The following is a 56,629-nucleotide window of genomic DNA, read 5'->3' on the forward strand; positions in this document are numbered from 1 at the left end:
GCGCCACGCGCCCATTCTGCAAATTGGCTCAACTGGGAGCCATCAGCACACTCAAAGTCGCTTTAAGCAGAGCATCCTTAGGCCTGCCCATGCCCGAATCGCTCATCCTCTTCGCTCTGGTTGCATTCATCGGTATTGCTACACCAGGCCCGACCGTGCTCCTCGCCTTGACTAACGGTTCGAAATTGGGCGTCCGAGCTTCTGTGCCCGGCTTGTTTGGTGCGGTGCTGTCGGACTTCGTTCTCATTTCTGCCGTAGGCATCGGCCTGGGCGCACTTCTCGCCGCCTCGGAGTTCTGGTTCTCAGTAGTCAAATGGCTCGGTGCAGCCTATCTGGCCTACCTCGGCTTACGCTTGCTGCGTTCCACAGGCAGCTTGGCACTTCCAGAAAATCAACCTTCCCGGTCCTCCGGTCGCACTGTGTTCCTCCGCAGCTTCTTGGTTGCAGTCACAAATCCGAAGGGCTATCTCTTCTTCTCAGCGTTCTTGCCACAGTTCATTGTCCTCACCGAGCCGCAGTGGCCGCAGTACGCTACGCTCGCCGTTACGTTCGCTTCCATCGATTTTTCGGTCATGCTGGCCTATGCCGCTGCAGGCGCTCAGGCGGTCAAGGTGCTTCGGGGCAAGGGTGCGCTGTGGCTTGAGCGAGCCAGTGGCGGAGCATTGCTGGCTCTGGCCGGCTCTCTCGCCCTTTACCGCAGGCAGGCCTAACCCTTCACCTCCACCAGATAGGCACTTGGCCCGCTGAGCTCCAATGTTGGGCATCACGCGAATCAGCGATGCGCCATTCCCAAACCAGCTCGCAAATCGTGCTCCGCCCGTCGCTGGCGGCGGTGGTTACGCCTCGTCCATGCACGCGTCGCTCGGCAGGGCGTACATCGGCGCTGCGGCCCTGCGAAACGCATGTTGCATTCAGGTAGAGACCATTGATGCCTTGCTTGCCCAACTCGCCATCCGGCACGATCTGACGCTCCTGACCACAGACAACGACTTCCCGTATGCGGCCCAGCACTGCGCACTTCGCGTATGGCCAGCGAAGGCACGCGTGAGGTAGTGACGCTCCCCTGAGCTTGCCTTGCGCTTGGCCGGGAACGCCCGTCAACCTTCCTGCGGCGCCTCACCCTTTGCCAGATACCCTCGTATCTGCGCGTTGACGGCGTCGAGGTGCGTGCGAGCCGCCGCCTCCTTGTCGTGGTCTGGGGCGCGCTGCGGCTCGCCCCAGAAGGCGTTCGGGAAGTGCGTGTCCCAGTCAAACCGTGCGATCACGTGCCAGTGCAAGTGCGGCACCTGGTTGCCGAGGGCGGCGAGGTTGACCTTGGCGGGCGCCAGGTGTTCGATGAGCGCACGTTCGACGCAGACCACCGCGTCCATGCATTCGGCGCGCTCTTCGGCCGAGAGGTCGGAAAACTCGGCGACATGCGCGTTCCAGATCACGCGGTAGTAGCCGGGGAAGCCCTCTTCTTCGACGTGCACCACGCGCAATCTGGCGCTGTGCCACACCAGGCTGCCGCCATCCTGCGCGCACAGAGCACAGCCAAAAGACGATTGGCTCATACCAGCACCCTTTCGATACCGCCGCTGTTGGCGCGCTGCACGTATTCGGGAAGCCAGTTCTCACCCAGAATCTGTTTGGCCATTTCAATCACGATGTAGTCGGCCTCCAGCAGGCCGTTCTGCAAGTCGTCCTCGTAGCGCTTGAGGCCTTGCAGGCAGCTCGGGCAGCTGGTCAGAATCTTCACATTGGCCTGCGGCGCCACGCTGCCGTTGGCGCGCAGCAGTGCCTCGCCCTTCTTGATTTCCTCTTCCTTGCGAAAGCGCACCTGGGTCGAGATGTCGGGGCGGGTGACGCCCAGCGTGCCCGATTCGCCGCAGCAGCGATCGCTCTTGATGACGTTGTCGCCCACCAGCGCCTTGACGGTTTTCATCGAGTCGCCCAGCTTCATGGGGTTGTGGCAGGGCTCGTGGTAGAGGTAGCCGCCCTGCCCGGCTGGCAAGGTAATGCCCTTTTCCAGCAGGTATTCGTGGATGTCGATGATGCGGCTACCAGGGAAGATCTTGTCGAATTCGTAGCCCTGCAGCTGGTCGTAGCAGGTGCCGCAGCTGACCACCACCGTCTGGATGTCCAGGTAGTTCAACGTGGTCGCCACTCGGTGGAACAGCACCCGGTTGTCGGTGATCATCTTCTCGGCCTTGTCGAACTGGCCGCTGCCGCGCTGCGGGTAGCCGCAGCACAAATAGCCCGGTGGCAGCACGGTCTGCACGCCAGCGTGCCAGAGCATGGCCTGCGTGGCCAGGCCCACCTGGCTGAACAGCCGCTCGGAGCCGCAGCCGGGGAAGTAGAACACCGCCTCGCTGCTGGCCGTGGTGGCCTGCGGGTTGCGGATGATGGGGACGTAGTCCTTGTCTTCGATGTCGAGCAGGGCGCGCGCCGTCTTGGTGGGCAGGCCGCCGGGCAGCTTCTTGTTGATGAAGTGGATCACCTGCTCTTTGACTGGCGCCGGTCCCACGGTGGCGGGCGGGTGCGCGGTCTGCTTGCGGCTGACTTTGTGCAGCAGATCGACGGCGATGCGCTGCGCCTTGAAGCCCACGCCCACCATGCCGGCACGCAGCAGCTTGATTTTCTCGGGGCTGGTGGCGTTGAGCATGGTCATGGCCAGTGCGTTGCCGGGGCGCCAGCTCTTCTTGCCCATCTTGCGCAACAGGTTGCGCATGTTCATCGTCACATCGCCAAAGTCGATCTTCACCGGGCAGGGCGAGAGGCATTTGTGGCAGACGGTGCAGTGGTCGGCCACGTCCTCGAACTCCTGCCAGTGGCGGATGCTGATGCCGCGGCGGGTTTGCTCTTCGTACAGGAACGCCTCGACCAGCAGCGAGGTGGCGAGGATTTTGTTGCGCGGGGAGTACAGCAGGTTGGCGCGCGGCACGTGCGTCGCGCAGACCGGTTTGCACTTGCCGCAGCGCAGGCAGTCCTTGACCGAATCGGCAATGGCGCCGATGTCGCTCTGCTGCATGATGAGCGATTCGTGCCCCATCAGGCCGAAGCTCGGGGTGTAGGCGTGGGTCAGGTCGGCCGAGCGCAGATTTGCTACAAAATCGGCCTCCAGCGCTTGACCAGTAAGCGCTGATAGCTCCTGATTACGTAGCAATTTTCCCTTGTTGAAGCGGCCCTGTGGGTCCACGCGCCGCTTGTAGTCGGCAAAGGGCGCGAGCTCTTCGTCGCTCAGGTATTCGAGCTTGGTGATGCCAATGCCGTGCTCGCCGGAGATCACCCCGCCCAGGCTGCGTGCCAGCCGCATGATGCGGCCCACGGCGGCGTGCGCGGTCTGCAGCATCCGATAGTCGTCGCTGTTGACGGGGATGTTGGTGTGCACGTTGCCGTCGCCGGCGTGCATGTGCAGGGCCACCCACACGCGCCCCTTGAGCACGCGCTGGTGGATGGCGATGCACTCGGCCAGGATGGGGGCCAAGGCGTCGCCGGCAAAAATGCCGCGCAGAGGTGCGAGGATCTGCGTCTTCCAGCTCGCCCGCAGGCTGTGGGCTTGCAACTGCGGAAACAGCGCCTCCACGCCCTGCAACCACTGGCTCCACAGCGTGCGCGCTTGCTGCACCACGTCCAGCGCCTCGTTCACGCGCTCCTGCAGCGTCTCGGGCGAAAGCGCGTCGCCCGCGTCCTGGCCGGCCGCGCCCAGCGGCAGTTGGCCGCGGGCAAAAAAATCCTCCAGCGCATCGCACAGCGCCAGTTTGTTCTGCAGCGAGAGCTCGATGTTGATGCGCTCGATGCCGTCGGTGTACTCGGCCATGCGCGGCAGCGGGATCACCACGTCTTCGTTGATCTTGAAGGCGTTGGTGTGCCGGCTGATGGCCGCGGTGCGCTTGCGGTCGGCCCAGAACTTCTTGCGCGCCTCGGCGCTGATGGCGATGAAGCCTTCGCCGCTGCGCGAATTGGCAATGCGCACCACCTCGCTGGTGACGCGCGCCACCGCGTCGGCGTCGTCGCCGGCGATGTCGCCAAACAGCGCCATCTTGGGCAGGCCAGAGCGCTTGGATTTGGTGGCGTAGCCCACCGCCTTCAAATAGCGGTCGTCCAGGTGCTCCAGGCCGGCCAGCACCACGCCCGAGCGCTTTTGCTCGGCGAACATGAAATCCTTGATCTCGACGATGCTGGGCACGGCGTCCTTGGCGTTCCCAAAGAACTCCAGGCACACGGTGCGCGTGTGCACCGGCATGCGGTGCACGATCCAGCGGCAGCTGGTAATCAGGCCGTCGCAGCCCTCTTTCTGAATGCCCGGCAGGCCCGCGAGGAACTTGTCGGTCACGTCCTTGCCCAGGCCTTCGGTGCGAAAGCGCTTGCCGGGGATGTCGAGGCGCTCGCTGCGCACGGGCGTCTTGCCGTCGGCCTCGAAGTAGTTCAGCTCGAAGCTGGCCACTTCGGCGTCGTGAATCTTGCCCAGGTTGTGGGCGATGCGGGTCACTTCCAGCCACTGCGCGTCGGGCGTCACCATGCGCCAGCTCGCCAGGTTGTCCAGCGCCGTGCCCCAGAGCACGGCCTTCTTGCCGCCGGCGTTCATGGCGACGTTGCCACCGACGCAGGAGGCTTCGGCGCTGGTCGGGTCCACGGCAAACACGAATCCCGCCGCCTCAGCGGCGTCCGCCACGCGCTGCGTGACGACACCGGCCTCCGTCCAGACGGTGGCGACCTCGCCCACCACGCCCGGCAGCGCGCGCATTTCCACCGCCGTCATGGCTTCGAGCTTTTCGGTGTTGATGACGGCGCTCTTGTCGGTCAGCGGAATGGCGCCGCCGGTGTAGCCGGTGCCGCCACCGCGCGGGACGATGGTCAGGCCCAGTTCGATGCAGCCTTTGACCAGGCCGGCCATTTCGGCCTCGGTGTCGGGGGTAAGCACGACAAAGGGGTATTCGACGCGCCAGTCGGTCGCATCCGTCACATGGCTGACGCGCGAGAGCGCATCGAACTTGATGTTGTCCTTGGCCGTCAGCCGCGAGAGCGTGCGTCGGGCGGCGCGGCGCAGCTGGGCTGCGGCGTCAAACGAGGCGTCAAACCGCCGCACGGCAGCAGTCGCCGCAGCGAGCAGCTCGCCCACCAGCGCGTCGCGCTCGGGCGCGGCATCGGGCTGGCGGCGCTTGTGCACTTCAGAGAGGCGGTGGTCGAGCGCCTGCACCAGTTGCTTGCGCCGCTCGCGGCTGCCCAGCAGGTCGTCTTGCAGATAGGGGTTGCGCTGCACCACCCACATGTCGCCCAGCACCTCGTAGAGCATGCGCGCCGAGCGGCCGGTGTCGCGCTCGCGCCGCAGTTGCAGCAGCGTGTCCCAGGCGCGGCTGCCCAGCAGGCGGATGACGATCTCGCGGTCGGAGAAGCTGGTGTAGTTGTAGGGAATCTCGCGCAGACGCACGGGCTGAGGGGGTTGCGCCATCAAGGTGGCCAACGCGGTGGGAGCATTCATTCGGGGGAACCTGGGGTGGGTGGCAGCCTGTGGGCACACAGGCGCCCGGGAACCCGCGATTTTAAAGACGCAGCGCCTAAACGCGCTTTCCACGTGAAATGCGCGTTTAGAGTCAGCTCTCGGCGCGCCGCCTGGCGCGGAATGCTTTTAGAACAGCACGCGGCATCGCAGCGTGTTGGGCACCTGCTGGAGCTTTTGCAGCGCCAGCTCGGACGAAGCGGCATCGATATCCATCACCACATAGCCAATGGCTTCGTTGGTCTGCAGGTACTGGGCGGCGACGTTGATGTGGTTCTCGGCAAAGACGCGGTTGATCTCGGACATCACCCCCGGCACGTTGCGGTGCACGTGCAGGATGCGGTGCGTGCCGCGCTGCGGTGGCAGCGCCACTTCGGGGAAATTGACCGAGCTGATGGAGGTGCCGTTGTCGCTGTAGCGCACCAGCTTTTCGGCTACCTCGACGCCGATGTTGGCCTGTGCTTCGAGCGTGGAGCCGCCGATATGCGGTGTCAGGATGACGTTGTCCAGGCCGCGCAGGGGGCTGGCGAATTCTTCCTTGTTGCTGCGCGGCTCGACCGGGAACACATCAACTGCCGCGCCCAGCAGGCGCCCGGCGCGCAAGGCCTCGGCGAGGGGTTCGATCTCGACCACGGTGCCGCGTGCAGCGTTGATGAAGATCGCGCCGGGCTTGAGCGCGGCGATTTCCTTGGCGCCGATCATCCATTTCGTGGACGGCAGTTCGGGCACGTGCAGGCTGACCACATCGCTCGCGCCCAGCAGCTCCGTCAAACTGCCGACCTGGCGCGCATTGCCCAGCGGCAGCTTGGCGATCACGTCGTGAAAAATCACATGCATGCCGAGCGACTCGGCCAGCACCGAGAGCTGCGAGCCAATGGCGCCGTAGCCGACGATACCCAGCGTCTTGCCGCGCGTCTCGAACGCGTTGTCGGCCGACTTGAGCCAGCCGCCACGGTGCGCGGCCGCATTGCGTGCCGGAATGCCGCGCAGCAGCAAAATGGCCTCGGCCAGCACCAGCTCGGCCACGGAGCGGGTGTTGGAATACGGCGCGTTGAACACCGCAATGCCACGCTCGCGCGCCGCGTTCAGGTCCACCTGGTTGGTGCCGATGCAGAAGCACCCGATCGCAACGAGCTTGTGGGCATGCGACAACACCTCGGCCGTCAACTGGGTGCGCGAACGGATGCCGATGAAATGCACGTCGGCAATGCGCTTGATGAGTTCCTCTTGCGGCAACGCGCCAGACACCGCATCGATTTGCTCATAGCCGGCATTGCGCAGCACCTGCAGGCCGGAGGGGTGCAGGCCTTCGAGCAACAGAAACTTGATCTTGCTTTTATCGAGGGAAGTGGGGGCAGCAGCGCTCATGGGTCAACGGGTCAGGCCGGCGAGTGAAAGGAAGCCGGAACCGTAACATGTTGCGTCGCAACATGAAAGTTTTTGCGCGGCTGGCACTACCTGCATCCAGGGAATATGCGAGACACAGCCACGGGGTTAACCCGCCTATTCCAACAAGCAAACGCTGGTTAAAAAGCAAGGTGGTTCCGGGCTGCGACACGCAATGGTCACACAAGCAAGCCAGGATCAGCGTTTTCACCCCAGCAAGGAGACCCTTTCATGAACTACCGATCGCTCGCCGCCTGCGCCGCCCTGGCCGCCATGGCCAGCACCGCTGCCCAGGCCCAGACCGAAATCCAGTGGTGGCACGCGATGAGCGGGCCGTTAGGCGAATGGGTCAACGACCTGGCCAAGGAATACAACGCCAGCCAGACCGAGTACAAGGTGGTGCCTACGTTCAAGGGCACCTACGACGAGAACATGACCGCCGCCATTGCGGCCTTCCGCGCCGGCAATGCACCCGATATCCTGCAGGTGTACGAAGTGGGTACCGCCACCATGATGGCGGCCAAGAAAGCGATCGTGCCCGTGGGCGAAGTCATGAAGCAGGCCAAGGTCAAGTTCGACCCCAAGGCCTACATCCCTGCCGTCGCCGGGTACTACACCGCGCCCAATGGGCAAATGCTGAGCTTCCCATTCAACAGCTCGACCACGGTTTTCTACTACAACAAGGACAAGTTCAAGGCAGCCGGTCTCGATCCTGAGAAAGCGCCCGCCACCTGGCCCGAAGTGGTCGCTGCCGCCGCCAAGCTCAAGGCCAATGGCGAAAAATGCCCCTTCACCACGAGCTGGATCAGCTGGACCCAGCTTGAGAGCTTCTCGACCTGGCACAACACCTTGTTCGCCACCAAGAACAACGGCTTTGGCGGCACCGACGCGCGCCTGGCGTTCAACTCGCCGCTGCATGTTCGCCACTTCGAGAACCTGGCCAACATGGCCAAGCAGGGCCTGTTCGTCTACAAGGGCCGCGCCAATGCGCCCGACGTCTCGTTCCCCTCGGGGGAGTGCGCCATGATGACCGGCTCGTCTGGCCTGTACGCCCGCGTCAGCAAGGAAGCCAAGTTTGCCTACGGCATCAGCCAACTGCCCTACTACCCGGATGTGGCCGGCGCACCGCAGAACACCATCATCGGCGGCGCCAGCCTGTGGGTGATGTCGGGCAAGCCGCCTGCGCACTACAAAGGCGTGGCGGACTTCTTCTCGTTCCTCTCGAACGCCAAGGTGCAGTCCGACAGCCACATGCGCACCGGCTACCTGCCCATCACCATGGCGGCCTTTGAGCTGACCGAAAAATCGGGCTTCTACAAGGCGCATCCGGGCACCGACGTGGCCGTGACGCAGATGATCCGCAAGACCACCGACAAGTCGCGCGGCATCCGCCTGGGCAACTTCAACCAGATCCGCACCATCATCGACGAGGAAACCGAGCAGATCTGGGCCGGCAAGAAGAGCGCCAAAGAGGCCCTGGACACCGCTGTCAAACGCGGCAACGAGCAGCTTGAGCGCTTCCAGAAGGCCAACAAAACCTGAGCCAGCGGGCGTTCGCGCCCGCTTCCAACCTCTCGGCCCGCCGCACTGCAAGCCGCAGCGCGGCGGGTCGTTGCATTGACACCGGATTCATGGAAAAACGCGTACTTTTTCGCTCGGGCTGGCTGCCCTGGGTGCTGCTGACACCGCAACTGGCGGTGATCATCGTGTTCTTTTTCTGGCCGGCCAGCCAGGCCCTGCTGCAGTCGATGCAGGTGCAGGACGCGTTTGGCACCTCGACCGAATGGGTGGGGCTGCAGAATTTCCGCGAGCTGTTCAACGACCCGGCGTACCTTGAGTCGTTCAAGACCACGGCCTGGTTCTCGCTGCTGGTGGCCACGCTGGGCATCGGCATCTCGCTGCTGCTGGCCATCTTTGCCGACCGCATCGTGCGCGGCGCCATGTTTTACAAGACCTTTCTGATCCTGCCGTATGCCGTGGCGCCCGCCGTGGCCGGGGTGCTGTGGGTGTTCATGTTCTCGCCCACGCTGGGGGTGGTGGCGTATGCGCTGGAGCATGTCGGTATCCACTGGAACCATCTGCTCAACTCGGCGCATGCGCTCACGCTCATCGTCATGGCGGCCGTGTGGAAGCAGATTTCGTACAACTTCCTGTTCTTTCTGGCCGGCCTGCAATCGATCCCCAAATCGCTGATCGAGGCCGCGGCCATGGACGGCGCAGGCCCCTGGCGGCGCTTCTGGAGCATCCAGTTTCCGCTGCTCACGCCGACCACGTTCTTCCTGCTGGTGATCAACATGGTGTACGCCTTCTTCGACACCTTCGCCATCGTCGACGCCACCACCCAGGGCGGCCCAGGGCGCGACACGGCCATTCTGGTCTACAAGGTGTACTACGACGGCTTCAAGGCACTCGACCTGGGCGGCTCGGCGGCGCAGTCGGTGGTGCTGATGGCGATCGTCGTCGCGCTGACCGTGGTGCAGTTCCACTACGTCGAGAAGAAAGTCCAGTACTGATGGTTGAACGCAATCCCTTTCTGAGCGTGCTCTCGCACGCCGTCATGCTGCTGGGCGTGGCCATCGTCGCCTTCCCGCTGTACCTGGCATTTGTGGCGTCCAGCCACACCGCCCAGGAAATCGTCCAGGCGCCCATGCCGCTGCTGCCCGGCAGCCACCTGTGGGACACCTACAAAACCGCCCTGCTCGGCGGCGGCGACGGCGCGGGCTCGACGGCGCCGGTGGCCCGCATGATGTGGGTGAGCTTTGTCAGCGCCATGGTCATCACCGTGGGCAAGATCTCCATCTCGCTGCTCTCGGCGTTTGCCGTGGTGTATTTCCGCTTTCCGTTCAAGCAGTTGTGCTTCTGGGCCATTTTCGTCACGCTGATGCTGCCGGTGGAAGTGCGCATCGGCCCGACCTACCAGGTGGTCTCCGACCTGGGCATGCTCAACAGCTATGCGGGCCTGACGGTGCCGCTGATCGCCTCGGCCACGGCCACCTTCCTGTTCCGGCAATTCTTCCTGACCGTCCCTGACGAACTGGTGGAAGCGGCACGCATGGACGGCGCGGGCCCGATGCGCTTCTTCAAGGACGTGCTGGTGCCGCTCTCGGCCACGTCGATTGCGGCGCTGTTCGTCATCCAGTTCATCTACGGCTGGAACCAGTACCTGTGGCCGCTGCTGGCCACCACCAGCGAGGACATGTACCCGGTGGTGATCGGCATCAAACGCATGATCGCCGGAGGCGACGCAGCGAACGACTGGAACATCGTCATGGCCACCGCCATTCTCGCCATGCTGCCACCGGCCTTTGTGGTGGTGCTGATGCAGAAGTGGTTCGTCAAGGGCTTGGTGGACACCGAAAAATAATGGTCAAATTGGCCTCTAGCGCTTACCCATAAAGCGCAAGTAGCTTCCAAATAAATAGCACAATGGCATCCATCACGCTCCGCAACATCGTCAAGCGCTACGGCCAGGGGCCCAAGGCCAACCAGGTGATCCACGGCGTCAACGCCGACATCCACGACCGCGAGTTCGTCGTCATCGTCGGGCCATCGGGCTGCGGCAAATCCACGCTGCTGCGCATGGTCGCCGGGCTGGAGGAAGTCACCGGCGGCGACATCCTCATTGGCGACAAGGTGGTCAACAACCTGGAGCCCGCCAAGCGCGACATCGCCATGGTGTTCCAGAACTACGCGCTGTACCCCCACATGAGCGTGTTCGACAACATGGCCTACGGTTTGAAAATCGCCAAGGTGCCCAAGGACGAGATCAAGACCCGCGTCGACAAGGCGGCCAAAATTCTCGAACTCGGCCACCTGCTGGAGAGGAAGCCCCGCGAACTCTCGGGCGGCCAACGCCAGCGCGTGGCCATGGGCCGCGCCATCGTGCGCCAGCCGCAGGTGTTCTTGTTCGACGAACCGCTCTCCAACCTGGACGCCAAGCTGCGCGCGCAGACCCGGCTCGAAATTCAAAAACTGCACCGCGAACTGGGCATCACCAGCCTGTTCGTCACGCACGACCAGGTCGAGGCCATGACGTTGGCGCAGCGCATGATCGTGATGAACGCCGGCAACATGGAGCAGTTCGGCACACCCGAAGAGGTCTACCACCGCCCAGCCAGCACCTTTGTCGCCAGCTTCATCGGCTCGCCGCCGATGAATTTGCTGCAGCACGCGCCGGGTGCCCGCCCCGGCACGCTGCTGGGCATCCGGCCCGAACACCTTGACGTGACCACCGAGGGCGGATGGGACGTGGAAGTCGAGACCGTGGAGCTGCTGGGCGCCGAGCGCCTGATTTATGGGCGCCTCAACGGCGAAGGGTTGATCGTACGCGTGGAAGAAGGCCGCCACGCGCCCGCGCCCGGCAGCCGCATCCACGTCACGCCGCGCGCCGACCGTATCCACGCTTTCGATGCCGCCAGCGGGAAGAGAAAGTGACATCCCCCTGAGGCGCTTCGCGGCGGGGCGGCCCTTGCGCGGCGGCCACTGGCATTGGCCACCCCAGCTTCAAAGTACGCAGAGCAATGAATGAAAGCAGCACCAAGATGACGACACCCTGGCCCTATCCGCGCTGGATCGCCCACCGGGGCGCCGGCAAGCTTGCTCCTGAAAACACCCTGGCGGCGTTCCGGCTGGGTGCGCAATACGGTTACCGCATGTTCGAGTGCGACGCCAAGTTGAGCCGTGACGGCATTCCTTTCCTGCTGCACGACAGCACGCTGGAGCGCACCACCGACGGCGCCGGCACCGCGGGCGAATTCGACTTTGCCGACCTCGCCCGGCGCGACGCCGGCAGTTGGCATGGCCGCGCCTGGGCCGGTGAGCCGCTGCCCACGCTGGAAAGCGTGGCGCGCTACTGCCTTGCGAACCAATTTTTTCTGAACATCGAAATCAAACCCACACCAGGCCAGGAACGGGAGACTGGCCGTGTGGTCGCCGCGCAGGCCGCCCAGCTCTGGGCCGGTGCGAAGGTGCCGCCGCTGCTCTCATCCTTCCGGCCCGAATCCCTTGCCGGCGCGCGCGAGGCCGCGCCCCATGTGCCCCGCGCCCTGCTGCTCGACAGCCTGTGGGAAGGGTGTATCGAGCAGGCACGGCAACTGGGCTGCACAGCACTGGTGTGCAAGTACACCCTGTGGGATGCCGCGCTGGTGGCGCGCACCCACGGACTGGGCATGCGCGCGCTGAGCTACACGGTGAACGACGCTGCGGCCGCCGATGCGCTGCTCGCGCTGGGCACCGACGGCCTCATCACCGACCGGGTGGACTTGTTCAGCCCGGCAGCCTGACGGATGTCAACGCCGCCAGCCGCGCACCAGCAGCCATTGGGTGCTCGCGCTGGCCAGCACCAAGGCGGCATAGGTCAGCATCTTGCCGTCGCGCCCCCCTGCCCACAGCCCCACCAACAGCACAGCGGAACACACTGCGGCCTGCACCAGCCACTGCAGCCACCAGCGGGGCGCGCCAGCGGGCCGGCCGAAGGCAAGGCGGGCCATCGGCCACAGCAGCACGGGCAGGCACCAAGCCGGCAAAAAGAAATTCAACAGGTGGTTGGTGGCGGAGGCGAAATCCATGAACATGACGCAAGTCAAGACACTTGCGCAGGTTGTTAGGCGTTGAAGGGCCGGCGATTTTATAATCGCGCCATGTCTGTCTGGGCCCTGGGCATCAACCACAACACCGCGCCAATCGATTTGCGTGGCCGTTTTGCGTTTGCGCTTGACCAGATCGCACCCACGCTGCAGGGTTTGCGCTCGGCCCTGGGGGCCTCCAATCCGCATCGCGGCATCGAATCGGCGATCATTTCCACCTGCAACCGCACCGAGGTGTATTGCGCCGGTGACCAGATTGCACTGGACCACACCCTGGGCTGGCTGGCGCAGAGCGGCGGCGTCAGCGCCGACCTGCTGCGCTCGCACTCCTACGTGCTGGAAGACGGCCCGGCCGCCCGCCACGCGTTCCGAGTGGCCAGCGGGCTCGATTCCATGGTGCTGGGCGAGCCGCAAATTCTGGGGCAGATGAAAGATGCGGTGCGCGCTGCCGAGAGCGCGGGCGCCCTGGGCTCCACGCTCAACCAGTTGTTCCAGCGCAGCTTTGCCGTCGCCAAGGAAGTGCGCACCTCCACCGAAATCGGCGCCCACAGCATCAGCATGGCCGCCGCCGCCGTGCGCCTGGCCAGCCAGATCTTCGAAGACCTGGGCAAAACCAAGGTGCTTTTTGTCGGTGCCGGCGAAATGGTCGAGCTCACCGCCACGCATTTCGCTGCGCGCAACCCGCAATCCATCGCCATCGCCAACCGCACGCTGGAGCGCGGTGAGCGCCTGGCCGCGCGCTTTGGCGCCGAGGTGCTGCGCCTGGCCGACCTGCCCGAGCGCCTGCACGAATTCGACATCGTCGTCAGCTGCACCGCCAGCACGCTGCCCATCGTGGGCCTGGGCGCGGTCGAGCGCGCGCTCAAAAAGCGCCGCCACCGCCCCATGTTCATGGTGGATTTGGCCGTGCCGCGCGACATCGAACCCGAAGTCAAAGCCCTGCGCGACGTCTACCTCTACACCGTGGACGACCTGGCCAGCGTGGTGCAAACGGCGCAGGCCAGCCGCCAAGCCGCCGTCGAGCAGGCCGAAGTGATCATCGACGCCGGCGTGCAAAGCTTCATGCACTGGATGGACCAGCGCGACCCACAGCATGGCGTGGTGCCGCTGATCCGGCAGATTCAGGAACAGACCGACCAGTGGCGCGCCATCGAACTGGCCCGCGCCCGCCATCGGCTGGCCCGTGGCGAGGACGTGGACGCGGTGCTGGAGGCGCTCGCGCGCGGCCTCTCGCGCAAGATGCTGCACGGCACCATGGCCGAGCTGCGCGCCAGCGATGCCGAGGCGCGCGATCAAACAGCGCGCACCGCTTCGCGCCTGTTTCTGCGCTCTCAAAGCAAAACCTCCTTGTAGCGCTCATTGAGCCTACGCTTATAGCTATCTTTTAGGTAGCTAAACGATCTTTCGCGCATGCAAACATTTCTCAGGAACCAGCTCGAACGCTATGCCCGGCGCATGGAGGAGCTCGACTTCTTGCTTTCGCGCGAGGACATCATGGCCGACATGGGCCAGTACCGCACGCTCTCGCGCGAGCACGCCGAGGTGACGCAGATTGCCGGCCGCTTTGCCCGCTACCGCCAGTGCGAGGCGGACCTGGCATCGGCGCGCGGCCTGCTGGACGACCCCGACATGGCCGAACTGGCGCAGGACGAGATTGCCGCTGCCGAAGCCGAAATGCCCGTGCTGAAGGCCGAGTTGCAACGCCTGCTGCTGCCCAAAGACCCCGACGACGCACGCAACGCCTTTATGGAAATCCGCGCCGGCACTGGCGGCGATGAGTCGGCACTGTTTGCCGGCGACCTGGCCCGCATGTACACGCGCTACGCCACCACCCTGGGCTGGCGCGTGGAAGTGGTCAGCGAGAGCCCGTCCGAGCTCGGCGGCTACAAGGAAATCGTGCTGCGCATCGAAGGCCCGGACGGCAGCGGCCCCGGCGGCGCGGGCGTGTACGGCACGCTGCGCTTTGAATCCGGCGGCCACCGCGTGCAGCGCGTGCCCGCCACCGAAACCCAGGGCCGCATCCACACCAGCGCCTGCACGGTGGCCGTCATGCCCGAGCCGGACGAGCATGAAGCCGTCAAACTCAACCCGGCCGACCTGCGCATCGACACCTTCCGCGCCAGCGGCGCCGGGGGCCAGCACATCAACAAGACCGATTCGGCCGTGCGCGTGGTGCACCTGCCCACCGGCATCGTTGCCGAATGCCAGGACGGCCGCAGCCAGCACGCCAACAAGGCCAAGGCGCTGCAGGTGCTGCAGGCACGCATCCAGGAAAAGGAGCGCAGCGAGCGCGCCGCCAAGGAAGCCGCCGAGCGCAAGGGCCTGATCGGCAGCGGCGACCGGAGCGATCGCATCCGCACCTACAACTTCCCGCAAGGGCGCTTGACCGACCACCGCATCAACCTCACGCTGTACAAGCTGCTGGCGGTGATGGAGGGCGACTTGGGCGATGTGCTGCAGGCGCTGGCGCACGCCCGCGAGGCCGAGCTGCTGGAAGAATTCGAGATCGGCGCGCTGTAGGCCTGCTGCCTGCGTGCGGCACCAGAAATTTGAATGAAATAGGGCTCTAGCGCTTTACCCATAAGCGCTAACAGCTATGCAAAATATAGCAAACACTGTCACTTCCGCGCTGACCTGGGCGCAGGCGCAGGGCCTGGAGCGCATGGACGCCCAATGGCTGCTGCTGCACGTGCTGGGCCAGCCGGACAGCGGGCGTGCCTGGCTGATCACCCATGGGGACGATGCGCTAAGCAGTGCCCAAAGCGAGCGACTTTTTGCCTTGTGCGCACGCCGGGTCGCCGGAGAGCCCGTGGCCTACCTCACTGGGCACAAGGGCTTTTACGGCCTCGACCTGCAGGTGGACGCACGCGTGCTCGACCCCCGGCCCGACACCGAAACCCTGGTGGACTGGGCGCTGGAGTGCCTGGCCGGGCGCCCAGCGCCCCGCGTGCTGGACCTGGGCACGGGCAGCGGCGCCATCGCCCTGGCGCTCGCGCATGCGCGCCCAGATGCCACCGTGCTCGCCGTGGACGCCAGCGCAGACGCCCTGGCCGTGGCCCGCGCCAACGCCGAGCGGGTGCGCCTGCCGGTGCAGTTCGCCCAGTCCGACTGGTTCAGCGCGGTGCCAGGCCCTTTTGATCTGATCGTCTCGAACCCCCCCTACATTGCCGAGCACGACCCCCACCTGCCCGCTTTGCGGCACGAACCCCTGGCCGCCCTGGTGGCGGGCGCCGACGGCCTGCGCGATCTGCGCGCCATCACTGGGGCAGCACCCGCCCACCTCGCGCCCGGCGGCTGGCTGCTGCTGGAGCACGGCTGGGACCAGGCCGAGGCGGTGCAAACGCTCTTGCGCGCCCAAGGCTTCACAGAGGTGCAAACCCGCAATGACCTGGCCGGCATAGGGCGTTGCTCGGGCGCAAGACGCCCGAGAGTGAAATAATCCCCCCCCGATCACCGCTACCCCCACCGGCCCCACGCGGCCACTATCTTGGAGCCCCCATGAGCGACACCCAGAAACGCATCGACGATCTCGTCAAATCCAGCAACGTGCTTTTGTTCATGAAGGGCACGGCCAGCTTCCCGATGTGCGGTTTTTCCGGCCGCGCCATCCAGATCCTGAAGGCCTGCGACATAGACCCCAAGGACATCACCACGGTCAACGTGCTCGACGACGACGAAATCCGCCAGGGCATCAAGGACTACAGCCAGTGGCCCACGATTCCGCAGCTGTACGTCAAAGGCGAATTCATTGGCGGCTCGGACATCATGATGGAGATGTACGAATCGGGCGAACTCAAGCAGACGCTGGCCCGCTGAGCGACCGCACACCCCGAGCAAGCCGCCTGCGGGCCAATGCCAGTCAGTTAAGCCCTGACTGGCATTTTCTTTGTTGGGAACTTGCTGCGAGAGCGCTTGACCTCGCGGGGGAAGCTTCGCCCTGAACGACGAGGGGGGAGCACAAAGTAACGGGCTTGCTCAAGCAGCAGCTGCAGGTGTTGGGGCAGTGCTCCAGTGCGTGCCAAATGCACGGTGTTCAGTGCGCCAATGATGGCATGCTTGGCTGTGTGCAAGCTGATGCGTACAGGCTCGACCTTCACATGCTGGGCCATCAGGCGCATCCAGCGCCTGAGCAAAGTATGCGCAATCAATACGCCCCAGACCTCCTGTTTGACCAACTCCGGCTGCTTGCTGCGCAGCACGCCTGCGCCCTGTTGCAGCGACTGCTTGATCTCACGAAAGCCAAGCTCAATCTCCCAGCGCTGGCAATACATCTGTGCCAGTTGCGATGCGCCAAAGCGTTCGGGGTCAAGCATTGAGGTGATGAAGCGTCTGGTCTTGCCTTGCACCTCGGTCTGGATCAGGCGCGCTTGCCAGTGGCTTGGCAGTTCGGGGCAAAGTTTCCTGGCACTTTGCGAGATGGGCATGCGAATCAACCAGTCGCCCGCGCCCAGACATTGCACAACCTCATGGCGCAAGTTGTCTCTGGCCCGCATGAGCCAGTGGCGTTGCTCGCCTGCGCCCTGCCAGTTGAGCAGGAACGACGCCGAGAAATACGCGCGGTCAAACAAGGTGATGGAGTGATCCAGGCCGCGCAATCGGGCGGCCAGTGTCAATTCTCCTTGGGTGTAGTCACCCAGTTGCGCATCCAGAAGTTCGTGGCTATCTGTGTCCAGCAGGCATACGGCCCGAACCATGGGCCAGGGCTGGGGGCCGTACTGTGTCTTGCCGCTTCCCAGCACCTGGCGGTTGTCTGCACTGTCGGGCGCAGACCAGACCACCCCATCGACGGCCAGCACACGCAAGCGATCTTCATGCACGGGATGCGATCTTGCCCAGGCCTGCGTGAGCAGTGCAAACAAGTGCTCCAAGGGTTGCGAGCCCAGCCGCTGGCGAGCCTGCACGCTGCTGCTGGGAGCCGGTAACTCTTGCCCCTCAAGGGTTAAGGCCATCTCCTGCACCACCTGCCACATGGGCATGTGACGAAACAAGGCCAGACCAATGACCAGCCAGATGGCGTGATCTGCGGGCAGCTTGCGACGACGTATAGATGCTTTGCCGCTGGCATGCAGCGCTTGCTCGATCCACTGTGGATCAATCAGCGTGCCCAACTCGGTCATGGCGTTAGCGGGCAACGCCGCCAAGGTCTCATCCAGGGATTTTTGCAGTACGGAAGTCAAACGAAAAAGGGAGCATGACGAACATGCTCCCTTTTTACCTGCCCGGGGCAAGCTGCCGTCTTAACTGACTGGCATTGGCCTGCGGGCGGCTTTTTTGTGCCCGCAGCGCAATGCGGCCGGGACACCCGCTTGCCGCCTAAACTCGGATACCCGCCTAAGGCGCTCGTGCTCCATGCTGCAAGACCTTTTTTTCATCGCCCTCTTGATCGCTGCCAGCGCATTCTTCTCGGCGGCAGAGATTTCTCTGGCCGCCTCAAGGCGCCTGCGGCTGCGCCAATTGGCCGACGACGGCGACGCACGCGCCGAACGCGTCCTGCGCCTGCAAGAGCAACCGGGCGACTACTTCACCGTGGTGCAGATCGGGCAAAACGCGGTGGCGATCCTGGGCGGTATCGTGGGCGAGAGCGCCCTGAGCCCGGGATTTGGCGCCCTTTTGGCTCGCTGGCTGCCCGAGGCAACGGCGCAGAACCTGGGGTTTGCCGCCTCTTTCCTGCTGGTGACCTCGCTCTTCATCCTGTTTGCCGACCTGGTCCCCAAGCGTCTGGGCATGGCGGACCCCGAGCCGATGGCCGTGCGCCTTATGCGGCCGATGTCGCTGTGCATGGCCCTCCTCAAGCCGCTGGTGTGGCTCTACAGCCGCAGCGCTGACGGGCTGTTTCGCCTGATGGGCCTGTCTTCGCTGCGCGACGACCGCATCACCTCGGACGACGTGCTCGCCATGATGGAGGCCGGCGCGCGCGCCGGTGTGCTGGCGGCGCGCGAGCAGCAGGTCATCACCAATGTGTTCGAGCTCGATACACGCACCGTCTCCAGCGCCATGTCGCAGCGCGAGCGCGTGGCGTTTTTCCGCCGCGATGACGCGGATGCCGTGATCCGCCTGCGCATCGCCGCCGAGCCGTTTTCCACCTACCCGGTCTGCGAAGGCGACATCGACCACGTGGTGGGCTACGTGGACGCCAAAGACCTGTTCCAGCGGGTGCTCAACAACCAGCCGATTTCGCTTGCCGACGACAGCCTGGTGCGCAAGGTGCTGATCGTGCCGGACCGGCTGACGCTCTCGGAGGTGCTCGAACAGTTCCAGCAGGCGCACGAGGATTTCGCCGTCATCGTCAACGAATACAGCCTGGTGGTGGGCGTGGTCACGCTCAACGACGTGATGAGCACGGTGATGGGCGACCTGGTATCGCCGTTTGACGAAGAGCAGATCGTGCGGCGCGACCAGGATTCCTGGCTCATCGACGGCATCACGCCCATCGAAGACGTGTGCCATGCGCTCAGCCTGGACGAACTGCCGCACGATTCCGAATACGAGACCCTGGCCGGGTTTCTGATGGTGATGCTGCGCCGCGTGCCGCGCCGCACCGACAGCGTGCTGTGGGGCGGCTACAAGTTTGAGGTGCTGGACGTGGACAGCTACCGCATCGACCAGGTCATGGTCTCGCGCGTGCCCTCCGGCAGCGCACCAGGTGCGGTCGCCGCCGATTAGCCCGCGAGGCGACCGTCGAACTGCCAGTTGCGCTGGGCAGAGAACACGGCGTTGGGATACGGCGAGCGCCCGCGGCTGCCGTTGTAGCGCCCTAGCGTCATGTACAGATCGCCTTGTTCTCGGTCCAGGTAGTGGCGCAGGATGACGCAGCCAAAGCGCAGGTTGGTCTGCATCTGGAACAGCTTGGACGGGTCGCCGTCGCCAATCAAGCGCGTCCAGAACGGCATGACCTGCATGTAGCCGCGCGCCCCGACGCTGGAGACAGCGTACTTGCGAAATGCGCTCTCGACCTGAATCAGGCCCAGCACCAGCGCCACATCCAGGCCGGCGCGGCGGCTTTCGTACCAGGCGGTCTGCAGAAAATCGCGCCGCACTTCCCAATCGAGCTTGCGCCGACGCAGGCGATCGCTCATGGTGGCGAGCCAGCGCACATACAAGATACGCTCCTGCGTGCTGCCAAAGAGCGGCTCGGGCGGCGCCTCGTTGGCAACTGCGGCACTCAGCGCGCTGCGCACCGAATCCATCAAGGGCTCTTCTACCTGGCCACCAGCATGCGCCACACCGGGCGCAGCCCAGCCCAGCGGCACCAGCGCAGGCAGCGCCGCCGCCAGGCAGTTGCGGCGTGTGACTCCCGTAGTCATTTGCTCAATTGGCCCTTCAGGTGGGCCAGGATGTCTGTGAGGGCAATTTTGGTCGCGCCAGTATCGCGCCGGTGCTGGTATTCGACAAGGCCCTCCTTGAGGCCCCGGTCACCAATTGTCACGCGGTGCGGCACGCCAATCAGCTCCCAATCGGCAAACATGGCGCCGGGGCGCTCGCCACGGTCATCGAGGATGACGTCAACGCCCGCCGCAAGCAGTTGGGCGTACAACTGCTCCGCCGCCACTTTGACTTCAGGAAACCGGTCGGGCGTGATCGCACACAGCACCACGGTGAATGGCGCAATCGCGTCGGGCCAGATGATGCCGCGCTCGTCGTGGTTCTGCTCAATGGCCGCCGCCGGCAGGCGGGTGATGCCGATGCCGTAGCAGCCCATTTCGAAAAACGCAGGCTTGCCGTCTTCGCCCAGGAAGGTGGCGTTCATGGCGCGGCTGTACTTCGTCCCCAGATAGAACACATGGCCGACCTCGATGCCACGCTCGATGGCCAATGGCCCAGCGCCGTCGGGCGAAGCATCGCCCGCCACGACGTTGCGAATATCGGCCACCAGTTCGGGCTCGGGCAGGTCGCGCCCCCAGTTGACGCCGGTCCAGTGAAAATCGGGCGTATTGGCGCCACACACCCAGTCTGCCATCACCGCCACTTCGCGGTCCACCACCACGCGCACGGGCTGCAGCAGCCCGATAGGTCCCAGGTAGCCCGGCTCACAGCCGAAATGCGCCTTGATCTCGGCCAGCGTGGCAAAGCGGAAGCCCGCGTCGAGACCCGGCAGCTTGCCCACCTTGATCTCATTCATGTCGTGGTCACCGCGCAGCAACAGCAGCCAGACCTGGCTGCGGACGATTTCGCCGGCCTGGTTCGTCTCGTCGGTCGCCAGCACCAGCGATTTCACGGTGTTCTGCAGCGGTAGGTTCAGCAGCGCAGCCACATCGGCGCAGGTGGCTTTGCCCGGCGTTGGTGTTTTGGCCATGGAATGGGCGGGTGCGGGGCGCGGCCCCGCTGGCGCCAGTGCCTCGGCCTTTTCCATGTTGGCGGCGTACTCGCTGCCGGGGCAATAGACGATGGCGTCCTCGCCGGTAGCGGCAATCACCTGGAACTCTTCGCTCAAATCGCCGCCAATAGCGCCGCTGTCGGCCGCCACCGCGCGGTAGCGCAGCCCGAAACGATCGAAGATGCGCCGATAGGCCTGGGCCATGACTTGGTAGCTCGCCTTGGCCGCATCCACATCGCGGTCAAAGCTGTAGGCGTCTTTCATGGTGAACTCGCGCCCACGCATCAGGCCAAAGCGCGGACGGCGCTCGTCACGGAATTTGGTCTGAATCTGGTAGAAGTTGCGCGGCAGCTGCTTGTAGCTGCGCAGTTCCTGGCGGGCGATGTCGGTCACCACCTCTTCGCTGGTGGGCTGCACCACATAGTCGCGGCCGTGCCGATCCTGAATGCGCAGCAACTCGGGGCCCATGGTCTCAAAGCGCTTGGTCTCCTGCCACAGCTCGGCAGGTTGGACCACCGGCATGCTCAGCTCGACGGCACCCGCGCGGTTCATTTCTTCGCGCACGATGGCTTCGACCTTCTGCACCACACGCAAGCCCATAGGCATATAGGTGTATATGCCGGCGCCCAATTTCTTGATCAGGCCGGCGCGCGTCATGAGCTGATGGCTGGCGACTTCGGCGTCGGCAGGCGCTTCCTTGAGCGTGGAAATAAAGAACTGAGAAGCTTTCATCGGAACATTACAGACTGCACGCGCTCCGGCCGCCGCAGCAGGCAAGTGCCGTGCATAATGGATGCAGTTTTAAGATTTTGGGGTTCGATTATGCTTGACCGGGACGGCTTTCGGCCGAACGTCGGCATCATCCTGCTCAACCAGAGAAACCAGGTGTTCTGGGGCAAGCGCATACGCACCCACAGCTGGCAGTTTCCGCAAGGCGGCATAGACCGCGGCGAATCGCCCGAGCAGGCGATGTTCCGGGAACTCCACGAAGAAGTAGGCTTGTACCCCAACCACGTCCGCGTGGTGGCCCGAACCCGGGATTGGTTGCGCTATGAGGTGCCTGACCGGTACATCCGCCGCGATGCGCGGGGACATTACAAGGGACAAAAGCAGATCTGGTACCTGCTTCAGTTGGTCGGTCACGACTGGGATTTGAACCTGCGTGCCACCAACCACCCGGAATTCGACGCCTGGCGCTGGAACGAGTACTGGGTGCCGCTGGACGTGGTCGTCGAATTTAAGCGTGGCGTTTACGAGACGGCATTGACCGAGCTCGCCCGCTTTTTGCCGCGCCAAGAGCAGCGCAACCGCTACCTGCGCAGCGGCATGCGCGCGCGCGACGCCGAATCGGGAGGCTATAGCAGTCTCCACCGCAGCGGCGCCATGCTGGTGCATCCTGGGGTAGAACTGCCTCCGGGAGCGAGCTTCGATCCGAATCCGCAAAAGGACTGCGCCGAAAACCCGATGGCGCCCTCTGAAAACACCGGCCTCTTGCCGCGCCACGGGAACTGACGGGGCGACCGCGCCCTTGCGTGGTTTAGCGCCCTGTGAGCACCAGATTGTCGCGGTGCAGCATCTCGGGTTCGGCTGCATAGCCCAGCAACGCCTCAAAGGCGCTGGAGGGTTTGCGGCACAGGCGCCGCGCCTCGTTGCTGGCGTAGTTGGCCAGGCCGCGCGCAATCTCGACGCCTTCTGGGTCGTGCACCGCGATGATGTCACCGCGTTCGAACTCCCCTTCGACATGCGTCATACCGATGGGCAGCAGGCTCTTGCCCTCGCCACACAGTTTGGCCGCCGCCCCGGCATCCACCCGCACGGCGCCGCGCAGTTGCAGGTGGTCCGCCATCCACTGCTTGCGTGCCTGCTTCTTGGCGGTCTGGGACACCAGCAAGGTGCCGATGGGTTCACCTGCCGCGAGCCGCAGCAGCACATCGGGCTCGCGACCCCAGGCAATCACGGTGGAAGCCCCCGAGCCGGCGGCGCGCTTGGCGGCCAGTATCTTGGTGAGCATGCCGCCTCGCCCGATACTGGAGCCGGCGCCTCCCGCCATGGCTTCGAGCGCCACATCGCCAGCGCGACCCTGGTGCACAAACGCCGCCGCGGGGTCCCGGCGCGGGTCGGCGGTGTACAGCCCCTTTTGGTCCGTGAGAATCACCAGCGCATCGGCCTCCACCAGATTCGCCACCAGGGCGCCCAGCGTGTCGTTGTCGCCAAACTTGATCTCGTCGTTGACGACAGTGTCGTTTTCGTTGATGACCGGTACCACGCCGAGGTGCAGCAGGGTGACCAGTGTTGAGCGCGCATTGAGATAGCGTTCGCGGTTGGCCAAGTCGGCGTGGGTCAGCAGCACCTGTGCGCTGCCAATGCCGTTTTCACGCAACTTGGTTTCGTACATTTGCGCAAGCCCCATCTGCCCTACGGCGGCAGCGGCCTGAAGTTCATGGACCTGGCGCGGGCGGGCACTCCAGCCCAGGCGCTTCATCCCCTCTGCGACAGCGCCGCTGGAGACCATAATGACTTCGCGCTTGCCCCCCACCTGACCACTGACCAGCGCCGCGAGTTGCCGCGCCCACTCACCAATGGCCTGTGCGTCCAGCCCACGGCCCTCGTTGGTGACCAGGCTGGAGCCCACTTTGACGACGATGCGGTGCGCGGTCCGCAGCACCTCCGAGTTTTCAAGGGTCATTTCTGCCTCTAGCGCCCTATATATAAGCGCTTAAAGCTATATTTATAATAGCAAATTTCGTACTTAGGCGGGCGATGCGTCTGAAAACCGGGGGTCGTGCTCGGGGGCGGGTGCCTGTTCGGCCACTTGCACGGCCTTGACGTGCGCGTAAATCGCGTGGATCAGCGGCTCGCAGCCTTCGCGCGTCAGGGCTGATATTTGGAATACCGGCCCCTTCCACTTGAAACGCTTGACGAAATCCGCCACGCGCGCGGCCCGCTCATCGAGCGGAACCATATCGAGTTTGTTGAGCACCAGCCAGCGCGGCTTCTTGAACAAGGCGCTGTCGTACTTCTTGAGCTCGCCCACGATGGCCTTGGCCTGCGCCACAGGGTCCACCGCGTCGTCAAACGGGGCCAGATCCACCACATGCAGCAACAGCCGCGTGCGCTGCAAGTGGCGCAAGAATTGGTGCCCAAGCCCCGCACCTTCCGATGCCCCTTCGATCAGGCCAGGGATGTCGGCCACGACAAAACTTTGTTCCGGCGCCACACGCACCACGCCCAGGTTGGGATGCAGCGTGGTGAACGGGTAATCGGCAATTTTGGGCCGCGCATTCGATACCGCCGCAATGAAGGTGGACTTGCCCGCATTGGGCATGCCAAGCAGACCCACATCGGCAAGCACCTTCAATTCCAGCTTGAGGTTTCTTTTCTCGCCCGGCCAGCCAGGCGTTTTCTGGCGTGGCGCCCGGTTGATCGCGCTCTTGAAGCGCATATTGCCAAACCCGCCGTCGCCCCCCTTGGCAATGGTGATGACTTCGCCAGGTGTCAGCAGCTCGAACAACACCTCACCGGTTTCAGCATCGCTGAGGATGGTGCCCACGGGCATCTTGAGCGTGATGTCGCTCCCGGCTGCGCCAAACATGTCGGAACCCATGCCATGTTCGCCGCGCTTGGCCTCGTAGCGGCGCGCATAGCGAAAATCCACCAAGGTATTGAGGTTCGGGTCCGCCACGGCAAACACATGGCCGCCGCGTCCACCGTCGCCGCCGTTGGGGCCGCCGAACTCCTTGTACTTCTCGTGCCGGAAGGACACGCAGCCATTGCCGCCGTCGCCTGCGGCAATGTCAATGTAGGCTTCGTCGACGAATTTCATGGGGAGTCCAGTGTACAAAAGCGGCCGCAATCATAGGGCTTGCGGCAAAAAACAAAGCCCCGACTAAGCGGGGCTTGGACTGCAAAGAAAGCGCGCGCGCTTCAGGCTGCAGCAGTCACGTTGACCGTATGCTTGGACAACGCACCCTTGACGGCAAACGACACATGGCCGTCCACCAGGGCAAACAAGGTGTGGTCCTTGCCCACGCCGACATTGGCGCCGGGGTGGAACTTGGTGCCGCGCTGGCGCACGATGATCGCGCCTGCGCTGATCAATTCGCCGCCAAAAGCCTTCACACCGAGCATCTTGGGCTTGGAATCGCGCCCGTTTCGCGTAGAGCCGCCGCCTTTTTTCTGTGCCATGACATCTCTTCCTGGTTAGCCGGCCGGATTACCCAGCAATTGCGCCGATTTGCAGTTCAGTGAACTGCTGGCGGTGGCCCTGGCGCTTCTGATAGTGCTTGCGACGGCGCATCTTGAAGATGTGCACTTTGTCGTGCTTACCGTGTGCCAGCACAGTGGCTGTCACAGTGGCGCCGGACACCAGGGGCGTGCCCACCTTGAGTTCAGCGCCGTTTCCGACGGCCAGAACCTGGTCGATCACGATTTCCTGGCCTACGTCCGCAGCAATCTGTTCTACTTTAATTTTTTCGCCGGAAGCAACGCGATACTGCTTGCCACCGGTTTTTATGACCGCGTACATGTTGACCTCTTGAGTCTGATAGCGAAGGCAGCGAGCCGCCTCCCACGAACTTTCCGCAGAAGGATTTCCGCAGAACCCATAAGTGTACCACGCCACTGCTGCTCGTTGAAACCCAGTCGCACACCCGTCTTCCCTCCCCCAGGTACAGGCAAACTCGGCAACCCGAGCGTCTTCGCCGCCTGTCCTACCCTATAGACGTTCCTATAATTCCCCCCGTGTCTTCGATCCACATCCCGAATGCTCCAGCCCCTGCCCCACTGGCAGCGCAACGCCCCTCTCCACTGGCCTTGGTGGCGGACGAATTGCGAAACGTCGATGCCGTTATCGCACAGCGACTGGAGTCTGGGGTTCCCCTGATAGGCCAGGTCTCGCGGTACATCATTGCGGCCGGTGGCAAAAGGCTGCGCCCCGCCCTGTTGCTGCTCATGTGCGGTGCGCTGGGCGTCGAAAATCGCGCGCGGTTCACGCTGGCAGCCGTGGTGGAGTTCATTCACACCGCCACCTTGTTGCACGACGATGTGGTGGATGAGTCCACATTGCGTCGCGGGAACGCCACAGCAAATGAAACCTTTGGTAACCCGGCAAGCGTGCTGGTGGGCGATTTTCTCTATTCCCGCGCCTTCCAGATGATGGTGGATGTGGGCGAGATGCGCGTCATGCAAATCCTGTCGGATGCCACCAACGTGATTGCCGAGGGCGAGGTTTTGCAACTGATGAACATGCACGACGCCTCGCTGGACGAGGCAAGCTACCTGCATGTCATTCGCTCCAAGACAGCCAAGCTGTTCGAAGCAAGCGCGCGCCTGGCCGCCGTGTTGGCGAAATCCGAGCCAGGAATTGAAGAGGCATGCGCAATTTACGGGCAAGCACTCGGCACGGCCTTCCAGATTATTGACGATGTACTGGACTACGACGGCAATGCCTCGGAGATGGGCAAGAACCTGGGAGACGATCTGCGCGAAGGCAAGGCCACGCTCCCCCTCATTGCCGCAATGCAGCGCGCCAGCACAGCCGACAGCAGACTCATTCGCAGTGCCATCGAAACCGGCAATACCGATCAACTTGATGCCGTGGTGCGCATCGTCCGCGAAACGGGCGCACTAGACGTTGCGCGAGCCCTGGCGGCAGCGGAAGCAGAACGCGCAATGACGGCAATTGCCACCTTTGCGCGCAATGAGCACCAGGCCAGTTTGCTACAATTGGCGGCTCAGTTGCTCGGGCGCAGAATGTAAATAAGTGCCCGCTCACAACACACTTCGGGGTGTAGCTTAGCCTGGTAGAGCGCTACGTTCGGGACGTAGAGGCCGGAGGTTCGAATCCTCTCACCCCGACCACAATCTGGACCTGTAAAACGCCTTGGCACTTTTTGTGCCAAGGCGTTTTTGCTTCTTAAATGGCTCCCGTTCAAATCAGCTGCAACGACTTCAATTTACAGCGCAACACTCATCGGCGATGATAGGATGATTGTCGAATTCTTACGAGGACCTCTGCCTCTATGGCTGCTGTTGACATCGCTCAGAAAGATGCTTCTTCGATAGCCTTGCCCGGGCTGGGAAGGGCCTTGATTTCTGCAGGCAAGCTGACCCAAAAAACGGCTGAAGATATTGTGCGAAAAGCACAAGCTTCGCGTAACAGCTTTATCGCGGAAGTCACAGGCGCAGGAATCGTTTCGGCAAGCGACCTAGCACACACGGTGTCGTCTATTTTTGGCGCCCCCCTCCTGGATCTCAACGCCATTGATCCGTTGCGCCTGCCCCGCGACTTGCTCGATGCCAAGATATGTCAAGCGTATCGGGTGCTGGTGCTGAGCAAGCGCAGCAATCGCTTGATTGTTGCCACCGCAGACCCCACTGATCAGGAAGCGGCAGAGAAGATCAAATTCACCACCCAGATGGGGGTGGACTGGGTCATTGCAGAATACGACAAACTTGTTCGCCTGATTGATGCCAATACCAAGACCGCCAGTGAAGCATTAGATGCTTACGCAGGTGCGGGCGAATTCGAATTTGAAGAGGCCTCATCGGAAGCTGAAGCCGATCCGGGCGATGCAGCGAACGACGTCGAGGATGCGCCCATCGTCAAATTTCTGCACAAAATGCTGCTTGACGCGTTCAATATGCGCGCCTCAGATTTGCACTTTGAGCCCTATGAGCACCATTACCGGGTGCGTTTTCGGGTAGATGGGGAACTGAGGGAAATTGCCTCCCCCCCAATTGCCATCAAGGAGAAACTTGCCTCGCGCATTAAAGTCATTTCACGGCTCGATATTTCGGAGAAGCGCGTGCCGCAAGACGGGCGCATGAAACTCAAGGTCGGCCCGGATCGCGTCATCGATTTTCGCGTGAGCACGCTGCCAACACTGTTTGGAGAAAAGATTGTTATCCGTATTTTGGACCCGAGCAGCGCCAAAATGGGAATTGAAGCCTTGGGTTATGAGCCAGAGGAAAAAGAACGTCTTCTCAAAGCCATTGAGCGGCCTTACGGAATGATTCTCGTCACCGGTCCCACAGGCTCCGGGAAAACGGTGTCGCTCTACACCTGCTTGAACCTCCTGAACAAGCCTGGTGTGAATATTGCAACAGCTGAAGATCCATCTGAAATTAATTTGCCGGGAGTGAACCAGGTCAACGTTAACGAAAGGGCTGGATTAACGTTTGCTGTTGCACTCAAGGCTTTCCTCCGCCAAGATCCAGACATTATTATGGTCGGTGAAATTCGCGATCTGGAGACTGCGGATATTTCGATCAAGGCCGCGCAAACCGGTCACTTGGTGCTTTCGACCCTGCACACCAACGATGCGCCGACGACACTGACACGCATGCGCAACATGGGTATCGCGCCGTTCAATATTGCGTCTAGCGTGATTCTCATTACGGCGCAACGTTTAGCAAGACGGCTTTGCCCACTGTGCAAAGAGCCGGCAGATATCCCGCACGAGGCGCTGATTGACGCGGGCTATGCCGAGGAAACTATTGATGGCTCCTGGGTCCCTTACAAACCCGTTGGGTGCTCAGCCTGTAACAACGGCTACAAGGGCCGGCTTGGTATTTACCAAGTCATGCCGGTGAGCGAAGAGATTCAGCGCATTATTCTGCGGGATGGCAGCGCATTGGAAATTGCCGCACAAGCCAAAGCTGAGGGGGTGCGCTCCCTACGCGAATCCGGGCTCCACAAAGCCAAGTTGGGCCTGACTTCCCTCGAAGAAGTGCTGGCAGTCACCAACCTCTAATACCACGCAAACACTAGGGACCGCAATGGCGACTGCAGCATCTGCCCAAGGGGCCAAGGACTACGTCTACGAATGGGAAGGCAAGGATCGCAACGGCAAAATCGTCCGTGGCGAGATTCGAGCCTTGGGCGAAAACCAGGTTCAGGCGACCTTGCGACGTCAAGGCGTTCTCCCCGTCAAAATCAAGAAGCGCAAGATGCGCTCGGGGAAAAAGATCAAGCCCAAAGATATCGCGCTGTTCACCCGCCAAATGGCGACGATGATGAAGGCTGGCGTCCCTCTGCTGCAAGCCTTTGACATTGTGGGCCGTGGCAACGCCAATGTCAGCGTGGGAAAATTGCTCAACGATATTCGCAGCGATGTAGAAACCGGGACCTCGCTCAATGGTGCATTTCGCAAATACCCGATGTATTTTGATAGTCTCTACTGCAACTTGGTGGAGGCTGGCGAGGCCGCAGGTATTCTCGAAGCACTGCTCGATCGCCTTGCCATGTATATGGAAAAAACCGAGGCCATCAAATCGAAAATCCGATCGGCCTTGATGTACCCTATTTCTGTGGTGATCGTCGCTTTCGTGGTGGTGACGGTGATAATGATTTTTGTAATCCCGTCTTTCAAACAGGTTTTCACATCCTTTGGTGCAGATTTACCCGCCCCAACTTTGTTTGTAATGGGAATTAGTGAGATTTTTGTAAAATGGTGGTGGCTGATCTTTGGCGTACTGGGAGGCGGTTTTTATTTTTTCATGCAGGCTTGGCGGCGCAGTGAAAAGATGCAGATCTTCATGGATCGCGCCCTGCTGAAGATCCCGATCTTTGGTGTTCTGATTGACAAATCTGCGGTAGCACGCTGGACACGCACGCTCTCGACCATGTTTGCTGCAGGCGTTCCTCTGGTGGAAGCCTTGGACTCCGTCGGAGGCGCTGCGGGGAATGCGGTGTATGCGTTGGCAACCAACAAAATCCAGCAGGAGGTCTCCACCGGCACCAGCCTGACCGCTGCCATGACGAACGCCAATGTTTTTCCCTCCATGGTGCTGCAGATGTGTGCCATTGGTGAGGAATCGGGTTCCATCGACCACATGCTTGGCAAGGCGGCCGACTTCTATGAGGCAGAGGTCGACGACATGGTGGCCGGCCTCTCCAGCCTGATGGAGCCCATCATCATCGTGGTGCTGGGTTCCCTCATCGGTGGCATCGTGGTGTCGATGTACCTGCCCATCTTCAAACTGGGCCAGGTCATTTGATGCCGCCTGAGGTCTGGTGGGGCGCCAGCATTGCAGGCGTTCTGGGCTTGTTGATTGGCAGCTTTCTCAATGTGGTGATCTACCGATTGCCCCGTATGCTGGAGCGCCAATGGGAGCAGGAGGTGGCCGAATATGCCACCCGCGCCGTGCCGGAGAGAGCCGCTGCACAAGCGCCGTCTGAGCCCTTCAATCTGATGCTGCCACGCTCGCACTGCCAAGCGTGCGCCCACCAGTTGCGTTGGTACGAGAACATTCCGGTGCTCAGCTATGTGGCACTGCGTGGAAAGTGCTCGTCGTGCGGCGCCTCCATCAGCATGCGCTACCCTTTGGTGGAGTTGCTGGTCGGCAGCTTATTTTTCTATTGCGGGGAGCGCTTTGGCCTCAGCGCCAGCGGTATGGCATGGGCGTTTTTCTGCGCCATGTTGGTGACCATGGCATTTATTGACTGGGACACTACCCTGCTTCCCGACGCCCTGACACTGCCGCTTCTGTGGGCGGGGCTGCTCGCATCGGCAGCTGGCTGGATTGAGGTTTCACTGCAGCATTCCGTGGTGGGCGCCGCCGCCGGTTATCTCTCGCTGTGGCTGGTCTACTGGGCCTTCAAGCTGGCAACGGGCAAGGAAGGGATGGGCTATGGGGACTTCAAGCTCTTTGCCGCTCTGGGCGCCTGGTTTGGCTGGCCGGCGCTGGTGCCTTTGATTTTGATGGCGTCGGTGGTGGGTGCCTGCGTGGGCATCGCCATGAAGTTTGCCAGCCGTCTGCGCGCGGGCGGCTACGTGCCGTTCGGGCCATTCCTGGTGGGCGCAGGACTTGCTGCATTGTTTTTGGGCCCAGACACCGTACAACGGGCGATTTTGGGCGCCTTGAGCCCGTGAATCAGCGCCGGGCATCTGCACCGCGCATTGGTCTGACGGGGGGCATTGGCAGCGGTAAAAGTACGGTGGCGGCATTGCTCGCCAGCGCTGGTGCAGCAATTCTGGACGCCGATGCCCTTTCCCGGGAAAGCACTGCCAGCGGCGGCGCAGCGATTCCCCTCATTGCCGAAGCTTTCGGCCCCGAATTTCTGGATGGCGATGGCGCCTTAGACCGCGCCCGCATGCGCAGCCTGGTGTTTGCCGACCCATCGGCACGCGCGCGCCTGGAGGCCATCGTGCATCCCCTCGTGCTGCGCGGCATTGCCGAGCGTACCGACACCGCGCTGCAGGCAGGTGCTCGCCTATTGGTACTCGACATTCCCCTGCTGGTCGAATCAGGGCGCTGGGCCCCGGCACTGGACGCGGTACTGGTGGTGGACTGCCGTACCGAGACCCAGATAGAGCGCGTCATGCGGCGCAGTGGCATGCCGCGCGCGCAAGTGCAAAGTATTTTGAACGCGCAAGCCAGCCGCGCCCAGAGGCGCGCCGTGGCCGATGCAGTGCTTTTCAACGATGGCATCTCCTTGGCAGCGCTTGACGACGCGGTCCGCACGTTCGCACGGGGGTTCGGGCTATGATTCCCAATGCGTTCTCCCTCCAACGCAACCTTTAGAAAACCGGCCGCGTGATCCTGTACGAATACCCCTTTAACGAGCGCATCCGCACGTATCTGCGGCTTGAGCATCTGTTTCGCCGCCTGGGCGTACTGATTGCCCGCGAGCATCCGCTGGACCACCATTTCGCCCTGACGACGATCTTCGAAGTCATGGATGTCGCGGCCCGGGCCGACTTGAAGTCCGACGTCATGAAGGACCTTGAAAGGCAAAAGCACCAGCTCGACGGCTACCGGGGCAACCCTTCGATCTCTCTGGATGCACTCGACAGCGTGGTGCGCCAGCTCGACGGCTGCTTTTCCGCGCTCAATGCGCAATCCGGCAAGGCGGGCCAGTCGCTCACCGAAAACGAGTGGCTCATGGCCATCCGAAGCCGCGTCGGCATTCCCGGCGGCACCTGCGGTTTTGACCTGCCCGCGTACGCCGCCTGGCAGCACCGCCCTGCCGCAGAGCGCCAGCAGGCGCTGGCCGAGTGGGCGCACACGCTGGCCCCGCTGGCCGAGGCGGTGTTTTTGCTGCTCAAGCTGCTGCGCGACTCCGGCGTGCCGCAAAAGATGGTCGCCGAACGCGGGCAGCTGCAGCAAACGCTGCCGCAAGGGCGCACTTTTCAGCTCCTGCGGCTGCGCATTGACCCAGCGCTGGAAGTGGTGCCCGAAATCAGCGGCAATCGGCTGATGGTGTCGGTGCGTTTGATGCACGAACAACCCGGCGAGCACGCCACGGCCAGTACACAGGACGTCAGCTTTGAGCTGACACTGTGCGCCTGAGCACCGGAAAGACGCAGCATGGCGCAGCCTCCTGACCTTAAAGCCCGCCAGGTCGTCTGCCCGGCCTGCGGCGGCCCAAGCCTCTACAGCAGCGCCAACCCTTGGCGGCCGTTCTGCTGTGAGCGCTGCAAGCAGCAGGATCTGGGGGCTTGGGCGAACGAGGAATTTCGCATGCCGACGGAGGCGCCACCCGACGATGCGCCGTACGGCGACCCCCGCACAAAAAATGAGTGAAATAGGGCTCTAGCGCAATACCATCAAGCGCTGACAGCTATTTATTTCGTAGTATTTCGGGGTCAAACGCCAAGCCGCGCTCCTGCGCCAGCCATTCAAGCACCGGCAAGGCGCCCGGCAGCACGGGCCGCACCGTGACAGGCCAGTGCTGCCAGCACATCTGCTGGGCCTCGCGCATCTCGAACGCGCCGCTCCACTCGGTCACGCGGCACCAATGCAGGCGCACCAGGGCGTGCGGGTAATCGTGCTCCGTTACCTTCCAGACCTGTGCCGGGCCAATGGTGATGCCGATTTCTTCCTGCAGCTCGCGCCGCAGCGCCTGCTCCACGCTCTCGCCCGCTTCGAGCTTGCCGCCAGGAAACTCCCAATAGCCGGCGTAGACTTTGCCCTCCGGGCGGCTGGTGAGCAGCAGCGCACCGTCGCCCCGGATGAGGATGCCGACTGCCACCTCAGTGTGCTGACGCTGCATCTCAATGCACCATAGCGCCAAGCGCAACGCGCAGCCCAGATCTCTGCCGCAGACCAAGCCAGCAGCCACCGCGCAAGGGCCGCCCCGCGGCGCTGGTGGCGTCCTCCTTCCCGCATCGCGCAGCGATGCGAGAGAAGGGGGAAGGCGCCGAAGGCGACTCAGGGGGTTGCATTGCGTCTTCCTGCATAGTCACGGGCAAATTGATACGCCACACGCCCACTGCGCGAGCCGCGCTCCAGCGCCCAGACCAGCGCCTCAGGCCGAGCCGCTTCAATCGCCGTGGTCGCTACACCGAACGAGGCCAGCCACTGCGCGGCAATTGCCAGGTACTCGTCCTGGCTGAACGGGTAAAAGCTGACCCACAAGCCAAAGCGCTCGGAGAGCGAAATTTTCTCTTCCACGCCTTCGCCCGGATGCACTTCGCCGTCGTCGGTGTGCGTGTAGGTGAGGTTCTCGCGCATGTACTCGGGCAACAAGTGGCGGCGGTTGCTGGTGGCGTAAATCAGCACATTGGGCGTGGCAGCGGCCACCGAGCCGTCGAGGATGGATTTGAGCGCCTTGTAGCCCGGCTCACCGTCCTCGAAGCTCAGGTCGTCGCAGAAGACGATGAACTTCTCGGGCCGATCCGCGACCACTTCGATGATGTCCGGCAGATCGGTCAGATCGGCCTTGTCCACCTCGATCAGGCGCAGGCCGGCGCTGGCATAGGTGTTCAGGCAGGCCTTGATGAGCGAGCTCTTGCCGGTTCCACGCGCGCCCGTGAGCAGCACATTGTTGGCCGGCTGGCCATGGACGAACTGCTCGGTGTTGCGCCGGATCTTTTCCTTCTGGCCATCAATTTCCTTGAGGTGGCCGAGTTCCATGGCAGCCACGTGGCGCACCGGTTCCAGCCGGCCATGGCCGCCGGCGCGCCTGCGGTAGCGCCAGGCGACGGCCTGCGACCAATCGGGCGCGGACAAAGCTTGCGGCAGGGCCAACTCGATGCGCGCCATGAGTTGTTCTGCGCGGGCAATCAACTGGTCAAAATTATGGGTCATTTTGGCCTCTAGCGCTTATGGGTAAAGCGCTTACAGCTATTGAATCAAGAGCGATAGTCGGCGTTGATGCTGACGTAGTCGTGGCTCAAATCGCAGGTCCAAACCTGGTCCTGCGCGTCGCCTCTGCCGAGCGCCACGCGCACCGTGATTTCGGCCTGCTGCATGACGCGCTGGCCGTCTTCCTCGCGGTAGTCGGGGTTGCGCCCCCCTTGGCGCGCAACCAACACATCGTCGAGGTACAGGTCGATGCGCGTCTGGTCGAGGTCTTCAATGCCCGCGTAGCCGACGGCCGCCAGAATGCGCCCCAGGTTCGGGTCGCTGGCGAAAAAGGCCGTCTTCACCAACGGTGAATGGGCGATGGCATACGCCACCTTGCGGCACTCTTCTGCGCTGGCACCGCCCTCGACGCGCACGGTGATGAACTTGGTCGCCCCTTCGCCGTCGCGCACGATAGCCTGCGCCAAAAGCCGCGCCACATCGCCCAGCGCAGCGGCCAGTGCCCGGCCTTCGGCGCTGTCGAGCGAGGTGATTTCAGCGTTCCCGGCGCGCTGCGTGGCGATCAGCGTGAACGAGTCGTTGGTGGAGGTATCGCCGTCAATGGTGATACGGTTGAAGGATTGCTCGGCCAACTGGCGCACCAGCCGCGGCAGCAGCGCCGGCGCCACGCAGGCATCGGTGGCCAGAAAGCCCAGCATGGTCGCCATGTTGGGGCGAATCATGCCGGCGCCCTTGGAGATACCAGTGACGGACACCTTGGCGCCGCCGATCTGCACCTGGGCGCTGAAGGCCTTGGGCACAGTATCGGTCGTCATGATGGCCTGCGCCGCCGTGCCCCAGTGGTCGGCAGCGGCGTTGGCAATGGCATTGGGCAGGCCCGCCTCAATGCGCTCGACGGGCAGCGGCTCCATGATCACGCCGGTGGAATACGGCAGCACCTGCTGCGCGGCGATGCCCAGCGCCTGCGCCGCAGCCGTGCAGGTGCGGCGGGCACGCGCCAGGCCATCGGCGCCGGTGCCCGCGTTGGCGTTGCCGGTGTTGATCACCAGCGCGCGGATGGCGCTGCCGCTCGCCAGATGCTCGCGCGCCACCTGCACGGGAGCCGCGCAGAAGCGGTTCTGCGTGAACACGCTGGCCACGGCGGCACCTTCATCGAGCAGAAAGACGGTGACGTCTTTGCGCCCCGGTTTTTTGATACCCGCTTCAGCGGTGCCGATACGAATCCCTGCAATGGGGCGAAGGTCAGATGCAAGGGGGGCAGAGAGATTCACAGGCATGGTTGTCCTTAAAAACCTTAAAAAATGCACTTGAAAATGCAAACTTAGGCCAAGTGGTCAATGAGACGGCCCACCCCCGTACCCGTGGACACCGCGCAAGGGCCGCCCCAGAGCGCCGGTGCCGTCCCCCTTGCGCAGCGCAGCTGCAAGAGAAGGGGGAAGCCGCGCAAGCGGCTCAGGGGGTTGTCACGCCAGCTTCCCGTGGCACTGCTTGTATTTCTTGCCACTGCCACAGGGGCAGGGGTCGTTGCGGCCGATACGCCCGCCAGCAGCGACCTTCTCCTGGACGCGCAGCGTGCGCTCGTCGACGACGGTTTCGGCATCGCCGCTCTCGTTGGGAGCGCTGTAGGTGACGTTGGCGATGCTCTCGGCGCGCTGCTCCATGTCTTCGGCGGCCTGATCGAGCTGCGTTGGCGACTGGATCTGCACCGTCATCAGCACCTTGGTGACCTCGTTCTTCACCATGTCGATGAGCTGGCGGAACAACTCGAATGCTTCGCGCTTGTATTCCTGCTTGGGCTGCTTCTGCGCATAGCCGCGCAAATGGATACCCTGGCGCAAATAATCGAGCGCACTCAAATGGTCGCGCCAGTTGGTATCGAAGGTTTGCAGCAGCACGACCCGTTCGAACTGGGTGAAGTTTGCTTCGCCTACCAGGGCCACCTTGGCGTCAAAGGCGTCGCGCGCGGCCTGGAGCACGCGCTCGAGCACGTCTTCGTCGGTGATCGAGTGGGAACTTTCGACTTCCTTTTGCAGTTCCAGGGGCAGTTGCCAATCATCAGCCAGCACCTTTTCCAGCGCCGGCAGGTTCCATTGCTCCTCCACCGATTCCGCTGGCACATAGAAACGCACCAGGTCAGACAGGCAGTCGTCGCGCATGGCGCCAATGACATCGGCAAGCTCGGAGGCATCGAGAATTTCGTTGCGCTGCTGGTAAATGACCTTGCGCTGGTCGTTGGCGACGTCGTCGTATTCAAGCAGTTGCTTGCGCACGTCGAAGTTGCGCGCTTCCACCTTGCGCTGGGCCGATTCGATGCTGCGTGTGACGATCCCCGCTTCAATCGCCTCGCCATCAGGCATCTTGAGACGGTCCATGATGGCCTTGACCCGGTCACCGGCAAAAATGCGCATCAGCGAATCGTCCAGGCTCAGGTAGAAGCGCGAAGAACCGGGGTCGCCCTGGCGGCCCGAGCGACCGCGCAACTGGTTGTCGATGCGGCGCGACTCGTGGCGCTCGGTGGCGATGATGCGCAGGCCGCCAAGTTCCTTGACCTGCTCATGGTCGCGCTGCCAGTCGCTGCGCAATTGGGCAATGCGGGCCTGCTTGGCAGCCTCGTCCAGCGACTCGTCGGCCTCGACAGTGGCGATGTCTTTCTCGACGTTGCCACCGAGCACGATGTCGGTGCCGCGGCCCGCCATGTTGGTGGCGATGGTGATCACGCCCAGCCGCCCCGCCTGGGCCACGATATCGGCCTCGCGTGCGTGCTGCTTGGCGTTGAGCACCTGATGCGGCAGACCCACCTTGGTGAGCATCTCGTCGATGATCTCGGAGTTTTCGATCGACGTCGTCCCCACCAGCACAGGCTGACCACGCTCGTGGCATTCGCGGATATCGGCAATGGCGGCCTCGTACTTCTCGCGTGTGGTCTTGTAAACGCGGTCGAGCTGGTCTTCACGGCGGCTCGGGCGGTTGGGCGGGACGACCATGGTTTCCAGGCCATAGATCTCCTGGAACTCGTAGGCCTCGGTATCGGCGGTTCCGGTCATACCGCCCAGATTGCTGTAGAGGCGGAAGTAGTTCTGGAACGTGATCGATGCGAGCGTCTGGTTTTCGGCCTGAATTTCCACGCCTTCCTTGGCCTCCACGGCCTGGTGCAGGCCGTCGCTCCAACGGCGCCCGGCCATCAGGCGGCCGGTGAATTCGTCGACGATGACCACCTCGCCGCCCTGCACCACATAGTGCTGGTCGCGGTTGTACAGGTGGTTGGCGCGCAGCGCCGCGTACAAATGGTGCATCAGGCTGATGTTGGCAGGGTCGTACAGCGACGCACCCTCGGGGATCAGCCCCTGATGCGCCAGCACGCGCTCGGCCGTTTCGTGGCCTTGCTCGGTCAGGAACACCTGGTGGGTTTTCTCATCCACCGTGAAGTCGCCCGGCTTGATGACGCCCTTGCCAGTGCGCGGGTCCTCTTCGCCCTCCTGGCGCACCAGCAGCGGCACCACTTTGTTCATCGCAACATACATCGCGGTGTGGTCTTCGGCCTGGCCGCTGATGATCAGCGGCGTGCGCGCCTCGTCGATCAGGATGGAATCGACCTCGTCGATGAGGGCGTAGTTGAGCCCGCGCTGCACACGATCGCCCGCCTCGTACACCATGTTGTCGCGCAGGTAGTCGAAGCCGTACTCGTTGTTCGTGCCGTAGGTAATGTCCGAACCGTAGGCCGTCTGCTTTTCCTCGCGCGGCATGTTGGGCAGGTTGATACCCACACTCAGGCCCAGGAAGTTGTATAGCCGCCCCATCCACTGCGCGTCGCGGCTGGCCAGGTAGTCGTTCACCGTGACCACGTGCACCCCTTTGCCCGACAAGGCATTGAGGTACACCGGCAGCGTGGCGGTCAGCGTCTTGCCCTCACCAGTGCGCATTTCGGCAATCTTGCCAAAGTGCAATGCCATGCCGCCGATCAGCTGCACGTCGAAATGGCGCATTTTCATCACCCGCTTGGAGCCCTCGCGCACCACGGCGAAGGCTTCCGGCAAAAGTGCGTCCAGATGCTCGCCGCCTGCCACGCGCTGCTTGAATTCCTCTGTCTTGGCACGCAAAGCCTCGTCGCTCAGCGCCTCGTAGGCGGGCTCCAGTTCGTTGATGCGCGCAACCGTCTTGCGGTACTGCTTGAGCAGGCGATCGTTGCGGCTGCCGAAAATTTTGGTGAGAAAGTTGGTGGCCATTCAGACATGGACCTCTCGCGACGGGTGAGCGCGCGAAAAATCCGCAATCCCTGTGAAGAAGTGGGTCAAATGAGGCCGAAAGCGGGAACTGCAAGCAAACCTTGCGCCCCAGGCACTCGGACCCGAAAGGAGGGGATTTTACCTGCGCGCCACCGGGGTGGCAGCGCCTGCGATTGGCGCAACACTGGCAGTCACCGACTGGGCGCGCGTAGCAGCGTCGCCTGCAGCGAGGAATTTCTTCGGATCCTGCAACACGCCCTGCACCCAGACTTCGAAATGCAGGTGGGGCCCGGTGGAACGGCCGGTGGTGCCTACCAGTGCGATTTTCTGCCCGCGCCGCACCAAGTCGCCGCGGCGAACAAACACCCGGGACGCATGCGCATAGCGTGTGATCACCTGATTCCCGTGGTCAATCTCGACCATATTGCCGTACTCTGGGTGAAACTCCTGGGTCACGACCACACCGCCGGCCGCCGCCAGGATAGCGGACCCTGTCGCAGCAGGGAAATCCAGGCCGGTGTGCAGCGCCGATCGACCTGTGATCGGATCGATGCGCCAACCAAATCCCGAGCCCACCATATGGCCAGGAACCGGTTCTTGGGTAGGAATCATGTGCTTGCTCAGGAGTTGGTCGAGCAAGCGCGATTCGAGCACCGTCATCAAGTCTGCCCGTTGGCCGCTGATCGCGTCCAGCTCATCCAGCGTGCGCTGCAACTCGTCCATGCTGAGCGGACGGCTCGCCACCAGCACGCCGCCCTGCCCCGGCGCCTTGCCGGGTTTGTCACCTGTGCTCGCTGGCAAAGGGATTCCGGCCAGACCGGAGACCCGGTCGCTGAGCGACTCCAGCTGCACCATGCGTGCCTGCATTTCCCCGACCTTGCGCGCCATGGCGTCCAGGTTCTGGCGCACGAAGCGGTTGCGCTGATCGGTATCGTCCTTGACGACCAGGCGCACCAAATCGCCAATGACGGGCCAGCCTTCGCGTGCACCCTTCAAAAATACCAGGTGGTAGAGGCCTGCGGCCACGCACATCAACATCAGCGAAAACACCAAACCCGCTAGAACCAGGCGCGTGCCGGAAAGTGTCAGCGTCCGGCTGCGCGCAAGACGCGCGTCCATGATAATTACCTGCATTTGCCGCCTTTAACTGCGTGGCTTCTGCCTTTGTTTATGCACCGCCGCCACCATGCCGTGACTTTTCAGCAGGCCGCCGAGGAGGCGCCTGTCTTGGCCCAACTCACGAGCCTTGCGCGCGATTCAAGCGCACGCCTGAATGCCATCGAACCGCTGGTTCCCCCGGCGCTCCGGGCGTCTTTGCGCGCCGGACCCATTGACGGTACGACCTGGTGCCTGCTTGTCCAGGGCAACGCTGCCGCTGCCAAACTGCGCCAGTTGCTGCCCGCCCTGGAAGCCCATTTGCGCAGCAAGGGGTGGGAGGTTAGCGCGATTCGCCTGAAAGTTCAAACTTAGGGCGCCTGCAGATGCTCTGGTCAAGGGCGGAAAATGCTTCGGACACCTTCGCGCCTGCTAGCGACTGCGCAGGGCACGGCTCAGCAGCAGCACCGGCACCAGCCCGACCAGCACCAGCGCGAGTGAAGGCAGTGCTGCTTCGCCCAGGCGCTCGTCGCGCGCCAGCTGGTAGGCCACCACCGCCAGCGTATCGCTGTTGAACGGCCGCAGCACCATGGTGGCGGGCAGCTCTTTCATCACGTCGACAAATACCAGCAGCGCGCCCGCTGCCGCAGCGCGGTTGAGCAAGGGCCAATGCACCTCGCGGGCCAGGCGGATACTGCCGGCCCCCAGCAACCGGGCGCTTTCGTCCAGGCTAGTGGGCAGGCGGGCATAGCCGCTTTCCACACTTTGCAGTGCCACGGCGCAAAAGCGCACCAGGTAGGCCCAGACAATGCCCACCGCTGTCGTGGTAACGACTGCCGCAAGCCCCAGGTGCGGAAATTGCTGCTGAATCCAGGCGACAGGCAGCAACACGCCAACGACAATGACGGCGCCCGGCACTGCGTAGCCCACGCCCACCAGGCGCGCCACGAAACGACCCGGCCCTTGCGGCGTACGGCGCCCGGCAAACCCGAGCACCAGCGCGAGACCCAACGCCAGCGCAGCGGTGATGCCGCCGAGCCGCACACTGTTCCCTGCCCATTCCAGAAAACGCTCCCAAGGCAGTACCGACCAATCGGCCGCCAGGGGCCGCAGCATGAAGCCCACCGGCGCAGCAAACCCCAGCACAACGGGCAGGCCGCACACCAGCCACGCAAGCACGGTGCCCCAGCCGGACAATGCTGTCGGCACAGCAGCTGCCCCACCCGCCCCACGGATGCTGAAACGCAAACGCCGTTGCGCGCGGCGCTCCAGCCACAACAGCACCAGCACGAATGCCAGCAGCATGGTCGAGAGCTGTGCCGCAACGCGCGGGTCGTCCATTGCCAGCCAGGCCTTGATGATGGCGGTGCTGAATGTCTGGATGCCAAAGTAGCTGGTGACGCCGAAGTCCGCCAGCGTCTCCATCAAGGCAAGTGCCACACCAGCCGCCACCGCCGGGCGGGCCAGTGGCAATGCCACTTCGGCAATGCGGCGCGAGAGTGGCGCGCCGAGCATGCGCGCGGCCTCCATCAATTGGGGAACGCGCTCGGCCAACGCCGTGCGCGCCAGCAAGTACACATAAGGATAGAGAGACACCACGAAGACCAGTACGGCGCCGCCCAGGCTGCGTACTTCCGGCAGCAGACGCCCTTCCAGCCCAAAGGCCGTCCGCACCCATGTCTGCAAAGGCCCACTGAATTGAAGGAAATCGGTGTATGCGTAGGCCGTGACATAGGCGGGCATCGCCAACGGCAGGAGGAGCAGCCATTCGAAACTGCGCCGGCCCGGAAAATCAAACAAGGTAACGGCAACGGCTGCGCCGGTTCCCACGACCGCAGTCCCAACGCCGACGCCTAGCGCCAGCCAGAGCGTCGTCCACAGGTACCCCGGCAGCACCGTCTCGGCCATGGCCCTGAGCACAGGCAATGGCGCCGTAGACGCTGTGCCCGGCAACCACGCGCCCAGCAAGGCGAGGACAGGCAAACCAAGCACGCCGGCAATCAGCAACAAGGGAAGGTGACGCAATACCGCGCGGAAGGTAAACAAGATAGGAAGTCGGAAGGTGCGCGGCAACGCCAGTTCAATGCAAATGAGAATTTTACGCATTTACAAACATAAAATGGATGAATGTTCCTGCAGCTATCAAATCTGGGCGTGCGCTACCCGGATCAAAACACCCCGGCAGTCGATGGCGTCAGCCTGGGCCTCCCCGCTGGCAGCATTGGCGTTCTGATCGGGCCCTCTGGCTGCGGCAAGACCACGCTCTTGCGCGCGGTGGCCGGGCTGGCGCCCGTTGAACACGGTGAAGTGCGGCTGGCCGGCGAATGTGTGAGTTGCCCGGGCCACGGTGTGCCTCCCGAGGCAAGGCACATCGGCATGGTGTTTCAGGACTACGCGCTGTTCCCTCACCTGGACGTGGGCCGCAATATTGCGTTTGGCTTGCACGGCATGGAGCGCCACGCGCAAACCCAGCGCATTGGCGAGGTTCTGGATTTGGTGGGTCTTCCGGGCCGCCAGGGAAGCTACCCCCACGAACTCTCAGGCGGACAGCAGCAGCGTGTGGCGCTGGCGCGCGCTTTGGCACCCCAACCCAAACTGATGCTGCTGGATGAGCCCTTTTCCAATCTTGATGTGGGCTTGCGCGAGCGTCTGGCGCACGAAATGCGTGACATTCTCAAGGCAGCAGACGCCACAGCGCTGTTTGTCACGCACGATCAACTGGAAGCTTTTGCCATTGGCGACCTGATTGGCGTCATGCAGGCCGGCAAGCTGGAGCAATGGGACGATGCCTACAGCCTCTACCACCGCCCCGCCACCCGGTTTGTCGCCAACTTCATCGGGCACGGCGTCTTCGTGCCGGCCTCGCTTGAGCAAGGGCAGACGGGCGTTGCCGTGCATACCGCCCTGGGCAGCTTGCAGAACCTGACCGATTGCCCCCTGCCTTCGCACTATGCAGATGGCAAGTGTGACGTGCTGCTGCGCGCCGACGATATCGTGCACGACGATGTATCGCCCGTGAAAGCCCGCGTGCTGCGCAAGGCGTTTCGAGGCGCCGAGTTTCTCTACACCTTGCAGATGCAGGGCGGCTTGCAGCTACAGGCCCATGTACCCAGCCACCACGACCATGCCATTGGCGAATGGATTGGCGTGCGCGTGCAGGCCGACCATGTCGTCACATTCGCCCGTGAGGCAGTGAACGCCTGAGACCGCTGCGGCCTCCAGCCACGCACCAAGCCTGCTCAGACGAGCAACCTGCGGCCCGTGATCCGCTCGTGTTCCGCCGCGGCAAAGCGGTCCGTCATACCAGCGATGAAATCCGCCACCACCCGTTCACATTGCCCTGGCGCTGCGGCAGCGCGGGCGAGGTAACCAGGCTTCATCGCCTTCGGGTCGGAAAGATAGGCCTGGAACAACTCACGCACCACGACTTGGGCGTTGTCCGTGGTCGCCACAACCTGCGGATGCCGGTACAGGTTGTCGAAGAGAAAGCGCTTGAGCGCCTGCGACTCGCTGCGCATCTCCGGGCTGAAGCAAATCAAGGGCTCGGCATGGCGGGCGCCGTCCACATCGGCCGGCGTGGCGCGCGCCAGTGCCGCCTGGGTCGCCGCAATGACGTCGTAGACCTGCGCGCTGAGCATGCGGCGAATGGTTTCGTAGAGCAGACGGCGCTGGTGATCGGGCATATCGAGCGAAGGGTACTCACCCAGCGCCTGCGCCCGGTAGCGCGCAAAAAGCGGCACCTGCTGCAGTTGCTCTTGCGTGATGAGCCCCGAACGCACGCCATCGTCGATGTCGTGGGCGTTGTAGGCGATCTCGTCGGCCAGATTGGCCAACTGGGCCTCCAGGCTGGGCTGGCGATGTTCCAGGAACCGGGCGCCGACACCGCCAGGCTCTTCGGCCTCCAGGGCCTGGGCATTCGTGCGCGAGCAATGTTTCAAAATGCCTTCGCGCGTCTCGAATGTGAGGTTGAGCCCGGCAAACTGCGGGTAGCGCAGCTCGAGCTTGTCCACCACACGCAGGCTTTGCAGGTTGTGCTCAAAACCACCATGCGAGCGCATGCAATGGTTCAAGGCATCCTGCCCAGCGTGGCCAAAAGGCGTGTGGCCCAGGTCATGCGCCAGGGCGATGGCTTCCACCAGGTCTTCGTTCAGGCGCAGCGAGCGCGCCACCGAGCGGGCCAGTTGCGCCACTTCGAGCGAGTGCGTCAGCCGGGTGCGAAACAGGTCGCCCTCATGGTTGAGGAACACCTGCGTCTTGTAGACCAGGCGCCGAAAGGCTGAGGAATGCACGATGCGGTCGCGGTCGCGCTGGTAGTCGCTGCGCGTGGGCGCGGGCACTTCGGGATGCCTGCGTCCGCGGGTGCCCGCCGCATGGCAGGCATAGGCGGCCAAACCAAAAATATCAGTCAAATCGGCCTCTAGCGCTTATTCCATATGCGCATACAGCTATGTATTCAATAGCATTCAAGGGCTTTGCCAAGCTTGTGCCTCAGTCGGTGGCGCAGCACAGGTCGATCACCTCACGCACCAAGGCATCGGGTGCCCCGCGCACCACGGCCTTGCCTGGGCCGTCGATCAGCACAAAGCGGATGTCACCTGCCTGCGCCTTCTTGTCCACCCGCATCAATTCGAGATAGCGCCCGGCGTTGTCCTGTGCATCGAGCACCGGGGCTCGCACCGGCAGGCCGGCCCGCTCGACCAAGGCATGCAGGCGCGCGCAGAACGCCGCATCCACCAAATTCAGGCGGCGAGAGAGCTCGGCGGCCATCAGCATGCCGGCGCCAACGCCCTCGCCGTGCAACCACACGCCGTAGCCCATGCCCGATTCAATGGCATGTCCAAAGGTGTGGCCAAAGTTGAGAATGGCGCGCAGGCCCGATTCGCGCTCGTCCTGGGCCACCACCTCGGCTTTGATCTCGCAACTGCGCCGCACCGCATGGGCAAGCGCCGCCTGATCGCGTGCGCGCAGCGCATCCATGTGGGCCTCAAGCCACTCCATGAATGCCATATCGTAGATAGGCCCGTACTTGATCACCTCGGCCAGACCTGCGCTCAGCTCGCGCGCCGGCAGGGTAGCGAGGGTGGCCAGATCACAGACCACCAGCAGCGGCTGGTGGAACGCACCCAGCATGTTCTTGCCCAGGGGATGGTTGATACCCGTCTTGCCGCCCACGGAAGAATCCACTTGCGCGAGCAAGGTGGTGGGCACTTGCACAAACGGCACGCCGCGCATGTAGCACGCGGCAGCGAAGCCCGTCATATCTCCGACCACACCGCCGCCCAAGGCGAACAGGATGGTTTTGCGGTCGCAGCCCTGGGACAGCAAGGCATCAAAAATCAGGTTCAGCGTGGTCCATGATTTGTGCTCTTCGCCATCCGGCAAGACTACCCCATGCACTTTCGCATACTTCGCCTCCAGGCTGGTGCGCAAGACTTGGGCGTACAGGGGCTCCACCGTTGTGTTGGTGACAATGAGCGCGGACGTTGCCGGCGGCAGTGTGGCAAAGCTGCTTGCCATGCCCAAAAGGCCTGGGCCGATAACGATAGGGTAGCTGCGGTCGCCCAGCTCAATAAAGACAGTTTGCATGTTCGTGGATACGGGCTAGCCAACAGAAGGTGCAGCGCCTGCGCGATCGCGGGACAGCGTGGCGTCGTGGATGTGAATCGAAGAGGACATGGCACGCAAAGTGTAGGACATGAACGTCGTGGGGCCAGCTTACCCAGGCTGGTGTGTGGGGGCTTCCCGCTCCAGAGGGCACAGGCGACACAGTCGCTGGCCCTTCCAAGGAATCGGCCACGGCGAGGCGAAGCGGGCAGTGGGATAGCGTCTTGGTTATGGGTGCGCCTTACCACCAGGCGGCACAACGCTGCCCAGTTCCAGTTGCATCACGACCATGTTCACCAAGGTCGCGACCGACGGGCGGCCGGTTTCAATCACGAAATGCGCTGTTTCGCGGTACAGCGGGTCACGCTCGGCATACAGGCTGCGCAGCCGCTCCAGGGGATTGGCGGTTTGCAGCAAGGGCCGCGTGGTGTCGTGGCGCAGGCGTCGGTAAATATCCTCGGGCAAGGCGTGCAGGTAAATCACATACCCAGACTGGCGTAGGCGCTCGCGGGTTGCGGGCCGCACGACTGCACCGCCCCCCGTGGACACCACCGTACGGCCACCTGCTTTCGTCAGTTCATCCAGCGTGGCTTCTTCGATGGCCCGAAAGGCCTCTTCGCCCTCGCGATCAAAGAACTCACGGATAGAACCGCCTATACGCGCCTCGATCAGTCGGTCCGAGTCCATGAAGGCAAATCCCAACCTTCGCGCGAGCTGCCGCCCAACCGTCGTTTTGCCACTTCCGGGCATACCAACAAGTGCAATCATGAAATTAACCGGCGTATCCCCATAGAACTGAAATCCAAGATCAACCTCGGGCTCGGCATCCCTCATCCGTTGGCACCAAAAAAAGCAGCCCCTTGGAGTTTATCCAAGGGGCTGCTACCAATTGTCAGTCAGGACAGGTCAGTAGCTATATCGCTACGTGCTTTGGCCTGCCTGAAAAATTAAGCCGCTACCACAATAGTCACCCTTTGATTCACGACGATTGATCCTCGGGTGGCTGTCACGATGAAAGTGTATGTCCCAGCCACAGTCGGCGTGCCCGAAATTATGCCGTCTGACGTCAGCGTGAGCCCTGCCGGCAAGCTTCCCGTCGTCGTCCAAACGACGGGTACGGAAGGATCGCCAATCGAGAAGGAGAGAGTGTTTGCATAGACAGTGCCCACCTTTCCTGCTGTCAATGCGCACGGAGCACTGACACTGCTGGTGCATCCGTCGATGGCAAATTCACCTGCCACGGTAACCATCAGATTTTTCGACACCAAGATGCCTGCGTCATCTTTCACGGTCACCGTCACCGAGTAACTGCCATTTTTCACTGTAGGCGTGCCACTGATCACACCATCAGAACTCAGCGTCAGGCCGGTGGGCAATGCACTACTCGACCATTGGTAAGGAGGCACCCCGCCTTGCGCCGTCAAAGCGGACGAGAAGAACATTCCGTTGACAACCGAAATGGATGCATCTGTGATAGTTAGCGGCACGGTGCCCGGTGCTGCATTTTGCACACTAACAGCCATCAACTGGGTGACCGGGTCTTGGATACCGTTGGAGACATCGTTGTCTGCCCGGTCCGTGGTCAATTCGAGCAGTATCACGCCTGTATCAGGCCCACTGGACAGGGAAACCAAACCCGTTCCACCAATAGTGCTCACCTGCACTGCGCTGCCTGACTGCGAACCTGCGAGCAAACGTGCCCCAGCCGAAGCGCCAAACGGGCGAATCCGGACCTGGAGATTAGCTGCAGCCGGGTTAGGAATGGGCTGGTTCGCGTCATCCATCACAAAGGCTTGGATACCGACGTTGTTGCGCAGCGAAGTCGTAGTGTTTTGTGTACCGAGATATCCAGGCGCCTGTGCCGTGCCACGCACACTCGCCGGTTTGCCCGTCGCAGCGCCGACCACAATATCGACGCTGGCGCTGGAAACCTGATTGTCCGCAGGATTGGTGACCGAGCAGGTCACCCGCGCCGTGCCTGACTTGGTGCCAGCATGAAAATGAAAGGAGTTCCCACCAGCGTTCGACCCTAGCGTGATGGAGCGATACGCTAGGGGGTTGCCGGCATCATCCTCGTGAGCCTTGTCGCCATCAAGGTAATACAACGCCCCAGAATCCAGCCCCTGGGACAGGTTGCAGGCAAAGATATCTTTTGCGCCTAGAATCGGCGCCCCACCTTCACTAGCATTCACATATACCGTTGTGGTATAAGTTGCATAGGCTCCGATGCTTGGACCTTGGCTGGAAATATTGATAGGTAACTGAGTTTTGTCCGCCGTCAACGTGATTGTGTAGGGAAGTTTGGTATCCCCTGGGCTTCCTCCTCCTCCCCCGCAGGCCGTCAGCACAGAAGAGATTACCAGGGCGGCAGCGCCAAATAACTTTCTCATTGTTCACCTCAATTTAAATTTTGATTTATCGCACGGGACCGCGATCGGAAATCACTTTAGGCGTGATAAAAACAAGCAGCTCATTTTTCTTGGATTCCTTGGTCCTGTTCTTGAAGAGATTTCCCATGACCGGAACATCTCCAAGGAGCGGAATCTTATTCTCTTGACTGGTTTCTTCCATCAAGAAGATACCGCCAATGACGACCGTGCCTCCATTTTCCACAAGCACCTGCGTCACGATGTGCTTGGTGTCAATGGCAACGCCCTGGGATGTGGTTTCCCCTCGGCTGTCCTTGTTGACGTCAAGATCAAGAATGATATTGCCTTCCGGCGTGATCTGAGGAGTGACTTCCATTTTCAACACGGCTTTCTTGAAAGCAATTGTTGTGGCCCCATTCGGCGCCGTAACGGAGTATGGGTACTCCGTCCCCTGCTCAATGATCGCCTTGGTCTGGTCTGCGGTGATGAGGTGCGGACTGGACACGATTTTGCCTTTACCGTCCGCCTCAAGGGCCGACAGCTCAAGCGTCAGAAAACGGTTTGCCGCCGAATTGAAGAGAGACAAAGCAAAACTACCCACAGCGGCGCCACTCGAAAGCGAAGCCGGCAAGTTAACGAAGTTACCAGAAGTGTCCGTGGCTCCCCCGGCGCCGCTGCTGGCGACAGCGTTGCTGTAGCTGGTGCCGAACACCACGCTATTGTTATTGCCCAGGGAATAACCGCCCGTTCCACCCTTGTTGGCGCGAAGATCTGTACCTCCCAAGCGCACGCCAAGGGAGCGACCAAAGGTGTCGCTGGCCTCGACAATTCGCGCTTCGATCAACACTTGTCGCACTGCGACGTCCAGTGATAGCAAGAGCTTGCGCACCTCCTCGATTTTGGCAGCGGTATCTGTCACGAAAAGCTGGTTAGTGCGTGGCTCTGCGATGGCACTACCGCGCTCGGAAAGAAAGCGCGACGTATTGCCTCCCGTTCCTCCGCCACCGGCGGATGTGAGCTGGTCCACCATTGCTGTGGCTTTGGCGTAGTTGAGCTGAAATGCCTGCGTGCGCAGTGGTTCCAGCTTTTGAATTTCCAGCGCTGCCTCAAAATCCTTCTTGGTGCGCGCGTCGATCTCGTCCTTCGGCGCTATCCACAGAACCGTGCCCGTCTTGCGCATACCCAGGCCTTTGGCGTCCATGATGATCTGCAGCGCCTGGTCCCAAGGCACATCCTTGAGCCGCAACGTGAGCGCTCCCGTCACAGTGTCGGACGTCACGATGTTGAAGTTGGTGAAATCGGCAATGACCTGCAGCAGAGAGCGCACCTCAATATTCTGGAAATTCAGCGAAAGCTTTTCTCCGCTGTAGCCAGGGCCTTGCGTCAACTTGCTCAGGTCCACCTTTTTCTGCCGAACTTCAACGACAAACTGGTTGTCGCTTTGGTAGGCGCTGTGCTCCCACTCGCCGATCGGCTCAATCACCATGTGGACGCGGTCTCCGTCCTCTGTCGTGGTAATGCGCTGCACCGGCGTACCAAAGTCGGTGACATCCAACTTTCTCCGCAATCCCTCAGCCAGTGAAGAGCGAAGAAAATCGACGGTCAATGTTTTGGCCTGCTGCCGCAAATCAACGCCCACCTGATTGTTTGCCAAGGCCACTACAATTCTGCCGGAGCCATCAGGGCCACGCCGAAAATCGATATCCTTGATGGGCAACACATCGCTATTACCGGACTCCGAAAATACCGTCTTCTGCGCAGAGGCGCTGCCGGCAGATGCCACAGGCTCCAGGACAACCAACAATGCATCCCCCTGAAGCTCTGTCCGGTACGCTGTTGGCTGCTTCAAGTTGAGCACCACACGTGAACGGCCCTGGGCTTGGACGACATTGACAGTTTTGAGGTTACCTTGGTTGATATCCACGACAGGCTTGTCCAATGCGCTTATTGCACCAGGAAAATCAAGTGCGATGCGTGCAGGTGACTGAGTAGCAAACCCAGTGGGAAGCGCGGCCAGTGGCTGCGTGAAATCAATACGCAGAACTTCCGAGCCACCTTGCAGCGATCCTGTCACAGATTTGATTGCGCCCTGTGCAAAAGCGAGAGAAGAGACAAGAGTAGCAGCGGTAGCGAAAGCCACGCCGCGAACAAAGTTCATCATATTGAAATTATCCCGCTTCATTTTTTCTCCCCCTCTTGCAGTTCCAGCGATGCCGTGCGCTCAACCCAGTCACCCGTGGCGTCCTGCACGATTTCACGAAGTTGAACTGCAGTTTCGGTGATATTTTTAATACGGCCATAGTTTTGACCGAGATAGTCGCCCACACTGACTTGGTAAAGCAAATTGTCCACCTTGAGGAGTGCAGTGGGTTTGCCTGCTTTCATCAAGCTTCCCACCATGGCCATGGAATCCAATGGAAACGCCTCCAATGGCTCTTTCCGACGGGCCAGCTCGGGGGCAATCAAGGCTGCATTCGATGCCGTTTGAGTAGAATCGCGCCGCAATGCTTGCGTCAGACGCTGAGGATTAAAGGGCTCCAAATCGCTTTGTGCAACATACGGCTGAGGCTCGAAGTGCTTAGGTTCGGTAAGGGGCGTCACATGGGGCTGGGTTTGTGCACGCTCCTGTGCCATCCATTCGCGCAATTCACCTTCACCCGAGGAATCGCACCCCATGAGAACCAGAACGACAGCACCTAGCAATGCAACATGGATTTGCTTCATTTTGGCTGCCCCTTCGCAACCTTGCGCTGGGCTTCAATTTCATCAGTATCTAGGTAACGGAATGTTCTTGCCGTCGCGTCCATAGTGAGATTGGCGCTATTCTTATCCTTTTCACTGGCTACGATAGCGATATCGTTCAAGGTCACGATACGAGAGAGATTGGCAATATCGGCCGCAAATGCACCCATATCGTTGTATCTTCCGGTCACACGAATAGCGATAGGGAGCTCTGCGTAATATTCGCGAATAATCACTTGCCCAGGACGGAAAAGTTCAAACTGCAGGCTACGCCCCACACCAGATTGGTTAATATCAGACAACAGCGCCGACATCTCTGCCTTGCTGGGAAGCTGTTTCTCCAGTTGAGTCACATATTGCTGAATTTGCTCTCGTTGTTTCTTCAAAAGATCCAAGCTCACCGCTTTGGCCAACTTGGTTTTGTAGTCTTGACGCAGAGTCTGCTCAGTAGCGCGCTCAGTGTCCAGCGCATCCCGATAGTCAGTCAGTTTTGCAAACCACAATACCACTGCAACCGCAGCAGCAATGAATATGCAGAGCAGATACCGCGGTAGAGGAGGCCACAGCGATGGGTCCTTGGTATCCAGATTTCGGAATTGGCGTTGCAATTTACTTTGCAATGCCGCCATGTCTATGGAGTTTTTTTGCTTTTTGGCCATGATTTAGTTTCCGGCCGCTGGCGTATTCACATCGCCATCTTTTGTCTTGTTTTCGCCACTGGACCGCTTCAACGTAAAGCTGAGGTTAAAGGCATACACGCGTCTCTCATCTCGCGGCGTCAATGCAACCTTGCTCGCAACAATTTCGACCAACTGCGGCTTCGACAGCCAAGGCGTGTTATCGGACAAATTTCGCAGCATCTCCGACACACGTTCATTGGACTGCGCCATACCTCTGATCGCAATCTGCTGGTTGGTTTGCTTCAGATTGGTCAGATAAACACCATCAGGCAATTGCTTGACCAGTTCGCTCAGCAGGTGCACAGGCAAATTACGATCTGCCTGCAAGTTCTCTACCGCTTTCTGGCGAGCACGCAGCGAAGCAATTTCGTCTTCAATGCCGGCGATCTCCTTGATTTGCCCTTCCAACACCGTGATTTCGCTGTGCAAAAAGGCGTTTCTGGCCTGCTGTTGCTCGATCATCATCTGGAACCACCAGTAGATGAGACCGGCGATTAGCAAGCCCACCAAAAATGAGGCAAACATCGTTGCCTGGAATGCTTCGCGCCGACGCTTGCGCGCCACCTCGCGATGCGGTAGCAGGTTGATGAGAATCACTGCAGGAACCTCCGCATCGCAAGACCACAGGATGTGAGGTAGGAAGGCGCCTCACGCACCATCTTCTTGATCCGAACCGAGCTCGACATCTCCATGCCTTCAAAAGGATTGACCACGGCGGACGGAAAACCTGTGTGCTGCGTTACCGCATCAGACAAACCCTGCAGGGGAGATGACCCCCCCGCAAGCAAGATGCGATCGACCCGGTTGTGCGGCGTACTGGTGAAGAAGAACTGCAATGCGCGTCCGACCTCCTGCGCCATGCTTTCAACAAACGGCCGAAGGACCACACTCGCATAGTCTTCTGGAAGATCACCGCTGCGCTTCTTGCTTTCCGCCTCTTCGACAGAGAAGCCATATTGCCGCATGATCAGTTGTGTCAGCTGCGCACCACCGAAAGCCTGGTCGCGGTCGTACAGCACCTCGTCATTGCGAATGACCTGCATGCTGGTGGTCATCGCCCCCACCTCGAAGAGGGCAACCAGAGAGTCCACCCCTTTGTTCGGGAACGCTTCGATAAGACGACTCGCTGCCAAGCGCGACGCATAAGACTCAACATCCAGAATCACCGCCTTGAGGCCTGCAGCCTCGGCCAAGCCTTCGCGGTCCTGAACCTTCTCGCGGCGCGACGCCGCAATCAGTACATCAACATCCCCTGGCGCATTCTTGCTCGGGCCGATGACACAAAAATCGAGACTCACTTCATCAAGCGAGAAAGGGATGTACTGATTGGCCTCCGACTCGACTTGCACCTCAAGCTCCTGATCGGTCATGCCAGCAGGCAATGAGATCTTCTTGGTAATGACGGCAGAGGGAGGCAAAGCAAGTGCTACAGATTTGGTACGCGTCCCGCTTTTCTTGACGACGCGTCGAACTGCCTCGGCCACTTCATCAAATTTCTCGATGTTGCCGTCAGTGATCCAGCCGCGCTCCAATGGCTCAATCGCGCAGCGCTCAAGAATTAACGCACCCGATTTGTCGCGCCCCAACTCCACCAGCTTGACGCTGGATGAACTGATGTCGATACCCAGCAGCGCAGGAGACTGGCGACCGAACAAGGATCCCGAAGAGATCAAGATGCCCCCTTGTAGTTGTACATATGAAGCAACAAAACTTCACATTTCACATGAATGCTAGCAGTAAGATACTTCTCCGGCAAAGAGTTTTCCCGTTGTAGCATCTTCAGAACGTTGTCAAAAGCAGACGAATCAGTTTCCTGCCGGAACAGAGAAGCACGGTGGCCTACTCTCAAAAATGAGAGCGCCTGCCGCGCAAAACCTAAGCCAGCGCGCAAGCTCGTATTCGGTTTTTTTATACTCGGTGCTTAGTTCAAACCGAAGCGATATGCCGCCCTCCACCCCGAAAAAGCCCACCCCTTCAACCGCAGGTCGTGCGGCACCCTCCTCCCCTTGGTGGAAATGGCCACTGCGGGTACTCATCTGGCTTTGTGGTTTGGCGGCTGCGGGAGCTGTTGCAGCCGCCTTGGTGATCGCTGTTGCGCTGGCATTTGCCTATCCGAACCTTCCTGACATCTCCGACCTTGCCGACTACCGCCCCAAGTTGCCACTTCGGGTCTACTCTTCCGAGGGCGCCCTGTTGGGTGAGTTCGGCGAGGAGCGGCGCAATCTCACGCCGATCGGGGACATTCCAAAGGTGATGAAAGATGCAGTCCTGGCCATTGAGGACACGCGCTTTTTCGAGCACGGAGGCGTCGACTACAAAGGCATGCTCCGCGCCGTAATGGCCAATCTTGGGAAGGTCAAAAGCCAGGGCGCATCCACCATCACCATGCAGGTGGCACGCAATGTGTATTTGTCTTCAGAAAAAACATTTACCAGAAAGATTTACGAAATATTACTTACGTACAAGCTTGAGCATCTGCTTTCCAAAAATCAGATTCTTGAGATTTACATGAACCAGATTTATCTGGGCAATCGCGCTTATGGTTTTGCTGCAGCGTCAGAGACGTATTTTGGAAAACCTCTCAAATCAGTTTCCATTGCGGAGGCCGCCATGCTTGCGGGTTTGCCCAAAGCCCCCTCCACCTACAACCCCATCAACAACCCCAAACGTGCGCGCATCCGGCAACAGCTCGTCATCGACCGGATGGAGGAAACCGGCTTCATTACCGCGGCACAGGCTGCCGAAGCTCGCAAGGAACCCGTTCACATCCGGACTGGGCCGGACGACACCCGTGTGCATGCCGAGTACGTTGCCGAAATGGCTCGCCAGCTGATTTTTGCGCAGTACGGTGCCGAGGCTTACACACGTGGACTCAACGTCTACACCACGCTCAGCGCCAGCGATCAGGACGCCGCCTACCATTCGCTGCGCCGCGGCATCATGAACTACGAACGGCGCCAGCACTATCGCGGCCCAGAGCAATTCATTGAATTGCCCAAAGACCCCAAGGAGATCGACGACGCGATTGACGACGCACTGGCCGACCACCCGGACAACGGCGATGTGCTCTCTGCCGTGGTGCTTGCGGTGGACAAGCGCAAGCTGACTGCGGTGCGCAGCAACGGCGACACCATTGAGGTAACCGGTGACGGGCTCAAACCCGTTCTATCCGGCCTGAGCGACAAGGCACCACCCAACATCAAATTGCGCCGGGGCGCGGTAATTCGCGTCGCACGCACCGACAAGGACGGATGGGAAGTGACGCAGCTTCCAGAAGTGGAAGGTGCCTTTGTCGCAATGGACCCACGCAGCGGCGCCATCAAGGCCCTGGTGGGTGGCTTCGACTTCAACAAGAACAAGTTCAACCATGTGACGCAGGCTTGGCGCCAGCCGGGGTCGAGCTTCAAGCCCTTCATCTATTCCGCTGCACTGGAAAAGGGCTTCACGCCGGCCACCGTGATCAACGACGGCCCCCTGTTCTTTGATTCTGCCTTTACCGGCGGCCAACCATGGGAGCCCAAAAACTACGATGGCAAGTTCGACGGACCCATGACCATGCGCTCGGCCCTGGCAAAGTCCAAAAACATGGTATCCATTCGCATCCTCCAGGCCGTAGGGCCGCGCAATGCCCAGGAATGGGCCACCCACTTTGGTTTCGACGCCGACAAGCAACCGGCCTACCTGACCATGGCGCTTGGCGCCGGCTCCGTGACGCCCATGCAGATGGCGGTGGGCTACTCCGTATTTGCCAATGGCGGTTTTCGCGTCAATCCGTGGCTCATTTCCAAGGTGACCGACTTCAAGGGCCAGATTATTTCGGAGACCACGCCTCCAGCCACCGACAAATTTCCACGCGCCATCGACGCCCGCAATGCCTTCATCATGGACAGTCTGCTACAAGAGGTGACGCGCTCGGGAACCGCCGCCCGCGCCCAGGCCACCTTGAAGCGCCCCGACCTGTATGGCAAGACCGGCACGACCAACGATGCCTGGGACGCCTGGTTTGCCGGGTTCCAGCCGACACTCGCCGCCATCACCTGGATTGGCTACGACACGCCGCGCAATCTGGGAAGCCGCGAAACGGGCGGGGGACTCAGCCTACCGGTCTGGATCAGCTTCATGGGCAGTGCGCTCAAGGGCGTTCCGGTCATGGAACCTACCGTGCCACCTGGCGTGGTGAATGTCGGCGGCGAATGGTTTTACGACGAATACGCGCGCAACGGCGTCGCGAGCCTTGGGTTGAATGACCAACCCGCACCGAATTCTCCGCTGACGCCCCAGGACGCTCCCGCGCCGGAAGAACGCAACAAAATTCTGGATTTATTTCGCAACTAAGCTGCGGGGCGGCAAAGGCCCCGCAGCGCCGTTGGCGGGGATCAGGCCTGGAAATTGAGCGAGAGGCCCGATTGCGCGCTGGCGTTCGCGCTCAGCGCTGCAAAGAACTCACCCGCGCCCTTGGTGTCCTGCCAGGCGGCGCCGTCAAAACGGTAGTGGTAGCCGCCGGAACGCGCCGCCATCCAGATTTCATGCAGCGGCTTTTGCTGGTTGATGACGATCTGGCTGCCGTTGGCGAACACCAAGGTGATCAGGCCACCGCTGCGCTGGCTGTCGATATCAGCGTCGGTTGCGTCGTTAATGCGGTCCGCGCATTGCTCGACGGCACGCAGCAATTGCTCGGCACGGTCAGCGTATTCCAGGTCGGTCATTACAATTTCCGCATGTTGAATGTTTCGCAAATTCTAGTGAGAACGCTTGGCCTTGCCGCCTGCGTGGCTGCGCTCGCCGCCTGTGGCCAGCGCGGCCCGCTGTTTCTCCCCAAGGCGCCCGCCGCCGCGCAGCGTGCCACTCTGCCGCAAACACTGCTGCCGGGCGACAGCGCGGTGCAGCCACCGCGCCCGTCTCTTCCACCCACGCCCCCCGCCTCTACTGCCCAATGAACCCTCCTGAACTTCCTGGCCGTCCGCATATCGCCTACCGCGGCGAGGCCCTGTACATCGAAGACTGCGCCGTAGCCGACTTGGCGCGTGCACACGGCACGCCGCTGTTTGCCTATTCCACGGCGGCCATGCACGATGCACTGGCGGCGTACCGACGTGGATTTGCCGGTCGCAAGTTGCTGGTCTGTTATGCCATGAAGGCCAATTCCTCGCTGGCGATCCTGCAATACTTTGCCCGCCAGGGCTGCGGCTTCGATATCGTTTCAGGGGGCGAACTGGTACGGGTCCTGGCAGCCGGAGGCGATCCGGCCAAAGTCATCTTTTCGGGCGTCGGCAAGACACGCACGGAAATGCGCCAGGCGCTTGACGCCGGCATCCTGTGCTTCAACGTCGAGAGCGAAGCTGAGCTCGAGGTCTTGAGCGAGGTCGCCACCCAGTGCGGTCGCCAGGCGCGCGTGAGCATTCGCGTCAACCCCAACGTGGACCCCAAGACCCACCCCTACATTTCGACCGGGCTCAAAGGGAACAAGTTCGGCATTGCGCACGAACGCACTCTGGCGGTGTACCAGCGCGCGGCCCAACTGCCGGGGCTGCAGGTGGCGGGCATCGATTTTCATATCGGCTCGCAGATCACCGAAGCGACGCCCTATCTGGACGCCATCGACCGGCTGCTCGACCTGGTGGAGCAGATCGAAGCCGCAGGCATCCCCATCAAGCACCTGGATTTCGGCGGCGGCCTGGGCATCGACTACGCTGGCGACACACCGCCCGCAGCCGACGCGCTGTGGCAGGAGTTGCTGGCAAAGCTTGATGCGCGCGGCTTTGGCGAGCGCCAGTTCATCATTGAGCCGGGCCGTTCGCTGGTCGGCAACGCGGGGCTGTGCATCACCGAGGTGCTGTACCTCAAACCCGGCGAAGCGAAAAACTTCTGCATCGTTGACGCGGCCATGAACGACCTGCCGCGCCCGGCGATGTACCAGGCGTTCCATGCCATCGTCCCAGTGCAGCAGCGGGGCGGCGCCGGCGCCACCTATGACGTGGTGGGCCCCGTGTGCGAGAGTGGCGATTGGCTGGCGCGCGAGCGCGCGCTCAATGTGCAAGCGGGCGACCAGCTTGCAGTGCTCTCCGCTGGCGCCTACTGCATGTCCATGGCGAGCAACTACAACACGCGCGGCCGGGCGGC

Annotated in this window: 52 protein-coding genes and 1 tRNA gene (1 of these 53 cut by a window edge); 26 read left to right on the forward strand and 27 right to left on the reverse strand. The window is 61.9% G+C overall.

From position 1 onward, the window contains the following. Positions 1-89: 89 nt before the first annotated feature. Both AC07ZH_RS09135 and AC07ZH_RS09140 read left to right on the forward strand, forming a co-directional pair. Entirely contained in the window at positions 90-710 is a 621-nt protein-coding gene (locus AC07ZH_RS09135; RefSeq protein ID WP_495199551.1) for a LysE family translocator, read from the forward strand. 139 nt (positions 711-849) lie between these two features. After that, a complete protein-coding gene (locus tag AC07ZH_RS09140) occupies positions 850-1,053 on the forward strand; it encodes a PIN domain-containing protein (RefSeq protein ID WP_495199469.1) in 204 nt (67 codons plus the stop codon). Between the two features lie 44 nt (positions 1,054-1,097). Here the strand turns inward: AC07ZH_RS09140 and AC07ZH_RS09145 are convergent, their stop codons facing one another. The 3 genes from AC07ZH_RS09145 to serA form a co-directional block, all read right to left on the reverse strand. After that, on the reverse strand, positions 1,098-1,553 hold the full coding sequence (locus AC07ZH_RS09145) for an HIT family protein (RefSeq protein WP_495199470.1): 456 nt from the start codon (positions 1,551-1,553) through the stop codon (positions 1,098-1,100). After that, a complete protein-coding gene (locus AC07ZH_RS09150) occupies positions 1,550-5,461 on the reverse strand; it encodes a DUF3683 domain-containing protein (RefSeq protein WP_495199471.1) in 3,912 nt (1,303 codons plus the stop codon). The genes AC07ZH_RS09145 and AC07ZH_RS09150 overlap by 4 nt, the downstream gene beginning before the upstream one ends. Positions 5,462-5,608: 147 nt before the next feature. Further along, positions 5,609-6,847: a phosphoglycerate dehydrogenase gene (gene serA / locus AC07ZH_RS09155; RefSeq protein WP_119109102.1), complete on the reverse strand. Its 1,239-nt coding sequence runs from the start codon at positions 6,845-6,847 to the stop codon at positions 5,609-5,611. A gap of 249 nt (positions 6,848-7,096) precedes the next feature. Here serA and ugpB point away from each other — a divergent pair, with 249 nt between their 5' ends. The 5 genes from ugpB (at position 7,097) to ugpQ (ending at position 12,147) form a co-directional block, all read left to right on the forward strand. Further along, complete coding sequence (gene ugpB / locus AC07ZH_RS09160; protein WP_119109103.1) at positions 7,097-8,407, forward strand: sn-glycerol-3-phosphate ABC transporter substrate-binding protein UgpB; 1,311 nt, start codon at positions 7,097-7,099, stop codon at positions 8,405-8,407. An 89-nt stretch (positions 8,408-8,496) separates the two neighbouring features. Next, the gene (gene ugpA, locus AC07ZH_RS09165; RefSeq protein ID WP_119109104.1) at positions 8,497-9,378 is read left to right on the forward strand and encodes a sn-glycerol-3-phosphate ABC transporter permease UgpA; all 882 of its coding nucleotides are present in this window, start codon (positions 8,497-8,499) and stop codon (positions 9,376-9,378) included. After that, entirely contained in the window at positions 9,378-10,229 is an 852-nt protein-coding gene (gene ugpE / locus AC07ZH_RS09170) for a sn-glycerol-3-phosphate ABC transporter permease UgpE (RefSeq protein ID WP_119109105.1), read from the forward strand. Before ugpA ends, ugpE begins: the two co-directional genes overlap by 1 nt. Positions 10,230-10,291: 62 nt before the next feature. Next, a complete protein-coding gene (locus tag AC07ZH_RS09175) occupies positions 10,292-11,299 on the forward strand; it encodes a sn-glycerol-3-phosphate import ATP-binding protein UgpC (protein WP_495199472.1) in 1,008 nt (335 codons plus the stop codon). A 107-nt stretch (positions 11,300-11,406) separates the two neighbouring features. Further along, positions 11,407-12,147 carry a glycerophosphodiester phosphodiesterase gene (gene ugpQ / locus AC07ZH_RS09180; protein ID WP_495199473.1) on the forward strand — a complete coding sequence of 247 codons (741 nt, stop codon included), beginning with the start codon at positions 11,407-11,409 and terminating at the stop codon, positions 12,145-12,147. Between the two features lie 6 nt (positions 12,148-12,153). On the opposite strand, the gene AC07ZH_RS09185 is transcribed toward ugpQ, so the two are convergent. Beyond that, positions 12,154-12,432: a hypothetical protein gene (locus tag AC07ZH_RS09185; protein WP_495199474.1), complete on the reverse strand. Its 279-nt coding sequence runs from the start codon at positions 12,430-12,432 to the stop codon at positions 12,154-12,156. 72 nt (positions 12,433-12,504) lie between these two features. Here AC07ZH_RS09185 and hemA point away from each other — a divergent pair, with 72 nt between their 5' ends. From hemA to grxD, 4 genes are all read left to right on the forward strand, one after another. Further along, entirely contained in the window at positions 12,505-13,803 is a 1,299-nt protein-coding gene (gene hemA / locus AC07ZH_RS09190) for a glutamyl-tRNA reductase (protein WP_495199475.1), read from the forward strand. A gap of 57 nt (positions 13,804-13,860) precedes the next feature. After that, positions 13,861-14,970 carry a peptide chain release factor 1 gene (prfA, locus tag AC07ZH_RS09195; RefSeq protein ID WP_495199476.1) on the forward strand — a complete coding sequence of 370 codons (1,110 nt, stop codon included), beginning with the start codon at positions 13,861-13,863 and terminating at the stop codon, positions 14,968-14,970. Positions 14,971-15,046: 76 nt separating this feature from the next. Beyond that, positions 15,047-15,889 carry a peptide chain release factor N(5)-glutamine methyltransferase gene (gene prmC, locus AC07ZH_RS09200; protein ID WP_495199477.1) on the forward strand — a complete coding sequence of 281 codons (843 nt, stop codon included), beginning with the start codon at positions 15,047-15,049 and terminating at the stop codon, positions 15,887-15,889. A 59-nt stretch (positions 15,890-15,948) separates the two neighbouring features. Beyond that, positions 15,949-16,266, forward strand: a complete 318-nt coding sequence (gene grxD / locus AC07ZH_RS09205; RefSeq protein ID WP_119109110.1) for a Grx4 family monothiol glutaredoxin — start codon at positions 15,949-15,951, stop codon at positions 16,264-16,266. 47 nt (positions 16,267-16,313) lie between these two features. Here the strand turns inward: grxD and AC07ZH_RS09210 are convergent, their stop codons facing one another. Then, entirely contained in the window at positions 16,314-17,627 is a 1,314-nt protein-coding gene (locus AC07ZH_RS09210; protein ID WP_495199478.1) for an IS4 family transposase, read from the reverse strand. Positions 17,628-17,799: 172 nt separating this feature from the next. Between AC07ZH_RS09210 and paeA the strand changes: the two genes are divergently transcribed. Then, on the forward strand, positions 17,800-19,113 hold the full coding sequence (paeA, locus tag AC07ZH_RS09215) for a polyamine export protein PaeA (protein ID WP_119109111.1): 1,314 nt from the start codon (positions 17,800-17,802) through the stop codon (positions 19,111-19,113). Here paeA and AC07ZH_RS09220 read toward each other — a convergent pair. Both AC07ZH_RS09220 and AC07ZH_RS09225 read right to left on the reverse strand, forming a co-directional pair. Next, the gene (locus tag AC07ZH_RS09220) at positions 19,110-19,754 is read right to left on the reverse strand and encodes a lytic transglycosylase domain-containing protein (protein WP_495199479.1); all 645 of its coding nucleotides are present in this window, start codon (positions 19,752-19,754) and stop codon (positions 19,110-19,112) included. The genes paeA and AC07ZH_RS09220 overlap by 4 nt on opposite strands. Next, positions 19,751-21,496: a proline--tRNA ligase gene (locus AC07ZH_RS09225; protein WP_495199480.1), complete on the reverse strand. Its 1,746-nt coding sequence runs from the start codon at positions 21,494-21,496 to the stop codon at positions 19,751-19,753. Before AC07ZH_RS09225 ends, AC07ZH_RS09220 begins: the two co-directional genes overlap by 4 nt. Before the next feature lie 90 nt (positions 21,497-21,586). Between AC07ZH_RS09225 and AC07ZH_RS09230 the strand changes: the two genes are divergently transcribed. Further along, on the forward strand, positions 21,587-22,276 hold the full coding sequence (locus tag AC07ZH_RS09230) for an RNA pyrophosphohydrolase (protein WP_495199481.1): 690 nt from the start codon (positions 21,587-21,589) through the stop codon (positions 22,274-22,276). Positions 22,277-22,301: 25 nt separating this feature from the next. Here the strand turns inward: AC07ZH_RS09230 and proB are convergent, their stop codons facing one another. The 4 genes from proB to rplU form a co-directional block, all read right to left on the reverse strand. Then, positions 22,302-23,450: a glutamate 5-kinase gene (gene proB / locus AC07ZH_RS09235; RefSeq protein ID WP_495199482.1), complete on the reverse strand. Its 1,149-nt coding sequence runs from the start codon at positions 23,448-23,450 to the stop codon at positions 22,302-22,304. Positions 23,451-23,513: 63 nt separating this feature from the next. Continuing rightward, positions 23,514-24,587, reverse strand: a complete 1,074-nt coding sequence (gene cgtA / locus AC07ZH_RS09240; RefSeq protein WP_495199483.1) for an Obg family GTPase CgtA — start codon at positions 24,585-24,587, stop codon at positions 23,514-23,516. A gap of 101 nt (positions 24,588-24,688) precedes the next feature. Continuing rightward, positions 24,689-24,949 carry a 50S ribosomal protein L27 gene (rpmA, locus tag AC07ZH_RS09245; protein WP_119109117.1) on the reverse strand — a complete coding sequence of 87 codons (261 nt, stop codon included), beginning with the start codon at positions 24,947-24,949 and terminating at the stop codon, positions 24,689-24,691. A gap of 28 nt (positions 24,950-24,977) precedes the next feature. After that, the gene (gene rplU / locus AC07ZH_RS09250; RefSeq protein ID WP_106445542.1) at positions 24,978-25,289 is read right to left on the reverse strand and encodes a 50S ribosomal protein L21; all 312 of its coding nucleotides are present in this window, start codon (positions 25,287-25,289) and stop codon (positions 24,978-24,980) included. Between the two features lie 302 nt (positions 25,290-25,591). Between rplU and AC07ZH_RS09255 the strand changes: the two genes are divergently transcribed. From AC07ZH_RS09255 to AC07ZH_RS09290, 8 genes are all read left to right on the forward strand, one after another. Continuing rightward, positions 25,592-26,521 (forward strand): polyprenyl synthetase family protein, encoded by a 930-nt coding sequence (locus AC07ZH_RS09255; RefSeq protein ID WP_119109482.1) that lies wholly within the window; start codon positions 25,592-25,594, stop codon positions 26,519-26,521. 25 nt (positions 26,522-26,546) lie between these two features. After that, positions 26,547-26,623: transfer RNA gene (locus AC07ZH_RS09260), tRNA-Pro, on the forward strand. 161 nt (positions 26,624-26,784) lie between these two features. Further along, the gene (pilB, locus tag AC07ZH_RS09265; protein ID WP_495199484.1) at positions 26,785-28,518 is read left to right on the forward strand and encodes a type IV-A pilus assembly ATPase PilB; all 1,734 of its coding nucleotides are present in this window, start codon (positions 26,785-26,787) and stop codon (positions 28,516-28,518) included. Between the two features lie 25 nt (positions 28,519-28,543). Then, the gene (locus AC07ZH_RS09270) at positions 28,544-29,764 is read left to right on the forward strand and encodes a type II secretion system F family protein (RefSeq protein ID WP_119109119.1); all 1,221 of its coding nucleotides are present in this window, start codon (positions 28,544-28,546) and stop codon (positions 29,762-29,764) included. After that, positions 29,764-30,639: a prepilin peptidase gene (locus tag AC07ZH_RS09275; protein ID WP_495199485.1), complete on the forward strand. Its 876-nt coding sequence runs from the start codon at positions 29,764-29,766 to the stop codon at positions 30,637-30,639. The genes AC07ZH_RS09270 and AC07ZH_RS09275 overlap by 1 nt, the downstream gene beginning before the upstream one ends. Then, entirely contained in the window at positions 30,636-31,256 is a 621-nt protein-coding gene (gene coaE, locus AC07ZH_RS09280) for a dephospho-CoA kinase (RefSeq protein WP_495199486.1), read from the forward strand. The genes AC07ZH_RS09275 and coaE overlap by 4 nt, the downstream gene beginning before the upstream one ends. A 47-nt stretch (positions 31,257-31,303) precedes the next feature. After that, positions 31,304-32,059: a cell division protein ZapD gene (gene zapD / locus AC07ZH_RS09285; RefSeq protein WP_495199487.1), complete on the forward strand. Its 756-nt coding sequence runs from the start codon at positions 31,304-31,306 to the stop codon at positions 32,057-32,059. A gap of 18 nt (positions 32,060-32,077) precedes the next feature. Continuing rightward, positions 32,078-32,293, forward strand: a complete 216-nt coding sequence (locus AC07ZH_RS09290) for a DNA gyrase inhibitor YacG (RefSeq protein ID WP_119109123.1) — start codon at positions 32,078-32,080, stop codon at positions 32,291-32,293. 37 nt (positions 32,294-32,330) lie between these two features. On the opposite strand, the gene AC07ZH_RS09295 is transcribed toward AC07ZH_RS09290, so the two are convergent. The 5 genes from AC07ZH_RS09295 to AC07ZH_RS09315 all read right to left on the reverse strand — a co-directional run bounded on the left by AC07ZH_RS09295 (position 32,331) and on the right by AC07ZH_RS09315 (position 39,153). Then, positions 32,331-32,762: an NUDIX domain-containing protein gene (locus tag AC07ZH_RS09295; protein ID WP_495199488.1), complete on the reverse strand. Its 432-nt coding sequence runs from the start codon at positions 32,760-32,762 to the stop codon at positions 32,331-32,333. 158 nt (positions 32,763-32,920) lie between these two features. Next, positions 32,921-33,799 carry an ATP-binding protein gene (locus AC07ZH_RS09300; protein ID WP_495199489.1) on the reverse strand — a complete coding sequence of 293 codons (879 nt, stop codon included), beginning with the start codon at positions 33,797-33,799 and terminating at the stop codon, positions 32,921-32,923. A gap of 44 nt (positions 33,800-33,843) precedes the next feature. Further along, positions 33,844-35,073 (reverse strand): bifunctional glutamate N-acetyltransferase/amino-acid acetyltransferase ArgJ, encoded by a 1,230-nt coding sequence (gene argJ, locus AC07ZH_RS09305; RefSeq protein WP_495199490.1) that lies wholly within the window; start codon positions 35,071-35,073, stop codon positions 33,844-33,846. A 186-nt stretch (positions 35,074-35,259) separates the two neighbouring features. Beyond that, the gene (secA, locus tag AC07ZH_RS09310; protein ID WP_495199491.1) at positions 35,260-38,019 is read right to left on the reverse strand and encodes a preprotein translocase subunit SecA; all 2,760 of its coding nucleotides are present in this window, start codon (positions 38,017-38,019) and stop codon (positions 35,260-35,262) included. Between the two features lie 138 nt (positions 38,020-38,157). Next, positions 38,158-39,153 carry a M23 family metallopeptidase gene (locus tag AC07ZH_RS09315; protein ID WP_495199492.1) on the reverse strand — a complete coding sequence of 332 codons (996 nt, stop codon included), beginning with the start codon at positions 39,151-39,153 and terminating at the stop codon, positions 38,158-38,160. Positions 39,154-39,189: 36 nt separating this feature from the next. Here AC07ZH_RS09315 and AC07ZH_RS09320 point away from each other — a divergent pair, with 36 nt between their 5' ends. Further along, positions 39,190-39,489, forward strand: coding sequence for a DciA family protein (locus AC07ZH_RS09320; RefSeq protein WP_119109129.1), 300 nt, complete (start codon positions 39,190-39,192; stop codon positions 39,487-39,489). A 57-nt stretch (positions 39,490-39,546) separates the two neighbouring features. Here AC07ZH_RS09320 and AC07ZH_RS09325 read toward each other — a convergent pair whose 3' ends face one another. After that, complete coding sequence (locus AC07ZH_RS09325; RefSeq protein WP_495199493.1) at positions 39,547-41,220, reverse strand: ABC transporter permease; 1,674 nt, start codon at positions 41,218-41,220, stop codon at positions 39,547-39,549. 21 nt (positions 41,221-41,241) lie between these two features. Between AC07ZH_RS09325 and AC07ZH_RS09330 the strand changes: the two genes are divergently transcribed. After that, positions 41,242-42,318, forward strand: a complete 1,077-nt coding sequence (locus AC07ZH_RS09330) for an ABC transporter ATP-binding protein (protein ID WP_495199494.1) — start codon at positions 41,242-41,244, stop codon at positions 42,316-42,318. A gap of 35 nt (positions 42,319-42,353) precedes the next feature. On the opposite strand, the gene AC07ZH_RS09335 is transcribed toward AC07ZH_RS09330, so the two are convergent. From AC07ZH_RS09335 to AC07ZH_RS09375, 9 genes are all read right to left on the reverse strand, one after another. After that, the gene (locus tag AC07ZH_RS09335) at positions 42,354-43,523 is read right to left on the reverse strand and encodes a deoxyguanosinetriphosphate triphosphohydrolase (protein WP_495199495.1); all 1,170 of its coding nucleotides are present in this window, start codon (positions 43,521-43,523) and stop codon (positions 42,354-42,356) included. Between the two features lie 79 nt (positions 43,524-43,602). Beyond that, positions 43,603-44,700: a 3-dehydroquinate synthase gene (gene aroB / locus AC07ZH_RS09340; RefSeq protein WP_495199496.1), complete on the reverse strand. Its 1,098-nt coding sequence runs from the start codon at positions 44,698-44,700 to the stop codon at positions 43,603-43,605. Positions 44,701-44,946: 246 nt separating this feature from the next. Next, a complete protein-coding gene (locus AC07ZH_RS09345) occupies positions 44,947-45,486 on the reverse strand; it encodes a shikimate kinase (RefSeq protein ID WP_495199497.1) in 540 nt (179 codons plus the stop codon). Between the two features lie 179 nt (positions 45,487-45,665). Continuing rightward, on the reverse strand, positions 45,666-47,108 hold the full coding sequence (locus AC07ZH_RS09350; RefSeq protein ID WP_495199498.1) for an Ig domain-containing protein: 1,443 nt from the start codon (positions 47,106-47,108) through the stop codon (positions 45,666-45,668). A gap of 25 nt (positions 47,109-47,133) precedes the next feature. After that, on the reverse strand, positions 47,134-49,269 hold the full coding sequence (locus AC07ZH_RS09355; protein WP_495199499.1) for a type IV pilus secretin PilQ: 2,136 nt from the start codon (positions 49,267-49,269) through the stop codon (positions 47,134-47,136). Next, on the reverse strand, positions 49,266-49,811 hold the full coding sequence (locus tag AC07ZH_RS09360) for a pilus assembly protein PilP (protein ID WP_495199500.1): 546 nt from the start codon (positions 49,809-49,811) through the stop codon (positions 49,266-49,268). Before AC07ZH_RS09360 ends, AC07ZH_RS09355 begins: the two co-directional genes overlap by 4 nt. Beyond that, complete coding sequence (locus AC07ZH_RS09365; protein WP_495199501.1) at positions 49,808-50,488, reverse strand: type IV pilus inner membrane component PilO; 681 nt, start codon at positions 50,486-50,488, stop codon at positions 49,808-49,810. Before AC07ZH_RS09365 ends, AC07ZH_RS09360 begins: the two co-directional genes overlap by 4 nt. 3 nt (positions 50,489-50,491) lie before the next feature. Next, the gene (locus tag AC07ZH_RS09370) at positions 50,492-51,106 is read right to left on the reverse strand and encodes a PilN domain-containing protein (protein ID WP_495199502.1); all 615 of its coding nucleotides are present in this window, start codon (positions 51,104-51,106) and stop codon (positions 50,492-50,494) included. Continuing rightward, positions 51,103-52,182 carry a pilus assembly protein PilM gene (locus AC07ZH_RS09375; RefSeq protein ID WP_119109140.1) on the reverse strand — a complete coding sequence of 360 codons (1,080 nt, stop codon included), beginning with the start codon at positions 52,180-52,182 and terminating at the stop codon, positions 51,103-51,105. Before AC07ZH_RS09375 ends, AC07ZH_RS09370 begins: the two co-directional genes overlap by 4 nt. Positions 52,183-52,450: 268 nt before the next feature. On the opposite strand from AC07ZH_RS09375, the gene AC07ZH_RS09380 reads away from it, so the two are divergent. Beyond that, entirely contained in the window at positions 52,451-54,844 is a 2,394-nt protein-coding gene (locus tag AC07ZH_RS09380; RefSeq protein WP_119109141.1) for a penicillin-binding protein 1A, read from the forward strand. 41 nt (positions 54,845-54,885) lie between these two features. On the opposite strand, the gene cyaY is transcribed toward AC07ZH_RS09380, so the two are convergent. Further along, complete coding sequence (gene cyaY / locus AC07ZH_RS09385; protein WP_119109142.1) at positions 54,886-55,215, reverse strand: iron donor protein CyaY; 330 nt, start codon at positions 55,213-55,215, stop codon at positions 54,886-54,888. A gap of 12 nt (positions 55,216-55,227) precedes the next feature. Here cyaY and lptM point away from each other — a divergent pair, with 12 nt between their 5' ends. Then, positions 55,228-55,446, forward strand: coding sequence for an LPS translocon maturation chaperone LptM (lptM, locus tag AC07ZH_RS09390; protein ID WP_495199503.1), 219 nt, complete (start codon positions 55,228-55,230; stop codon positions 55,444-55,446). Then, positions 55,443-56,629, forward strand: partial view of a diaminopimelate decarboxylase gene (gene lysA, locus AC07ZH_RS09395; protein ID WP_495199504.1) — the 5' portion only. It continues 91 nt past the right edge of the window; the window shows 1,187 of its 1,278 coding nt (coding positions 1-1,187); the start codon lies at positions 55,443-55,445; its stop codon lies off the right edge, out of view. The genes lptM and lysA overlap by 4 nt, the downstream gene beginning before the upstream one ends.

The sequence above is a fragment of the Simplicispira sp. GW247-4R2A genome (genome assembly GCF_059424465.1).

Excerpts from the sequence above, each read along its gene's own strand:
- AC07ZH_RS09135 (WP_495199551.1), top strand. The coding sequence starts at position 90 with ATGCCCGAATCGCTCATCCTCTTCGCTCTGGTTGCATTCATCGGTATT.
- AC07ZH_RS09140 (WP_495199469.1), top strand. The coding sequence starts at position 850 with ATGCACGCGTCGCTCGGCAGGGCGTACATCGGCGCTGCGGCCCTGCGA.
- AC07ZH_RS09145 (WP_495199470.1), bottom strand. The coding sequence starts at position 1,553 with ATGAGCCAATCGTCTTTTGGCTGTGCTCTGTGCGCGCAGGATGGCGGC.
- AC07ZH_RS09150 (WP_495199471.1), bottom strand. The coding sequence starts at position 5,461 with ATGAATGCTCCCACCGCGTTGGCCACCTTGATGGCGCAACCCCCTCAG.
- serA (WP_119109102.1), bottom strand. The coding sequence starts at position 6,847 with ATGAGCGCTGCTGCCCCCACTTCCCTCGATAAAAGCAAGATCAAGTTT.
- ugpB (WP_119109103.1), top strand. The coding sequence starts at position 7,097 with ATGAACTACCGATCGCTCGCCGCCTGCGCCGCCCTGGCCGCCATGGCC.
- ugpA (WP_119109104.1), top strand. The coding sequence starts at position 8,497 with ATGGAAAAACGCGTACTTTTTCGCTCGGGCTGGCTGCCCTGGGTGCTG.
- ugpE (WP_119109105.1), top strand. The coding sequence starts at position 9,378 with ATGGTTGAACGCAATCCCTTTCTGAGCGTGCTCTCGCACGCCGTCATG.
- AC07ZH_RS09175 (WP_495199472.1), top strand. The coding sequence starts at position 10,292 with ATGGCATCCATCACGCTCCGCAACATCGTCAAGCGCTACGGCCAGGGG.
- ugpQ (WP_495199473.1), top strand. The coding sequence starts at position 11,407 with ATGACGACACCCTGGCCCTATCCGCGCTGGATCGCCCACCGGGGCGCC.
- AC07ZH_RS09185 (WP_495199474.1), bottom strand. The coding sequence starts at position 12,432 with ATGGATTTCGCCTCCGCCACCAACCACCTGTTGAATTTCTTTTTGCCG.
- hemA (WP_495199475.1), top strand. The coding sequence starts at position 12,505 with ATGTCTGTCTGGGCCCTGGGCATCAACCACAACACCGCGCCAATCGAT.
- prfA (WP_495199476.1), top strand. The coding sequence starts at position 13,861 with ATGCAAACATTTCTCAGGAACCAGCTCGAACGCTATGCCCGGCGCATG.
- prmC (WP_495199477.1), top strand. The coding sequence starts at position 15,047 with ATGCAAAATATAGCAAACACTGTCACTTCCGCGCTGACCTGGGCGCAG.
- grxD (WP_119109110.1), top strand. The coding sequence starts at position 15,949 with ATGAGCGACACCCAGAAACGCATCGACGATCTCGTCAAATCCAGCAAC.
- paeA (WP_119109111.1), top strand. The coding sequence starts at position 17,800 with ATGCTGCAAGACCTTTTTTTCATCGCCCTCTTGATCGCTGCCAGCGCA.
- AC07ZH_RS09220 (WP_495199479.1), bottom strand. The coding sequence starts at position 19,754 with ATGACTACGGGAGTCACACGCCGCAACTGCCTGGCGGCGGCGCTGCCT.
- AC07ZH_RS09225 (WP_495199480.1), bottom strand. The coding sequence starts at position 21,496 with ATGAAAGCTTCTCAGTTCTTTATTTCCACGCTCAAGGAAGCGCCTGCC.
- AC07ZH_RS09230 (WP_495199481.1), top strand. The coding sequence starts at position 21,587 with ATGCTTGACCGGGACGGCTTTCGGCCGAACGTCGGCATCATCCTGCTC.
- proB (WP_495199482.1), bottom strand. The coding sequence starts at position 23,450 with ATGACCCTTGAAAACTCGGAGGTGCTGCGGACCGCGCACCGCATCGTC.
- cgtA (WP_495199483.1), bottom strand. The coding sequence starts at position 24,587 with ATGAAATTCGTCGACGAAGCCTACATTGACATTGCCGCAGGCGACGGC.
- rpmA (WP_119109117.1), bottom strand. The coding sequence starts at position 24,949 with ATGGCACAGAAAAAAGGCGGCGGCTCTACGCGAAACGGGCGCGATTCC.
- rplU (WP_106445542.1), bottom strand. The coding sequence starts at position 25,289 with ATGTACGCGGTCATAAAAACCGGTGGCAAGCAGTATCGCGTTGCTTCC.
- pilB (WP_495199484.1), top strand. The coding sequence starts at position 26,785 with ATGGCTGCTGTTGACATCGCTCAGAAAGATGCTTCTTCGATAGCCTTG.
- AC07ZH_RS09270 (WP_119109119.1), top strand. The coding sequence starts at position 28,544 with ATGGCGACTGCAGCATCTGCCCAAGGGGCCAAGGACTACGTCTACGAA.
- AC07ZH_RS09275 (WP_495199485.1), top strand. The coding sequence starts at position 29,764 with ATGCCGCCTGAGGTCTGGTGGGGCGCCAGCATTGCAGGCGTTCTGGGC.
- AC07ZH_RS09290 (WP_119109123.1), top strand. The coding sequence starts at position 32,078 with ATGGCGCAGCCTCCTGACCTTAAAGCCCGCCAGGTCGTCTGCCCGGCC.
- AC07ZH_RS09295 (WP_495199488.1), bottom strand. The coding sequence starts at position 32,762 with ATGCAGCGTCAGCACACTGAGGTGGCAGTCGGCATCCTCATCCGGGGC.
- AC07ZH_RS09300 (WP_495199489.1), bottom strand. The coding sequence starts at position 33,799 with ATGACCCATAATTTTGACCAGTTGATTGCCCGCGCAGAACAACTCATG.
- argJ (WP_495199490.1), bottom strand. The coding sequence starts at position 35,073 with ATGCCTGTGAATCTCTCTGCCCCCCTTGCATCTGACCTTCGCCCCATT.
- secA (WP_495199491.1), bottom strand. The coding sequence starts at position 38,019 with ATGGCCACCAACTTTCTCACCAAAATTTTCGGCAGCCGCAACGATCGC.
- AC07ZH_RS09315 (WP_495199492.1), bottom strand. The coding sequence starts at position 39,153 with ATGCAGGTAATTATCATGGACGCGCGTCTTGCGCGCAGCCGGACGCTG.
- AC07ZH_RS09320 (WP_119109129.1), top strand. The coding sequence starts at position 39,190 with ATGCACCGCCGCCACCATGCCGTGACTTTTCAGCAGGCCGCCGAGGAG.
- AC07ZH_RS09325 (WP_495199493.1), bottom strand. The coding sequence starts at position 41,220 with ATGCGTAAAATTCTCATTTGCATTGAACTGGCGTTGCCGCGCACCTTC.
- AC07ZH_RS09330 (WP_495199494.1), top strand. The coding sequence starts at position 41,242 with ATGTTCCTGCAGCTATCAAATCTGGGCGTGCGCTACCCGGATCAAAAC.
- aroB (WP_495199496.1), bottom strand. The coding sequence starts at position 44,700 with ATGCAAACTGTCTTTATTGAGCTGGGCGACCGCAGCTACCCTATCGTT.
- AC07ZH_RS09345 (WP_495199497.1), bottom strand. The coding sequence starts at position 45,486 with ATGATTGCACTTGTTGGTATGCCCGGAAGTGGCAAAACGACGGTTGGG.
- AC07ZH_RS09350 (WP_495199498.1), bottom strand. The coding sequence starts at position 47,108 with ATGAGAAAGTTATTTGGCGCTGCCGCCCTGGTAATCTCTTCTGTGCTG.
- AC07ZH_RS09355 (WP_495199499.1), bottom strand. The coding sequence starts at position 49,269 with ATGAAGCGGGATAATTTCAATATGATGAACTTTGTTCGCGGCGTGGCT.
- AC07ZH_RS09360 (WP_495199500.1), bottom strand. The coding sequence starts at position 49,811 with ATGAAGCAAATCCATGTTGCATTGCTAGGTGCTGTCGTTCTGGTTCTC.
- AC07ZH_RS09365 (WP_495199501.1), bottom strand. The coding sequence starts at position 50,488 with ATGGCCAAAAAGCAAAAAAACTCCATAGACATGGCGGCATTGCAAAGT.
- AC07ZH_RS09380 (WP_119109141.1), top strand. The coding sequence starts at position 52,451 with ATGCCGCCCTCCACCCCGAAAAAGCCCACCCCTTCAACCGCAGGTCGT.
- cyaY (WP_119109142.1), bottom strand. The coding sequence starts at position 55,215 with ATGACCGACCTGGAATACGCTGACCGTGCCGAGCAATTGCTGCGTGCC.
- lptM (WP_495199503.1), top strand. The coding sequence starts at position 55,228 with ATGTTGAATGTTTCGCAAATTCTAGTGAGAACGCTTGGCCTTGCCGCC.